The organism is uncultured Algimonas sp. (genome assembly GCF_947498175.1).
Lineage (GTDB): Bacteria > Pseudomonadota > Alphaproteobacteria > Caulobacterales > Maricaulaceae > Litorimonas.
This window is the reverse complement of the sequence record NZ_CANMJB010000005.1, coordinates 54147-111817: the sequence shown is the minus strand read 5'-3', so window position 1 is coordinate 111817 and position 57671 is coordinate 54147. Positions and strand designations below refer to the sequence as shown.

Genomic DNA, 57671 nt, shown 5'->3' with positions numbered 1-57671 from the left:
TTTCATGCACGCGGGCGACCGTGTTGACGCGCGCCGCCGCGGACACGAGCTTGCTTTTCGCTTCGTCGCTGGTGGTGTCGCGCGATTGCAGGCGCAGGATGGACGCGATCATGGACAAGGAATTCTTCACCCGGTGATCGATCTCGCGCATCAGCACGTCGCGCAGCTGCAACTGCCCGCTCAGCGAGGTGTTGAGTTCGGTCAGCCGGGTTTCATAGTCGCGCAGGCGCGTGTCGCGTTCGACGACATCGGTGATGTCGCGGGAAATGGAGAGGATGCGCACCACCTTGCCGGCCGCGTCCGTGACCGGCGAGACCGATACGTCCCACCATTTCGAATGACCGCTCTTTTCGGGGCGGAAGACTTCGATCCGACTGGCTTCGCCGGTCTTGGCCGCGGCGATGGCGAGCGAGATCTTGACCTGGCTTTCGTCCGGCCAGAGCGCGACCCAGGGGCGGCCTTCGACCAGTCCGAAATCCTCGATCTCCATGGCGTGCTGGCCGTTGGAGCTCATATAGGCCAGACTGCCGTCGAGCTCGACCAGCTGGATGCAGTCCGGCGAACTGTCGAACAGAGACAGGACGAACGTGTCCGAATTGCCGGCCATGTCCCGGACGATGCCGGGGTCGGCGGCGTGTTTCAGCGTTGTCGGAGTCAGCGAACTCATCCATTAAACCCGGGTCATCCAGTCTTTTACGCAACTGAAACATACACGAAGACCGGAGTTGAATCCAGCAACGATATCTTGTCTGGTGATCTGCTTTTCGTGATGTCGGGTGTCCCATGACCGTGACACGCCGCCCGATGGACAGGGGCGGTTCGCCGGGCTACACGCGCGCGACATTGCATAAGGACTTTCATTGCCATGCATCATGGTCTCGTTACCGTCTTCGGTGGCTCCGGTTTCGTCGGAAAGCAGGTCGTCCGCGCGCTGGTGCGCGACGGCTGGCGCGTGCGCGTCGCCATGCGCCGCCCGCATCTGGGCCACGAATTGCGTGTGCCGGGCGATGTCGGCCAGGTGCAGCTGATGCAGGCCAATCTGCGCTTCCCGGATTCCGTCGACGCGGCGCTGGACGGGGCGGATGCCTGCGTGAACCTGGTCGCGCTCCTGTTCGAATCCGGACGGCAGACCTTCGAAGCGCTGCATGTGGATGGGGCCGATACGATCGCCCGCACCTGCGCGGTGCGCGGCATCGCCAATCTGGCGCATGTCTCGGCCATCGGAGCCGATGTGGACGCCCGGTCCGACTATGCCCGCACCAAGGGCGAGGGCGAGGGCCGCATCCGCGCCCACGTGCCGAGCGCCGATATCCTGCGTCCCTCCATCATCTTCGGCGAAGGCGACGGCTTTTTCACGCGGTTTGCGGCGCTGGCGCTTCGGTCGCCGGTCCTGCCGCTGATCGGCGGCGGGGCGACGAAATTCCAGCCCGCCTTCGTCGGCGACGTGGCCCAGGCCGTGGCGACCGTGATCCGCCGCGGCACGACCGGCGCGACCTATGAGCTGGCGGGACCGCGCACTTACAGCTTCGCCGAGTTGATGCGGTTCACGCTCGACACGATCGACCGCCGCCGCCTGCTGCTGCCCGTGCCTTGGTTCGCCACCGGGCCGATGGGGTTTGCGGGCGAACTCTCCGGTGCACTGCCTTTTGTCGAGCCGTTCCTGACGCGCGACCAGGTCGAGAATCTGAAAGTCGACAATGTCGCGTCGGGCGATCACCCCGGGTTCGAAGCGCTGGACATCACGCCCGACACGATCGAGGCCATCGTTCCCGACTATATGGAGCGGTTCCGCAAATACGGCCAGTTCCACGAGGTCCGTTCCCCCGAAGCCTATCGATAACCCCGACCCCTTCACCCACCCGCCTTTCACTCAAGGAATTTCCCATGACCCTTCGTTCTCTGATCCTCACCGCCTCCGCCGCGGCGCTCGCCCTTTCGGCCTGTTCCGTCGATGACGAAAGTGTGCCCAACCCCGACACGGAACAGGACGTGATCGGTGCCGAAGCCAGCGTGGACATCGACACGGACCGCGCCGACGTCGTGGAAGCGGACGCAGACGCCAACATGCGCGGCGACTTGGCCGGGGACGCCGACATGACGTTCGATGCGGATGCGTTGGACGCCGTGCTGGCCGCGCAGGACGATAGTGCGAAAGCCCGGTACGACGCGCGCAATCCGGGCGAGACGCTGGAATTCTTCGGCATCGCGCCGGGCATGGCGGTCGGCGAGGCTCTGCCGGGCGGCGGCTGGTATTCCAGGATCCTGCTGGACTATCTGGGCGATGACGGCCGTCTTGTGGGCGTGGATTACGCCATTCCGATGTGGAGCGAGTTCGACTTCGGCGACGATGACTTCGTCGCCTCCAAGGAGAGCTGGCCCGAAACCTGGGTCGCGGATGCGCGCGGCTGGACCGACAATGACGCCGACATCGACGCCTACACCTTCGCGACCCTGCCGCAGGACGGCTCCCTCGACGCCTTCCTGTTCATCCGCGCCCTGCACAATCTGGCCCGGTTCGATGCCTCCGGCAATTACATGGCCGACGCGCTGGCCACCGTGCACGGCAGCCTGAAACCCGGCGGCATGGTCGGTGTCGTCCAGCACGGCGCGCCCGACGATGCGGACGCGGCCTGGGCCGACGGCAGCGCCGGCTATCTGCGCCAGGCCGACGTGGTGGCCGCGTTCGAGGCAGCCGGGTTCGAACTGGTCGGCGAGTCCGACATCAACGCCAACCCGCGCGACATGCCGACCACGGACGACGCGGTCTGGCGCCTGCCGCCGCGCCTCGGCACATCCGACGACAATGCCGAGCTGCGCGCCGAGATGGAAGAGATCGGCGAGAGCAACCGGATGACTTTGCTTTTCCGGAAAGCCGGATAGGACGGCCGGATCCGGGCCTTTCGGATCCCGCCACCCCTCGTGCCGGGTCGAGTCCGGGATGAGGATATAGGAAAAACGGGGTTTTTCCCTCGTCGTTGAAAGCGCCCCGTCCGGGGCGCTTTTTGTTTTCTCCCCTCGCATCCCGGCCCGGCTGCGCCTAAACCGCGCCATGCCCGCCGCGCCTCCCGACTCTCCGGACGATCAGTTCGCCGCCTTCCGGCATAGTTCGTATGCGCGCTATTTCACCGCGCGCTTTCTGTCCGCCACGGCGGTGCAGATCCTGGCGACCGCCATCGGCTGGCAGATCTATGACGAGACGGGCAGCGCCTTCCTGCTGGGCCTGATCGGGCTCGTGCAGTTCCTGCCCGCAATCGTGCTGGTCATCCCGGCGGGGCTGGCGTCCGACCGGATCGGGCGGCGTTTCATCATGGGCAGCGCGATCTGGCTGGAAATGCTCTGCGCGATCGTCATCCTGAGCTTGGCGCTGACGCGCAATTTCGATCCCGTGCTCGTGCTGAGCACGCTGACGGTCTTCGGCATCGCTCGCGCCTTCTACACGCCTGCGGCCAGCAGCCTCGCCGTCAATCTTGTGCCCAGAGAGGATTTTCCCAACGCCGTCGGCTGGAACACGGCCAGCTGGCAGCTCGCCCATATCGCCGGACCGGCCGCTGGCGGGCTGATCTACGGCATCTCGGCCGGGACGGCCTACGGCACGGCGGTGGCGCTGCTGCTCATTGCGGGGCTGCTCATCTTTTCCATCGCCCGGCCGCCCCAACGCATCGAGACGGAGCCGACCTCGCTGTCGGTCCTGCTAGGCGGTTTTTCCTACGTCTGGCGCGAAAAGGTCGTGCTCGGCGCGATCAGCCTCGACCTGTTCGCCGTGCTGCTCGGCGGAGCGGTCGCCCTGATGCCGATCTACGCCCGCGACATATTGGAGCTGGGTCCGCAGGGTCTGGGCCTGCTGCGCGCCGCCCCGGGCATCGGCGCGATCGTCATGCTGCTGATCCTGACGCGATTTCCGGTCCGCAACCACGCCGGAACGATCCTGATCGTCACGGTCGCGCTGTTCGGCGCGGCCACGGCCGTGTTCGGCATCTCGACCCTGCCTTGGCTGTCCATCGCCGCCCTGATGGCGGTCGGCGCGTTCGACATGGTCAGCGTCTACATCCGCGAGATCATCCTGCAGCTCTGGACCCCCGACGAGGTGAGGGGCCGCGTCAACGCCGTCAACGGCATTTTCATCGGCGCCTCCAACGAACTGGGCGAATTCCGCGCCGGGATGATGGCGGCCGTCTGGGGCGCCGTGTTCACCGTGACGGCGGGCGGCATCGCGGCCGTCGGCGTCGCCGCCCTGGTCCGGCGCACCTTCCCGCGCCTCGCCGCGATCCGCCGGCTGGACGAAGCGCCGGACCGGTAAGGGAAAAGCGTCCGCCTGAGGCGGGCTTCTTGGTTTATGTCCCCCCCCTCCGCCTCACTACGTTCGGCACCTCCCCCTTGCGGGGAAGGAACTCAGGGTCGGGCTGGCTTCTCGCTTCCGTTTCTCCCCCGCGAGGGGGAGGTGGGCGCGCATCAGCGCGGTCGGAGGGGGACGCCGACAAGACTCCGGCGCGCCAGCGCCGACCGTACTGCAAAGGCAACCCATCCTCCACCACTTTGCAACCTGTCGTAGACCTATCCTCGTTATAGCGCTCTTGCGCGCCGGAAAGTTCACAACCCTTTCAACCGCTTCCACGATTTCTGCATGAATTATATCCTCGCAAACCCCTTTTGCCCGTAATTTCATACCCGTTCGCTGCAGGACACGAGGAGGGGCGTAACCCTCGGTGCGGCGGGCAGGAGCGAGGGCTCGGTGGTGCGAGCGGGGATCCTTCCGCCACGTTAGTGGGTCCTCTCCGGGAGAGCCGACGCCGGGGTCTGACAAACCCCGGTGCAATCGTAGCCCTGGAGAGGACCGCGCACCACAGCCTGCACCCGACCCCGATCGGGTGGGTGGAGTCGCGGACGGATCTACGCAAGCCGTCCGCGTCCTCCGACGTCTCGTCCCGACGTGTGGCTGGTCCCTGGGCTCCGCGCGCGCTTAAGATCCCCGCCTCGCCAGGTTCGGCGGTCGGGGGGAGGCCGTGGATCTCAGGGGTGGGCCGCACGCCGGGCGGCGATGTCGGGCTAAGCTTCTCGCGCGGGCTTTCGCCCTCGTAAATAGGTGTGTCTTTGCTTTCAATCCTTTGGGAGCGAAAGCCCGCGCCTCGTGTCGCCTTCGCGGCACAAACGCAACTCCGCCGTGGCCCCGATGCCCGGTCGCACGATGAAACATGCCTAAAGATCAATCAGCCCCTCACCCCGGACAGGGATGCCCTCGCGCGGTCCCGTGGGGTCCATTGCCCGACCCTTCCAGCCAGACGAGACGGCAGGAGATGAATCCCGGATCAAGTCCGGGATCAGGAAAGGGAGAGAGGATCGGAGGATGGATTCTGCACCGTCGGCGCGTCCTTGCCCGGGACGGGGGAGAGGGGCGGGCTCCGGCGCGTCGGGGCCGCTCTTCGTCCACAGCATTCCCCGTGCATTTTCCGGCCCGCACGCCTATATGAAATGGAACCGAAACCATTGATTCCCTTGCCCATGTCCGAACCCGCACAACCCTTTTCCGATCAGCCCGAATATGGCGCCGATTCCATCAAGGTCCTCAAGGGCCTGGATGCCGTGCGCAAGCGTCCGGGCATGTATATCGGGGACACGGATGACGGCTCCGGGTTGCACCACATGGTTTACGAAGTCGTGGACAATTCCATCGACGAGAGCCTCGCCGGGCATGCCGACAAGGTCGAGGTCACGCTGCATCCGGACGGCTCGGTCAGCGTGCGCGACAATGGGCGCGGCATTCCGGTGGCGATCCACGGCGAAGAGGGCGTGTCGGCCGCGGAAGTCATCATGACCCAGCTCCATGCGGGCGGGAAGTTCGACCAGAACAGCTACAAGGTCTCCGGCGGGCTGCACGGCGTGGGCGTGTCGGTCGTCAACGCCCTGTCGGTCTGGCTGCGCCTGCGTATCTGGCGCGACGGCAAGGTCCACGAGATGGAGTTCGCCCATGGCGACGCGGTCTCCCCGCTCAAGATCGTGGGCGACGCGCCGGAGGAGACGCGCCGCGATGGCTCGACCAAGGTGCTGACCGGGACCGAAGTGCGCTTCATGCCGTCCGAGGACACCTTCACCATGACGGAGTTCGACCGCGACACGCTGGAGCGGCGGCTGCGCGAGCTGGCTTTCCTCAATTCCGGCGTGAACATCACGCTGACGGATGAACGCCCCGAAGAGCATATTTTCACGCAGCTCTATTACGAGGGCGGGATCGAAGCCTTCGTGCGCCATCTGGACGCCAACAAGTCCGCCGTCATCGACGCCCCTATCGTGGTCGAGAAGGAGGCTGACGGCATCACGGTCGAGGCCGCCCTGTGGTGGAACGACTCCTATCACGAGAATGTCCGGGCGTTCACCAACAACATCCCGCAGCGCGATGGCGGCACCCATGTGGCGGGCTTCCGCGGCGCGCTGACCCGCACCATCAACAAATACGCCGCCACGTCGGGCATCGCCAAGAAGGAAAAGGTCGCCATTTCCGGCGACGATGCGCGCGAGGGGCTGACCTGCGTGCTGTCGGTCAAGGTGCCGGACCCGAAATTCAGCTCTCAGACCAAGGACAAGCTGGTGTCCTCCGAGGTGCGTCCCGTGGTGGAGTCCGCCATGGGCGAGGCGCTGTCGGACTGGTTCGAGGAAAATCCCGGGCCGGCCAAGCAGATAATCATGAAGATTGTGGAGGCCGCCGCCGCCCGCGAAGCCGCGCGCAAGGCGCGCGACCTGACGCGGCGCAAATCCGCGCTGGACATCGCCTCGCTGCCCGGCAAGCTGGCCGACTGCCAGGAACGCGATCCGGCTTTGTCCGAGATCTTCATCGTGGAGGGCGACTCCGCCGGGGGATCGGCCAAGCAGGCGCGCGACCGCCAGAACCAGGCGATCCTGCCGCTCAAGGGCAAGATCCTCAATGTGGAGCGCGCGCGGTTCGACCGGATGCTGTCGTCGCAGGAGATCGGCACGATGATCACCGCGCTCGGCACGGGCATCGGGCGCGAGGATTTCAACGCGGACAAGGCGCGCTACCACAAGATCGTCATCATGACCGATGCCGACGTGGACGGCGCGCATATCCGCACGCTGCTTCTGACCTTCTTCTACCGCCAGATGCCGGAGCTGATCGAGCGCGGCTATCTCTATATCGCCCAGCCGCCGCTCTACAAGGTCGAGCGCGGCAAGAGCGTGCAGTACATCAAGGACCAGGGCGAGCTGGACGACTACCTCATCGATGCGGGCGCGAAGGACGCGACGTTGGAGCTGGCCTCGGGCGCGGTTGTGTCGGGCGAGGATCTCAAGCGCGTAGCCAAAGAGGCCTTGCAGGCGCAGTCGCTGATCGACCGGCTCAAGCACCGCGCGCCGGACAGCATCATCTCCCAGCTGGCGATCAGTGGCGTGCTAACGACCGAGGACGATGACAGCCTGCTCGCGGGCGCGGCGGAACGGCTCGACCGCATCGCCGACGAAGGCGAGGACGGCTGGAGCGCGGCCTATGACGAGGACAGCGCGCTGGTGATCGAGCGCGAAGTGCGCGGCGTGACGGAACGCTACGCCCTGCGACCGGCCTTCCGGGACTCGTCCGACGCCCGTCGCCTGCACCGGATGAGCGAGAGCTTGCGCGAGACCTTCGACGGCACGGCGATGTTCCGCCAAGGCGACAAGGACGCGGTCGCGATCAACGGCCCGGCGCAACTGCTCGAAACCCTTTTCGCCATCGGCCGCAAGGGCTTCAAGATCCAGCGCTATAAGGGCCTGGGAGAGATGAACCCCGATCAGCTCTGGGAAACCACGCTCGACGCCAATGCGCGGAGCCTGTTGCAGGTGAAAATCGAAGCCGCGGATGCGTCGGATGACCTATTCACCAAGCTGATGGGCGACGTGGTGGAGCCGCGCCGCGACTTCATCATTTCCAACGCGTTGGATGCGGATGTGGATACGTGATGGTCACAGCTTTACTCTCGCCATTGCGCTCTCCCACCGGCAAAAGGGCAACGCGCGCAGCGCAGCGAGCACGATGTTCTTTTGTCGCGGCGCGAAGCGCCCGAGCGGCAGCGAGTGCTTTGGTGCCCCTGCTATTCTTGTCCGCCTGTAGCGACACGCCGACGACCGACGCCGATGACGTCGCTTTCTTCACCAACATGCAGTCCCTCTGCGACCGCACGGTCGAAGGCCGCGTTATCAGCGACCAGGCCGTGGATGCGGACTGGATTGGGCAGAGGCTGGTCGTCGGCCCCGTCGCCTGCACCGACGACGTCATCCGCATGCCGCTTGCAGTCGGCGACGACGAGTCCCGAACCTGGGTGTTGAGCCTGACGGGTGACGGGCTTCTCTTCCGGCACGAACATGTCGAGCCGGACGGTTCGCCCTCGGCGGTGACGCAATATGGCGGACTGGCGCAGCCCGGCGGAACGGAGATGCGGCAGTCCTTTCCGGCCGATGCCCAGACCAAGGCCAATTTCACCGAAAACGCCATCCCGGTGTCCAACACCAATGTGTGGACGTTCACGCTGGACGGCGACAGGCTGACCTACGCGCTTGCGCGGCCAGCGACGGAATTGGGACCGGAGCGAGATTTCCGGGCCGAATTCGGTCTGAGCGACTAATCGGCCCTGGAACAAGTTCGTTCCCGGCACTTATCGCCAGGGATGGTTATATCGGGTAAAGGACGAGGGGCTGGAGAGGTGCCGAGGGCAACCCTTTCATCCTTGGGGACGAACGTCGTACCGACGAGGTTTGCGACGATTGCCGCCGGCAATCTTAGACCCGCACGCGGGACGCAAACCTGTGCGGCCAGTATCGGTCCTACGCCGTCCCGCCCACCGTGAGCTGCTCGACATAGAGGCTCGGCTGCCCCACGCCGACGGGGACGCCCTGTCCGGCCTTGCCGCACACGCCGATGCCGGGATCGAGTTCCAGATCGTCGCCGACATGGCGGATCTGGCCTAGCACCTTCGGCCCGTCGCCGATCAGGGTGACGCCTTTGAGGGGTTCATCGATGCGCCCGTTCCGCACGCGGTAGGCTTCCGTGCATTGGAAGACGAATTTGCCCGACGTAATGTCGACCTGCCCGCCGCCGAAATTCGAGGCGTAGATGCCGTCCTCCAGCTCGGCGAGCATCTGTCCTTGCGGCACGTCGCCGCCCAGCATGAAGGTGTTGGTCATGCGCGGCATGGGGGCGTGGGCGAAGGACTCGCGCCGGCCGTTTCCGGTCGTCGTGACGCCCATCAGCCGGGCATTGAGGCGGTCCTGCATGAACCCGACCAGCTTGCCGTCCTCGATGAGGACAGTGCGGTCCGTCGGCGTGCCTTCATCGTCGACCGTCAGCGATCCGCGCATCCCGGGCAGGGTGCCGTCGTCGACGATGGTCACGCCAGGGCTCGCGACCTGGTCGCCCATCCGTCCGGCGAACGCGCTCGTACCCTTGCGGATGAAATCGCCTTCCAGCCCGTGGCCCATCGCCTCGTGCAGCAGCACGCCCGGCCAGCCGGGACCGAGCACCACGTCGAACACGCCGGCGGGCGCGTCCACGCTCTCCAGATTCACCTGGGCCTGGCGCAGCGCCTCACGCGCCATGGGCTGCCAGGTTTCGGGCTGGATGATTTCGTCATAGGGGCGTCGGCCGCCCAGGCCGACATAGCCCGATTCGCGTCGGCCCTTGCGCTCGGCCACGACCATGATGTTCAGGCGCACCAGCGGGCGGACATCGTTGATGCGCGCGCCGTCCTGTTTCAGAATGGCAATGGCCCGGCGCGATCCCGCCAGCGTGACCGTGACCTGCACCACTTCGGGATCGAGCGCGCGCACGAAACCGTCGATCTGCTGCAGCAGCCCGACCTTGTCGGCGAAACCGGGATCTTCGGTGGGATCGATGTCGGGATAAAGCGCCCTGTTGGTGCGCCGCGGCAGCTCGCTCATCACGCCGTCATGGCCGAGCTTGACCAGCTGCACGGCATCCGACGCGCGCCGCAGCGAGGCAGGCGACAGTTCGGTCGATTGCGCAAAACCGCTCGCTTCGCCCGCCACGCAGCGCAGGCCGAATCCCCGCGACGTATCGAAGCTGGCCGTCTTCAGCCGTCCGTCGTCGAAGGACAGGGCCTCGGAGGCCGAACGCTCCACGAACAGCTCGCCGTCATCGGCGCCGCGCAGCGTCGCGTCCAGCAGACGGTGGGCGGCGGACGCGTCCAGATCGCTGTCGTCGAAGATGAAATCGGCCATTCAAGTCCTTCTCGCGCGTCTGACCGCATGAGACGGCCGGGCTTTTCGGCCCGCTGCATGCGGACCGGTCGGGCCATGGGCGGTATCAGGGGTTCCATCCGGCAACAAGCCGCGATAAGAGCCGCCCAAAGGGCCAGGACCCTCTGCGACAATCCGCGTCCAAACGGACCATCGGATCGGCCGCATGTCATGGCTATATAGGCACTCGGGCGATCGGAACGACCGTCCCCCAGCAGTTTAAGAGGATTTTCATGCGCGCGCTGAACGCCATGTCGAGCACGATCGGAGCCGGCCTCGTCGCCGCGTTGTCCGGCGTTGCCGCTTTTGCCCAGGACGCGCCGAGCGGCCTGAACGAATTCGGACCCGAGCCCAAGGGCTGGTTCCTGCAGGACGCCGCCACGCCGGTGATGGAAGAGCTGATCGTGGTGCACAACCTCGTCCAGATCATCATCACGGCGATCGTGCTGTTCGTGTTCTTGCTGATGGCCTACATCCTGATCCGCTTCCGCGAGAGCAAGAACCCTGTGCCGTCCAAGACCTCGCACAACACGCTGATCGAGATCGTCTGGACGGTCGTGCCGGTGATCCTGCTGGTCATCATCGCCATTCCGTCCATGAACCTGCTCTACAAGCAGGACCGGCTGCCCGAAACGGAAATGACGGTGAAGGTCGTCGGCAATACGTGGAACTGGCTTTATTCCTATCCGGAGTACGAAAACGTCGAGGAATGGGTGTCCAATCCGCTCGACGAGACGCAGGCGCGCGAAGTCGGTCAGCCCTACCTGCTGGCGACCGACGCGCCGCTGGTCGTTCCCGTCGGTACAAAGGTCAAAGTCCTGGTGACGAGCGTGAACAACATGCACAGCTGGGCCGTGCCGAGCTTCGGCGTCAAGATGGATGCCGTGCCGGGCATCATCAACGAGACCTGGTTCGAAGTCTTCGAGGAAGGCACCTATTACGGCCAGTGCTCGGAGATCTGCGGTGTCCGCCACTATTACATGCCGATCGAGGTCAAGGCGGTGAGCAAGGCGGAGTTCGCCCGCTTCATCGCCGCGGGCGGCGAGCCGGAAGACAAATTCGCGCAGTTGAACGATGGCGGCGGCGCCGTCGTGTCGGCCAACGATTAGGTTCCAGAGAGACGTAAGAGAAGAACAATGGTTGCTATCCCTGGTGCAGACATTCCCGTCGTCCACACGCCCGCCGACGACAAGCCCGGTTTCTGGGCGCGGTGGTTCTATTCCACCAACCACAAGGATATCGGGATCCTCTATCTGATCTTCGGGATCTTTTCCGGCCTGCTTGGCGGGTTCCTCTCCTTCATGATGCGGATGGAGCTGGCCACCCCCGGCATCGACGTGTTCAGCAGCGAACACACATATCTGGTGTTCGTGACCATGCACGGGTTGATCATGATCTTCTTCATGGTCATGCCGGCGCTGATCGGGGGATTCGGCAACTATTTCCTTCCCATCATGATCGGCGCGCCCGACATGGCGTTCCCGCGCATGAACAACCTGTCCTTCTGGCTGCTGCCGGTGGCCCTGATCTGCCTGTTGATCAGTTTCTTCGTGCCCGGTGCGGCGGAAGGGAACGGCTTCGGCGGGGCGTGGGTGATGTATCCGCCGCTCAGTACGACCGGCTCGCCCGGGCCGGCCTTCGACTTCATCATCATCGGCCTTCTGGCGGCGGGTTTCTCGTCCATCTTCGGGGCGATCAACTTCATCACGACGATCCTGAACATGCGCGCGCCGGGCATGACCATGCACAAGATGCCGCTCTTCGCCTGGGCCATGCTGGTCACGGCCTTCCTGCTATTGCTGGCTCTGCCGGTTCTGGCCGCTGCCCTGTTCATGCTGCTGACCGACCGGATCGAGGGCGGCACGGCGTTCTTCGATCCCGCAAGAGGCGGCGATCCGCAGATGTTCCAGCACCTGTTCTGGTTCTTCGGCCATCCGGAAGTCTATATCATGATCCTGCCGGCCTTCGGCATCGTGTCCCACATCGTCTCGACCTTCTCCAAGAAGCCGATCTTCGGCTATCTGGGCATGGCCTACGCCATGGTCGCGATCGGCGTGGTCGGCTTCGTCGTCTGGGCGCACCACATGTACACGGTCGGCATGGATGTGAACGTGAAGGCCTATTTCGTGCTGGCGACACTCGTCATCGCGGTGCCGACGGGGGTGAAGGTCTTCTCCTGGCTCGCCACCATGTGGGGCGGGTCAATCCGGTTCACCGTGCCGATGCTCTGGGCCATCGGCTTCATCATCCTGTTCGTCGTCGGCGGCGTGACGGGCGTGATGCTCGCCAATGCCGGGGTCACGACCTATCTGCACGACACCTACTATGTCGTCGCACACTTCCACTACGTCCTTTCCATGGGGGCCGTGTTCGGCATCTTCGCGGGCTGGTATTACTGGTACGGCAAGATGTTCGGGCATCATTACAACGGCTTCCTGGCCCGGCTGCACTTCTGGCTGTTCTTCATCGGCGTGAACGTGATCTTCTTCCCGCAGCACTTCCTCGGCCTGAACTCCATGCCGCGCCGTTACATCGACTATCCGGTCGAGTTCGAGTTCTGGAACATGGTCAGTTCCTGGGGCGCTTGGATCACGCTGGCCTCGGTCGCTGTCTTCTTCGTCGTGCTGATCGAGGCGTTCCTGATGCGCAACAAGCGCCGCGTCGGAAACAATTATTGGGGCGAGGGTGCCACGACGCTGGAATGGACCATTTCCAGCCCGCCGCCCTATCACCAGTTCAGCGTGCTTCCGCGCATCGATGCCGGGGACAGCGATCCGCACGAGGAAGTGGACGAGGCCTATGCCCGTCGCGAGGGCGACAGCGCCTGACGGTCCGGTGAGCTCTACATCCGCTCATAACACCGAAGGGGCCGCGTCGGATACGACCGCGGCCTTTTCAACATCTGCCCTTCCGGGCAGCGCAAAGCCGGCAGGCGCGGGCCTCTCGACGGCCGGGCCGGGCGACTATTTCGCCTTGATGAAACCGCGCGTGATGAGCCTGGTCGTGTTCACCGCCATTTGCGGTCTGCTGCTCGCGCCTGGTTCGCTGTCCGTTTCGATCGGTTGGGGCTCCGCCCTGATCGCCATTTTCTGCATCGCGCTCGGCGCGGGGGCGTCCGGTGCGCTCAACATGTGGTACGACGCCGATATCGATGGGGCGATGGCCCGCACGTCGCAGCGGCCCATTCCCAAGGGCGTACTGCCACCGCGTGCGGCGCTGGGTTTCGGCATGGTCATGTCAGGCGCGGCCGTCTGGCTGCTGCTCGTGGCGACCAACGGGGTCGCGGCGGCGCTGCTGGCCTTCACCATCTTCTTCTATCTGGTCATCTATACCATGTGGCTGAAACGCAGCACGCCGCAGAATATCGTCATCGGCGGGGCGGCCGGGGCGTTCCCGCCCATGGTCGCCTATGCGGCCGTCACGGGGACGGTGACGCTGGACAGCGCCCTCCTGTTCCTCATCATCTTCTTCTGGACACCGCCGCATTTCTGGGCGCTCGCTCTCTACAAGCAGACAGATTACGGCCGGGTCGGCATTCCGATGATGCCCAACGTCAAGGGGGCGGCGCGTACGCGCACGGAAATCCTGGTCTACAGCCTGCTATTGTTCGGCCTGACGCTGCTGCCGTGGTGGACGGGATTGGGCGGGACGCTCTACGGCGTCGCGGCCGTCGGCCTGGGCGCCGTTTTCGTCGGCTTGGCTTGGCGGGTCTTCCGGTCACAAGCAGGGGACAAGCCTTCCGATGCGGATGCGGGTGCGTTATATGCGGTGCGAAGCGGCAACCAAGCGGCGCGCAACCTTTTCGCCTATTCGATCCTGTATCTGTTCGCCATATTCGGCATGCTGACGGTCGATCACCTGCTTGTCATGGGAGCCTGAGGACCATGCCCGAATACAGGAACAGCCCGAAGGATTTCGCCGAACCGTCACGCGAGGAGATCCGCGCCCGCACGTTACGCAACATCGCCATCGCCGTGGGATTGGTCGGCTTCATGGTGCTGGTCGCAGCCTCCGTCGTCATGCGAAGCCCCGTTTGAAAAAGGAAACGACCCAAGAGATGACACGGAACATCAAGACCAAGATTCTGCTCGCGACGATCGCCATCGGCATGCTGTCGCTCGGCTTCTTCTCCAAGACGCTCTACGACACATTCTGCCGTATTACCGGTTTCGGCGGCACGCCCGTGCTGGCCATGAACGAAGACAATCTGTCCGTGGTGCTGGACCGCTCGGTGACGGTGAATTTCGACACCAATGTCAGTCCCGACCTGCCGTGGAAGTTCGAGCCCGTGCAGCGCTCCATGGAGGTCAAGCTGGGCCAGACGGGCCTGGCCTTCTACACGGCCAAGAACATGTCCGACCGTCCCGTGACGGGCGTGGCCACTTTCAATGTCACGCCGGTCAAGGCCGCGCCTTGGTTCGTCAAGACGGAGTGCTTCTGCTTTACCGATCAGACACTGCAGCCGGGTGAGGAAATGACCATGCCGGTGCTGTTTTTCGTTGATCCGGAAATGGATGGAAGCGAGCGCCATGACGATGTGCGCGACGTAGTGCTGAGCTATACCTTCTTCGTCGCCGAGGACCAGCCGGAGGAGGCGGAAGCCGCCGCCGCGACCGTCCAGGCGTTGCCCTAGAACGCGACCCGCCGCCGCCCGCGCTGTTGCGAAGCGGCAAGGCCGACGGTATAGGCGGCTGAGATAAGAATCCGTCCGCCGCTCCGTGCGCGGACCCCCTGAGGAAATACCGCTCATGGCCGGTGCCGTCGAACACGACTATCACATCCTTCCGCCCAGCCCCTGGCCCTTCTTCGCCGGGATCGCCGCCCTGGTCTGGGGCCTGGGCATGGTGGTGTTCTTCACCGGACTTGTGCCGCGCAGCGGCGACGGCGCGATGATGGAATTCTTCTTCGCGCGCGGTCTGGACACGATCCAGGGCCGCGACGGCTCCGGCGGCGGCTGGATCATCCTGCTGATCGGCACGCTGATGGCGGCCTATGTCATGTATGGCTGGTGGCGCGACGTCGCCGCCGAGAGCGCGCGCGGCGAACACACGCCCGTCATCGATCTGGGCCTGCGCTACGGCATGATCATGTTCATCATGCAGGAAGCCATGTTCTTCGTCGGCTGGTTCTGGATGTTCTTCGAGCTCGGCCTGTTCCATAAGTTCCGTGCCGGCTGGAACCCCGACATTCTCGAAAACCCCGAAAGCTATGCCTCCTGGCCGCCGCCCTCCATCGAGACAGTCGATCCGTGGCATCTGCCGCTGATGAACACGCTGATCCTGCTTCTGTCCGGGACGACCGTGACCTGGGGCCACCACGCGCTCGTCCATGGCGACCGCAAAGGCGCCAAGTGGGGCATCGGCCTGACCGTGGCGCTCGGCGTGCTGTTCCTGGCCGTCATGGCCTACGAATACACGCACTTGTTCCATTACCGTCTGGAAGACGGCATGAACGGGACCTTCTGGCTCTCGACCAACGTGTACGGCTCCGCTTTCTTCATGGCGACGGGCTTTCACGGTTTGCACGTCCTGATCGGCGCAATCTTCCTGTTCGCCATGTGGGCGCGCCTGATGAATGGCGGCATGAGTCCTGAGAAGCATTTCGGCCTCGAAGCCGCCGCTTGGTATTGGCACTTCGTGGACGTGGTCTGGCTATTCCTCTTCGCCTTCATCTACGTCGCCTTCGTCTAACGGACGGTGGCCCGCTGTCCAGTCTGCGGCCGCGGGCGCCTTTTCGCTGGAGTATTGAAGTTCCGAGACCGCTGCGAAGCTTGCGGCGCCGATTTCAGCCGTCTTGAAGATACGGGCGACGGCCCGGCCATTTTTGTCATCTTCATCGTCGGCATTTTCATTGTGCCGTTGCCGGTCCTGCTGAGCGTCGTTGCAGGATGGCCGAGTTGGCTGTCGCTCGGCATTTTCATTCCGGTCATCGTGGTCGTGTCCGTGCTGCTGTTGCGGTGGCTGCGCGGCGCGATGTTCACCCAGCAATGGCGGCGGGCGGCGCGGGAACAGCGTTTCCAAGGCAAGAGCTGATATGGCGTTGCGTTTCCGCCCCATGCCCGGACTGACAAGTGCAGTGCTGTTCTGCCTGCCGATTCTGATCGGGCTGGGCATCTGGCAATATCATCGCTGGCAATGGAAGACCGGCGTACTGGCGGAGATCGAAGCCGCCGTGACCGCCCCGCCGCTGGACGGGATCGCGTCGCTCGACGCTCTGCCGCTGGAAGCCCCGGTCGATTTCCGCCGCATCCGGATCGAAGGCGAAGCCGTCGGCCCGGCCTGGCATGTCTATGAACCGCTAGGTTCGATCCAGTGGCGGCCATTCCGTCGAGTAGTCGCGGACGGAACAGAGGCGCTGGTGGGCTTTCGCACCTTTGACGACCACGAAAAGGACACGGTCGGATTGCCGGCCATGACAGGCTCGCGCGCGGGATATGTCCGCCGCATCCATCCGATGGGGGGGATCGCCGAATGGATCGGGCCGGACCATAGCCCGGCGCTCAATCGCTGGTTCGCCGTCAATCCGGATGGCGCTTGGATGGCTGGAACGGACCTTTATGTCGAACTCGATCCCGTCGTGACCGACGCGGCCGCCTTGCCGGTCCGCCGCCCCGAGATCGCGAACAATCATGTCAGCTACATGCTGACCTGGTGGTCGTTCGCGATCATCCTGCTGGTGATCTACGCCATGTTGCACCACCGGGCCGGACGCCTGTCGTGGCGCTGATCCAGCCGTCGCGCCGCGTCACGACCGCCACCGAGATCGCCGTGCCTGGCGCAGGGGCGATGTTGCTTCTGCGCCATCCGCGCTGGTCGGATTTTGAAACCTGGGCCGAAATCAGGCGCCGCGATGCGGATTATCTGCGTCCGTGGGAGCCGGAATGGCTGGATGGCCATCTGTCTCGGGCGAGCTACCGCCTGCGCCTGTCGCGGTTCAAGAAGCTGGTCGCGTCAGACCGGGCCTATCCGTTCCACATCGTGCGGTCCGACACGCAGGCGCTGATCGGCGCGGCGAACCTGACACACGTCGAACGCGCAGCGGCGCAATCCGCCAAGCTCGGCTATTGGGTGTCGCGCGCGCACATCAATCGCGGCTATGCGCGGGCGGCGGTGAAAGCCCTGAGCGCGTTCGCCTTCGACACGCTGGCGCTTCACCGCATCGAAGCCGCCGTCCAGCCGGACAATGCGGCCTCCATCCGGGTGCTGGAAGCCAACGGTTTCGCTCATGAAGGCACAGCCCGAGGCTTGTTGCGCATCAACGGGCAATGGGCCGACCACGTGGTCTACTCGCGCCTTCGCAGCGACTGAAGACCGATCTAGAACGTATCCGTCAGGACTAGCGAAAGACGGGGTCCGCGTTGCCGGTCGAACCGCTCCACGAAGGTCAGCGGACCGAGACGGCGGTCGCCGGTCTGGAAACGCTGCCGTTCGCGGATGACCGAACTATCCAGCAGGTTGGTGCCGGTCACTTCCAGCTGCATGCCGAAAAAGTCCTTGTGGAGCAGGCCCAGCGTCAGGAAAGGCCGTTCGACATCGATGATGCGGATTTCGTCCAGGCGGAAGAAGGGGCTGGACTCATCGTTCCGGACCCGCCCGAACAGAGCGATGTCCCACCCGGGCCGGTCGTAGCGGGCGAACAGATTGTAGCTGTACTCCTCGTTATTGTTCAGCTGACGGACCTCGCCGGTCAAAGGGTCCTCGATCTCGGAGTCACCGACGCCTCCCGACAGTTCGAACCGAAGACCCGGTGCGCCGATCGTATCGAACAGGAGTGTTGCATTCGCTTCGATGCCGTATCGCTTGGCGCTGTCCAGATTGCCCGGCCCTTCGACGCCAGTGCCGAGCAACACACGGTCGATCGGATCCTCGATCAGTTCCAGATAGGGGCGGAGCCGTCCCGAGAGAAGCCTGTCATCGGTGCGTTCGAATTCCACCGACAAGTCCCAGCTTTGCGACGGTTTTATCTGCGCATTTCCGCCCGTGACGACATCGTCGGCCAGGCTGCGGTCCGACACGAACGTTCCGAAATTGAGTTGTCCGACGCTGCGTTCGGCGCGGGCACGCACGGCATAGCGGTTCGAGAGCTTGTAGCTGACCGCGGCCAAGCCTTTGGGCCTGAAGAAGGTACGGGCCTGGCTACGCGGATCGACGACTTGCAGGCTGGAATATTCCGCGCCGACGGAGGCTTGAACGGACAGGTCCGGCCCGACTTGCCAGCTATCGGTGATGCGGGCATTGACACGATCCTCCTCGACGCGGACCTCATCCAGCAAAGGCGCGACGAAATTGTTCTCGAAACGCGTGTCCGACTCCAGGAAGTTGAAGGCATATTCCAGAGCCAACTGAACATCATGGGATTGTCCGACGGCGAAACCGTATTCCGTGCGAGCGATGGTCTCGCCCTCTTTCACATCTTCGGCGAAAGCCGTACGGACCGCGCCTTGACCCGACAAGGCGTTGACGAAGACCGTCTCCGCATTTTCGTCTTCGATCCGGTTCAGACCGATCAATTTCAGCTGCCCATCCAGCCCGAAGACGTTTAGCGGGAAGGCGTAGTCGGCCCCGACCTCGACCTCGAATTCATCCGATCCGTTATCGGCGAAACTATCGCCTGAAATCCGGCCCGGACCGCGCGCGACGAAGATCTCGCGGACCCCGCTATTGTCATTTTCGATTTCGCCGGAGAGATTGATGTTGGCGACATGACCGGCGAACCATCCGTCCTCCGGCGTCCAGGTCAGAGTTGCGGCGGCACTGGGTCCGCCGTTGCGGATATAGATATCTTCGATGCGATCCTCGAGCACGCCACCCGCCCCGTCGAAGAACTGCTCCTCGCTGTCCTCGGTGCGCAGGAACTGTCCGGACTCCAGCGCTAGGGAAAAGCCAACATCGCCGCGTGTGCTCGCCAGCGTCACTTCGCCTTCCAGCAATTGCGGCTCCGTGCCGTGCTCGAAACGGGCGGCATAGCGCCATTGTCCAGACAGATCAACGGCGCGAGCGACGATGTTGACGACCTGTCCCGACAAGCCTGGAATGTCGAGCGCGTCGCCGTCCAGCATCTCGATGCGTTTGACCGTATCGAACGGTATGCGCGACAGGATGTCCTGCGCGCTCTGGCTCTTGGTGGACGGGCGGCGGCCATTGATCAGGAAATTCGTGTCGGCATCGCCGAAGCCGCGTTCCGAAGCACCGCTCCGCAAAGTGAAACCCGGAATCCGGTCCACCATGTCCAGCGCGGTTTGTGGCTGAAATTGCGTGAAAAAGTCGGAAGTGTAGCTTTCCAGCTTGGTCTGACGATCCGGGCTGTCGGCGGAAGCGGCGGCGACTTCCTGCTGAGCGAATGCGTGAGGGCCGTGCAGGCAAAGCGCGGCCACGGCCATGATTGCGATCCGGTCGGTCAAGCGCGTCCCCACATTCCGAACCCGCTGCCTGCGGGCCGTATCTTCGAATATCGCGGAGCGTCCCAAGCGAAAGCATCCGATCTTCCGTCGCGCGATGCGTATCGGTCCCGGCCTAACGGGTCCAGGCACCACCGGTCAACGAAGCCGTGATCGGTCAATCCGGTAAACAAGGCGTTAGGCGAGGTCTTCGACACTTACATCGCGCAGCGTCAGAGGTTGGCGGGCCAGAGGGTTGGCGATCCGCTCGGCGATGAGTTCGAAGGCCTGATCGACCTTGGTCGCCTGCAGGATGTCGTCGGCCATTTGCGGTGCGGCGAAGCCTTCATCGATGATGTTGCGGAACTCGCGGACCAAGCCGTCCCAATAGCCGGCGTCCGACAGGAAGAGGATCGGCTTTTCGTGCAGGTTGAGCCGCTGCCAAGACAGGACTTCCACGGCCTCTTCAAGAGTGCCGATGCCGCCCGGCAGAATGATGAAGGCGTCCGCTTTGGCATACATCCTGATCTTGCGTGTGTGCATATCGGGCACGATGTCGTGTTCGATGTTTGGCAGCAACGCTTCCGCCTCGCGCAACACGTCCGGAATGATACCCAGTACGGGGGCGCCGTTCGCGTGGGCGGCCCGGGCCACTGCGCCCATCAGGCCGAGCCCGCCGCCGCCGTAAACGAGCCGCAATCCACGCTCTGCGATCGCATTGCCGAGAGCCTTGGCGAGCGCCAGGTGGCGCGGATCGCGGCCTGGCGACGATCCGCAGAATACGGCCACGCAATCGAGCGTCGGGGCGAGCGTCGGGGCAAGCGTCAGGGAAGCCTTGGCCATTCTGTCATCTCCGCTTATCTTTGTGGCCGCTCGCAGGCATTGCTCGTGCATGCGACGCAGACCGTCAGCGTCCCTAAAGGATGTTGGCGCGGAGCCAAGAGCCAATTGCGCAGGGATGCAGATGAAACGAACACGCATCGCAGGAATGATCGGCGGGGGTCTGGCTTTGGCCCTGCTCATGTTCGCCGGCGCCAGTCTGAGCGGACGGCTGTCGGCGTCGGATGCGGAGGACGATCCGGACGGGGAGTCCGTCGCGGCCTCGCTGACGCCAGTGACCTTCACCCAGGTTTCGGAAACGCGGGCCAATGGCCAAGCGATGTTGCGGCTCTCCGGTGTCGCCGAACCCGGGTCGACCATCGCCCTGCAGGACCGGGGCGAGCCGATATCGCAAGTGCGGACGACCCCGCAAGGTGTCTGGTCGGCCATGATCGACATATCGGGACCGGGCATGGCTGTCGAAGCCGTCATGTCCGATATGGGCCCAACCGATCCGTTGGAGCCGGAGGCTGCGGGCGTTACCCGCATCCGGGGCGTCGAAACCATTTTCCGCATCCAGAACCCGGCCCCGATGGTCGGCGAGAATGAACCGGCGCGGGCGCTGATCATGGTCGGCGCGCCCGGTGCTCCAACCATGATCGTCAGCAGTCCTTTTGGCGGACTCCCCGCAGCTGGACCCTTGTCGATCGGCGCTGTCGACTATGACGATGCGGGAGGGGTGATCTTTTCCGGCCTGTCGGAGCGGGCGGGGCGGGTCAGGCTTTACGCATCCGATGCGGCGATCGGGGAAACGCGCGTCGGTGCGGACGGACGGTGGACCTATATCGCCAGCTCCGTCATGCCGCTGGGCACCTATGAAGTCCGTGCGGAGCTTTTGCTGGGCGATGCGGACAATCCGGTTCTATCCGTCTCGTTCGAACGGTTGCCGCCCTTGCCGGCTACGGATTCGGACGATGGGGCGTTATCGGTGTCGTTTTCGGATGACCGCTGGCAGATCCGCCGGTCACTCGTCGGCGGAGGCACGCAGAGCACGGTGATCTTCTCGCCCGAACGAACGTCTGAATAGGCCGGGGTGCTATTCGGCCGGGACCATGGCGGCGTCACTCCGCTTGCCCTGTCTCCAGCGTTTGATCCTTCCGCTCCAGACATAGGGGGCGGAGAGCAGGACCGGCGTCAGGAACAGGGTCAGAACGGTCGCAAAGGACAGACCGCAGACCAGCGCGTAAGAGAGCGGTTTCCAGATGTCCGACGTGCCGGACCCTCTGGGGTCGAACCGGCCGGTCGTGACGTCGGCGTCGAAACCGATCACCAGCGGCATCAGCCCGACCACGGTCGTGACCGTCGTCAGCACGACAGGCCGCAAGCGCTGCGCCGCCGTCCGAATGGCGGCATCCACGGGGTCGGAGCCACGTTCCAGCAAGCGCTGATACGTGTCGATCAGAACGATGTTGTTGTTCACGACGATCCCCATCAGGGCGATCACGCCGGTCAGGGTTAGCACCATGGAAACATAGGGATAGAAGGTCAGGCCCAGTAGCACGCCGAAGACAGATAGGATGACTGCGGAAAGCGTCAAGAATACGTGGTAGAAGCTGTTGAACTGCAGCAGCAGGATCACGCTCATCATGAACAGGATCGCGGCCAACGCAGCAATGAAGAAAGAGGCCGCCTCTGCGTTCTCCTCCTGCTGCCCGAGGAAGCGCCAGTCGACTTCGTCAGGCAACACGGCCTCGTCGTCCAGCCATTGGCGCAGCGCCTCGACCTGCACGTTCGGGGCGAAGCCGTCGGCCGTGTTGGCTTTGACCTCGTAGACGGCCGCCTGATTGCGGCGGGTGATGCTGTCCTCGCGCGGACGGGCGGTGCGCTCCACGACGGACGCTAGCGGAATGGCGCCGCTGGGTGTCTGGATGCGAAGCTCGTCGAGAGCGCGGATGTCGCGCGCGCTTTCGGGCAGGCGGATGCGGATATCGACTTCCTCGTCATTGTCGAGCGGGCGAAAATAACCGACCAGCGCGCCTTCCGTGACGAACTGGACCGTCTGGCCGATGCGGTTGATGTCCAGGCCAAGCCGGCCGGTTTCTTCGCGGTCCACGTCCAGCTGCCATTCGACACCGGGCAGGGGCAGGGTGGTCTCGATATCGATGACGCCGTTCATCTGCTGCAGATAGCTCTCCGCCAGACGCGTCGCCTCGGCGACGGCCAGGCGGTCGCGGCCGGAAAATTCGATCCCGATATCCTTGCCGATCGGCGGACCATTGCCGGCGGCTGTCACTTCGGGAATGACGCCGGGCATGTCGGCCACGGCGAGGCGGATATCCTCGATGATTTCCATCACGCCGCGGCGGTCGGAGAAATCCTCCAGCTGGAAGAAGACCTTCACGACGGCATCGCCCGGTTCATCGGCCAGACCGTCCATCTGCGCCCCGCCGCCGCCAATCGCGCCGGCCACGGCATAAACGCCTTCAATGCCCTCGATCCGGGCCTCGGTGATCCGGCGTTCGACTTCGAGCGCCAGGTCCAGCTTGGCTTCGGGCGTGGAATTGCCGCGCGCACGGATGAAGGCATAGACCTGGTCGGACGGGGTCTGGGTGAAGAATTCCACCGGCTTGGGCGGCGGACCGGCCATGGACCGGCCGAAGGCGAAAGTGATCACGGCGCAAAGCAAGATGACCGCACCGAGAACGAGCAGCGGGAACCGGATCAGCGACTTCACCAGACGGACATAGATGCCTGTCAGGCCGGTCAACTTGGCAGGATCGCCGCCTTCGCCCGCCAATGCCAAAGCCTGGTCTGAAACGTCCTTGGGCGGCCCTTTGAACAGGCGTTCTCGCAGATTGCCCAACACTGCCCCGATCGTGGGCAGGAAGATCAGCGCCATCAGGACCGAAGCTGATAGCACGTAGATCATGGTCAGCGGGAAATAGGCCATGAACTTGCCGGTGATCGTTTCCCAGAACAGCAGCGGCGCGAAGGCGGCCAAGGTTGTCGCGGTCGAACTGATGATCGGCCAGAACATGCGTTGGCCGGCCATCTTGTAGGCCTCCTTCGCGCCGAGCCCTTCGGCCAGTTTGCGGTCCGCATATTCGATGATGACGATGGCGCTGTCGACCAGCACGCCGACCGACAGGATCAGGCCGAACAGGATCATCATGTTGATCGTCTCGCCCTGCACCCACATGATGAAGAGCGAGATCAGGAAACTGCCTGGAATGGCGAAACCGACGAACAGCGCGGACCGCAGGCCCAGCGCGATCAGGCAGACCACGAAGACCAGCAGGATGGCGTTGATGATCGAGCTCGACAGGGAGCGGACCATTTCCAGTATATAACGCGACTTGTCCTGGCTGTATTCGACCTGGATCGTCCCCGGCCAGTCTTCGCTGGCTTTGTATTCGTCCACGACTCCGCGCACGGCTGTGATGGTCTCCAGGATGTTTTCGCCGGTGCGTTTCTTGATCTCCAAACTGACGGACTTGTTGTTGTTGTAGCGTGCGAAGCTTTGCGGGTCCTTGTAGGTCCGGCGCACGACGGCAATGTCGTCCATGCGCACCACGGCACCGCTCGCATCCGAACGCACGACCAATTCGGCCAGATCGCCCGCATCCTCGATCAGGCCGGGCAGCTTGACGTTAAACTGTCCGTTGGACGTTTCCAGCGACCCGGCGGTGATGAGTTGATTGTTGCGGGATACGGCAGCAGCGAGTTCGTCGAATGTGATGCCCGCCGATTCCAGCAAGGTCGGGTCGACAACGGCTTCCAGCACGTCGGTGCGTTCCCCGGATATGTCCGCGCCCAGAATGGACGGAATCCCCTCGATGCGCTGCTGCAGCTCCTTGGCCGTGTCCTGCAAGGTGCGTTCCGGTACGTCGCCGAACAGGTTGACGACGAAGATCGGCGTGCTCGACGTGTCGATTTCCTCGACGACCGGTTCCTTGGCCTCTTCGGGGAATTCGGCGCGGGCACGGTCCACGGCTTCCTGCACGTCCAGCACAGCCTGGTCCTGATCGAAGGACGGCGTAAATTCCAGGATGACATAGGCGGCATTGTTGGTCGCGACCGCGTCCATCTGCTTCAGCCCGTCGATGGACTTCAGCTCCGTCTCCAGCGGGCGCACTAGCAGGCGTTCGGCGTCGTCGGGCGACACGCCGGGCAGCACGACGCGCACATTGACGAAGGGCACGGGAATGTCCGGTTCGGCGTCCAGCGGCAGCTGGTTGACCGCGACCAGGCCGCCCACGACGATGAAGAGCATCACGCCAAGCGTCACCCGCCAGGCATCGATGGCATATCCGACGATCTTTTCCATGGGAGTCAGTCCAGCCGCGGCGGCGTGCTCAGCCCGGCAACCGCTGCCCCGTCGCGCACATCGCTTTCAAGCCGCGCATCGACTTCGGTTCCGACGGAGACGTAATCCTGGCCCTCGATGATGATGCGGGTGCGCTCCGGCAGGCCGGACACCCACAGGCCTTCGCGCGTTTCGTCGATCTGCCGGATGTTGGCGAAGCGCACACGGTCAGAAGCGTCCAGATAGCGCACGCCGACATTGCCGTCATCGTCCAGCGCCATGATGCCGGATGGCACAAGGCTGGCCATCGCCTCGCCGATTTTCAGTGACAGGGTCGCCGACACGCCCGCTTTCAACGCGTAATCCTCGTTGGGCAGGGATGTCTCCATCTGAAAGGTGCGCGTGGCCGGATTGGCGACGGATTCGATGAAGGAGACCGTGCCGGCCACGGTCTGACCGGTCGCGAGCCGGACTTGCACCTCCTGCCCCATTTCCACCTGGCCGACCTGTGTCTCGGTCAGTTCGGCTTCCAGTACCAGCGGGTCGAGCTCGACGATGGCGGCGCAAGGCTGGCCCGGCGACAGATAGTCGCCGATCTCGGCCAGGCGCTCTTCATAGATGCCGGAAAACGGCGCGCGCAGCACGATGTTGCCCAGTTCGATCTGCGCCTGTTTCAGGGAGGCGCGAGCCGCATCGACGGCCGCCCGATCGCCATTCAGCGAAGTCGGGGCGCGGAAGCCCCGTTCGACCAACGCCTGCGTGGCGGTCAGGTCGGCTTCGGCCTTGTCCAGCTGGGCGCGGGCCTGCTCGACCATGGCCTGGCGGGCATCCGTGTCCTGGCGGCAGATCACATCGCCGCGGTTGACACGCGCGCCTTCGCGTACTGGGGTCGCAACCAGCGATCCGGGCGTCTTGGCCTTGACCTCGACGCGGCGGTTGGGTTCGGTTCGTCCATATTGCGTCAAGCGGATCGGGTGGCGTTCGGCGGTGACCGGGCGCACGATGACGGTCGGCAGCGCCGCCGTCGCCGCAGTGTCTCGCTGTTCCAGATCGGAATAGATGTCGCGGTCGTCACTGGCCGATCCCAATGCGAACCACAAACCGAACGCGATCACGACCGCGGCAGCCACCAGATAGGAGGGTTTGAGTTTCATGGCGGCCTTCTTACGCGCCGAAATCCGAACGGGGCGCTAAATTCGCAGCAACATAGCCTCTTGCCGTTCTTCACTATTGCATGGAACCGGCGAGGCAACGTCGAAATATGCAAGCTTGCGCCTCATTAACGCATGACGTTTCGCGAATTTTACCCGCCCAGCGCTCTTTCCAAGCCAGAACGGGCTTGCACGACCCGTTCCGCCTCGTCAGGTTGCGGGGATGCAAAGGCCCGCACGAAAGACGGGTTTGAACAGGCGGGTGGCTGGGAAAACCGTATGAGCACCATTCTCGATCAGTTGAACGAACGGCGCGAGACCGCGCGCCAGGGCGGCGGAGAGCGGCGCATCGACGCGCAGCACGCCAAGGGCAAGTTGACCGCGCGCGAACGGCTCTCCCTGCTGCTCGACCCGGGCAGTTTCGAAGAATTCGACATGTTCGTCACCCACCGCTCCACCGATTTCGGCATGGATGCGTCCAAGCCGGCCGGCGACGGGGTGGTCACGGGCTGGGGCACGATCAACGGCCGTAAGACCTTCGTGTTTGCGCAGGATTTCACCGTCTTCGGCGGCAGCTTGAGCGAGACCCACGCGCAGAAGATCACCAAGGTGCAGGAAATGGCCATGCGCCACGGCGCGCCCATCATCGGCCTGCAGGATAGCGGCGGCGCGCGCATCCAGGAAGGCGTCGCGGCGCTAGCGGGCTATACGTCTGTCTTCCAGAACAATATTCTGGCGTCAGGGGTGATACCCCAAATAAGCGTCATCATGGGTCCGAGCGCAGGCGGCGCGGTCTATTCCCCGGCGCTGACCGATTTCATCTTCATGGTGCGCGACAGCTCCTACATGTTTCTGACCGGACCGGATGTGCTGAAGACCGTGACCAACGAAGTCGTCACGGCCGAGGAGTTGGGCGGGGCCAAGACGCACACGACCAAGTCCAGCGTCGCGGACGGCGCCTATGACAACGACATGGAAGCGCTCGCGGAAATCCGCCGCCTGTTCGACTTCCTGCCGCTGAACAACCGCGCCGAGGTGCCGGTCCGGCCCTTCTTCGACGCCCACGACCGCATCGACGAGTCCCTCGATACGCTCGTCCCTAACAATCCGAACCTGCCCTACGACATGCGCGAACTGGTGCGCAAAGTCGCCGACGAGGGCGACTTCTTCGAAATCCAGAAGGACTTCGCCAAGAACATTTTGTGCGGGTTTATCCGCATCGAAGGCCAGACGGTTGGCGTCGTCGCCAACCAGCCCATGGTGCTGGCCGGTTGCCTCGATAGCGACGCCTCGCGCAAGGCCGCGCGCTTTGTCCGTTTCTGCGACTGTTTCGACATCCCGATACTGACCCTGGTCGATGTCCCTGGCTTCCTGCCCGGCACGGACCAGGAATATGGCGGCGTCATCAAGCACGGTGCCAAACTCCTCTATGCCTTCGGCGAAGCCACCGTGCCCAAGGTCACCGTCATCACGCGCAAGGCTTACGGCGGCGCCTACTGCGTCATGGCCCCCAAACATCTGCGCGGCGACATCAACTACGCCTGGCCCACGGCGCAAATCGCCGTGATGGGCGCAAAGGGCGCGGTGGAGATCCTGCACCGCAAGGATTTAGATGATGCGGAGAAGACGGCGGAACACGTCGCGGATTACGAAGAGAAGTTTCTAAGCCCGTTCCGCGCGGCGGAGCGCGGCTACATTGACGAAGTCATCCAGCCGAGGAGTACGCGGAAACGTGTGGCGCGGGCCTTCGCACTAGCCAAGGACAAGCAGCTCCAGAACCCGTGGAAGAAGCATGGGAACTTGCCGCTGTGAAAGGTACTATTAACTGGAGTTCTGGACACACCCGCCTGCGTTACCAATCAGTGTTGTCCGCCCTTATTTTTGCCTCGATAGTCGATATGGGTGTTAAAAAAGCAGGTATCCCGGGGTTTTTTGTGTTTAAGGAAAGTCCAGATGAGACGATCTTGAGAATTGGCACGCTTCTTTTTGCCCTGTTCTCTATGGTAAGTTTTTGGATGCAAGATAGATTGGAATATAACACGCGACATGACACAATAAAGTCCTGCATAACGCTTCTTCAAAGTAATAACAATTTTTATATCGATAAGGTGAGAGTTGATAAATATGTCGCGGAAAAATTAGGGGAGTACTTATCGAAAATCGATAGTCATAACTTCGCTAAGGAGGAGAAAGCAATATGGATAAAGGGTAATGACTTACAAATTCAGACTGACAGCGCGAAAGGCGCAATTAAAGTCTTCAGAATGCATATGGACTCGATTTCAAAAACATTAAGTTCGATTGATGACCTATTCCCGAATGAGCCAGCGCAAATTGAAATGTTAAAAGGGTCTTTGGAGCATCAGCGAGAAATGGTTGAGTCATTAAATTTCGACACTGAAATATCGAGTAGTGCTCTAGGCGACGGCTATAAGCGTGAGAGTATCGAGCATATACGATTATTTATGAATTCTCTTCCGCGTACATATCGGTTTATGATTGGTCTTAATGATGAAGTATTAGATCAACTTCGAAATCGAAGTGTTTTGAGTAAGATCCAGTCGCGGATCCTCCCGTTCTGGGTGCCATTTATGGCGTCGTTTTTGTTTTTAGCCGTCGGGGCTTGGCTTTGGGCGATGTAAATAAAACCCTCATCGCTAATCACGGCGAGATCGCTTGCCGAGTCATTAAAACGGCGCGGCGCATAGGTATTGCGACCGTTGTGGTTTATTCCGATGCAAACCGGAACGCTCTCCACGGCTCTATGGCAGACGAAACAGTTCGGATCTTCAAGGCATGATTTCGGAGATGCCCCAGAACCGTCGGAGGCCGGTTCAGACTAAATATGGCTCTTTCTGGGCGGATGATGTGCCGGGAGAGTCCGTCAATGATGACGGAACACCGGCTCCGGCCATCAATCAGCTATTCTATTCAAACCCAGGTTCAGGTGCAGCCCTCATTATCGTTGGTGGCATGCTTGCTATCATGCTGGCCGTTACCTTCGTCATTCTCGCTTTGTTCGGAGTCGTCTGATGATTTCCAAAATCCTCATCGCCAATCGCGGCGAGATCGCTTGCCGGGTCATCAAGACAGCGCGGCGCATGGGCATCGCGACCGTTGCCGTCTATTCCGACGCTGACAAGAACGCGCTGCACATCTCCATGGCGGACGAGGCCGTGCACATCGGCCCGCCGGCCGCCGCCGACTCCTATCTCGTGCAAGACAAGATCATCGACGCTTGCCGTCAGACGGGGGCGGATGCGGTGCATCCGGGCTATGGATTTCTATCGGAGAATGCGGAGTTCGCGGAGCGGCTGAAGAGCGAGGGCATCGTCTTTATCGGGCCGAACCCGCATGCTGTGGTATCGATGGGTGACAAGATCACGTCGAAGAAGCTTGCGGCGGAAGCGGGCGTGTCGACCGTGCCGGGCCATATGGGGCTGATCGAGGACGCCGAAGAAGCGGTGAAGATTTCGCAGCAGATCGGTTATCCGGTGATGATCAAGGCCTCGGCCGGCGGCGGCGGGAAGGGGATGCGGATCGCCTGGACCGATGACGAAGCGCGCGAGGGGTTCGCGGCGTCCAAATCCGAAGCCGCGAGCAGTTTCGGCGACGACCGCATCTTCATCGAGAAATTCGTCACCCAGCCGCGCCATATCGAAATCCAGGTGCTAGGCGACAAGCATGGCAATGTCATCTATCTGGGCGAGCGCGAATGTTCGATCCAGCGTCGCAACCAGAAGGTCATCGAGGAAGCGCCGTCGCCCTTCCTGGACGAGGCCACCCGTGCCGCCATGGGGGCAGAATCCGTCGCGCTGGCCAAGGCCGTCGATTACGACAGCGCCGGGACGGTCGAATTCATCGTCGATGGCGACAGGAATTTCTATTTCCTGGAAATGAATACGCGGCTGCAGGTGGAACATCCGGTGACGGAACTGATCACGGGCGTCGATCTGGTCGAACAGATGATCCGCTCCGCGCAGGGCGAAAAACTCGCGATCAGGCAGAAAGACGTCGAACTGAACGGCTGGGCCATCGAGAGCCGCATCTATGCGGAAGACCCGTTCCGCAACTTCCTGCCCTCCATTGGCCGCCTGACCCGCTACCGCCCGCCCGCCGAAGGCCCGCGCGAGAGCGGCGCCATCGTGCGCAACGACACCGGCGTGTTCGAGGGCGGCGAGATTTCCATGTTCTACGATCCGATGATCGCCAAGCTCTGCACCTGGGGGCCGGATCGGGGCGTGGCGCTAGACGCCATGCGGAATGCGCTCGACGTGTTCGAGCTGGAGGGGATTGGCCACAACATTCCCTTCCTTCAGGCCGTGATGGACCACGACCGCTTCATCCGTGGCGATATCACGACCGGTTTCATCGCCGAGGAATATCCGGACGGGTTCGACGGCGCGGAACGCAATGCGGGGACGATGCGCAAGCTCGCGGCCGTCGCTGCATTGATGCACGACGTCTCGGAACATCGCGCCGCGCAGATCTCCGGCGGCTTGCCGAACCACACGCGCCACGTGCCCGACCTCTGGCATGTGGACATTGGCGGAACGACCTACACGGCCGACATTCGCGGCAAGAAGGGTCTGCGCACGATCGTCATGGACGATCCGAAGGAGGACAAGGCCGCCATCGAGATGGAGGTGCTGATCAACTGGCAGCCGGGCGACAGGCTGGTCCGGGCCTTGGTGGACAATCAACCCCTCAACTTCCATGCGGCGAAGCGTCCGGAGGGCTATACGATCCGCCATCGCGGCTGTGAATTCTGCGTCAAGGTCCGCACGCCGGAAGCCGCCGCGCTCGCGCGCCACATGCCGGTCAAGGAAGCGCCCGACACGTCCAACCTGCTGCTCTGCCCCATGCCGGGCGTGATCGTGCGCGTCATGGTCGAGGAAGGCGACACGGTCGAGGACGGGCAAGCGCTCGCCGTGGTCGAAGCGATGAAGATGGAGAACACGCTGCGGGCGGAGAAGCGGGCCAAGGTGAGCGCGGTGAAAGCCGGAGCGGGGGATAATCTGGCCGTGGACGCAGTGATCATGGAATTCGAGACGGTGTGATATGGGATTCAATATCTGGAACATTGCCGTGCCGATTGCCGAGAAAGAGGCGGCGCTCGCTGCCATCGGTGTGGTCGAAGCCGATCAGGCCGATGAAGACTGCCAAAGCCCCTGCTCAGGCGCGGTTGGACCCAAGGGACATTACATAATTTGGAAGAATGGCAGACACGGCGATGTGTCGCCTTCGGAACTCGGCGCCCTCAAAAAGCTGACAGAGGCTCTCATCCTCAACGTCTATGAAGGGATCATGTGCGGTGAGTTGATACAATTGAGAGACGGCGCGGAGGTCTGGAGGATTGCCTATGAGGGCATTGAGGGCACGCCGGTCTTCATGCCGTCTGGCAATGTACCCCGCGAGGTCCTGGACCTTTACGAAGACCTCCTCTCGAAGCAGGCCGCCGAAGATGGGAAAGGCGGCATGTCCGCCGATCACACGTTCGAGATTTTGTCCATGTCATTTCAGAAAGCAACGAGCTTTAAATATGACATATCGTCCGGAACGGAATTCTACGTTCTCGAACCTGAACCCATCAAACCTTGGTGGAAGTTCTGGCAATAGAACGGGGTCGGCGACTGCATTGGCCTTGTTGAAAGCCTCCGCGCATACCAAGTAATCTTTCAATGCCACCCCCATCCCATCCCGACGCGACCGAGGTCGAAGAACGCGGCCTGCTCGAACAGCTTTCCGCCTTGCGCGGGCTCGTCCCCTATGTTCTGCCGCCAGGCGATCTGAACGCCAAGGTCCGCACCGTCATTGCGATCACCCTTGTCGTGATCAGCCAGTTCATCCTGGTCGGCGCGCCGTTCTTTCTCGGCAATGCGCAGGACGCCGTGGCCGATTCCGTCGGACGCGGCGACGCGTTCGTCCAGGTCGGTCTGTTCATCGCCTTCTTCATCCTCGGCTATGGAGGGCTTCGCGTCCTCTCGACGCTGTTTTCCGAAGCCCGCGAATATGTCTTCGCGCCCGTGGCGCAGCAGGCGCAGCGCAAGATCGCGACAGAGACTTTCGCCCATTTGCACCGGCTGTCCCTGCGCTATCATCTGGCCAAACGCACGGGCGGGCTGTCGCGCATCATCGAGCGCGGCGTGCGCGCGATCGATTTCCTGTTCCGTTTCCTGCTGTTCAACATCGGCCCGACGCTGTTGCAGCTCGTCATCGCGGGCGCAGCGTTCGCGGTGGCCTACAATGGCTGGTTCGCGCTGATCGCCATCGTCGTCGTCGTGGCCTATGTCGCCTTCACCGTCATGACGACGGAATGGCGGCTGAAGTTCCGGCGCGAGATGAACCGGCGCGACACGGAAAGCTGGGCGCGGGCGGTGGACAGCCTGCTCAACTACGAGACGGTCAAATATTTCGACGCGGAACGGCGCGAGGTCGAGCGCTACGACACGGCGATGGAAGCCTATGCCCGCGCGGCGATCCGCTCGCGCACCTCGCTCGCGACCGTGAACATCGGGCAGAGCTTGCTGATGAATGCGGGTATCGTGGCCAGCATGGTGCTGGCCGCCAATTTCATCCTTGGCGGCGAGATGAGCACGGGCGACATGCTGACCATCACGCTGGTGCTGAACCAGCTCTACCGGCCGCTCAACATCCTCGGCTTCGCCTACCGCGAGATCAAGCAGGCGCTGACCGATCTGGAGCGCATGTTCCAGCTTCTGGAGGAGCCGCCGGAAGTGACCGACGCGGCCCATGCCGTGCCAGTGGACGATATGCGCGGCCGGATCGAATTCGATCATGTCGATTTCCATTACGAATCCGACCGCGAAATTCTACGGGGGATCAGCTTCACGGTGGAGCCGGGCCAGACCGTCGCCGTCGTCGGGCCGACCGGGGCGGGCAAATCGACCCTGTCGCGCATCCTCTACCGTTTCTACGACATCGCCGGCGGCGCGGTGCGGATCGATGGGCGCGACATTCGCGACATCACGCAGGCGTCCTTGCGCGCCTCTATTGGCATGGTCCCGCAGGACACGGTGCTGTTCAACGACACGATCGGCTACAACATCGCCTATGCCCGGCCCGATGCCGACCGGACCGAGATCGAGCAAGCCGCCCGTGACGCGCAGATACACGATTTCATCGCCGCCTTGCCGCAGGGCTACGACACGCTGGTCGGAGAGCGCGGGCTGAAGCTTTCGGGCGGGGAGAAGCAACGCGTCGCCATTGCGCGCACGTTGCTGAAGGATCCGGCGATCCTGATCCTCGACGAGGCAACGTCGGCGCTCGACAGTGCGACGGAGACCGATATCCAGGCCGCGCTCGGCGTGGCGAGCGAAGGCCGCACGACTCTGGTCGTGGCCCATCGTCTGTCCACGATCCAGAATGCCGACCAGATTCTCGTCATGGACCAGGGCCGTATCGTGGAACGCGGCACGCATGCGCAGCTACTTGCGCGTGGCGGCCTCTACGCGGAACTCTGGTCCCGGCAGGACGCAGCCGTGGATGCTTGATACGCGGCCTAGAAGCGGCGCAGATAGGCGAGCGACAGGGAGTCGAGGCCGTTATCGCCGCCTTCATAGCGCGTATAGTCGAAGCGCACGCCGTCGAGCGGCGTGAGATCGTATTGCAGGCCCGCGCCGTAGGCGACGCCGACCCGCGTATCGGACGTCTCGAAGCGGTCGCCATTGTCGAATTCGAAATCGCGCGACGTCTTGGTGTTGTGGTAGCCTAGGCGGGCGTGGGCGGACACGCCCTGGCCGAGCGGGACGCGGCCCGTGGCGAAAGCGGCGATGGAGTGGTCCACCGCGTCCTCGATTTCGCCCGGTACGGCGGAGCCGTTGATGGTTGCGAAACGGTCGCTGTCGCCGATCACGCCGACGGAGCCTTCCACTTCGGCCCCGAAGAACGAGGCGCTCTGGTAGCCGATGCGGCCTTGCAGACCCGCATAGGGCTGGTCCGGATCGTAGTAGACCGCGCCCAATGTCCCGTAGGCATAGGCGGGTTGCGGCGCGAAGCCGCCGCGCAGACCGTAGCCGCCGGGGTAGGCCGGGCGGATGTGCGTGTGGTGTTTTAACGGCTGCGGACCGCCGTAAGGCGCCACGGCATAGGTCGCCGCGCATGGATCCACGTGACACGGCGAAGCGGGCACGGGCGCGACAGGCGGCGGTGGCGGTGCGTAGACGACCGGTAATGGCGCAGGCGCTGCGCACGGATCGTAGCCGCAGACTGCGCCGAGCGGCGCGGCCGGTCCCTGCCAGCCGGACTGGGATTGGCCGAAACCGACCCCGCCATAAGAACAGCCCCCCAGGGCCAAGACGGATATTCCGTATGCGAGAAGACGCATGGCCCACCCCCTTTGCGATAATCTGATCGTTTGATGACAGGCGACGCTTAAGGCGCCGTTCAGAGGCATGGTTAAGCCGCATTAAGGTGCCGCGCTTGCACGGGCCGCCGGGCTGGCCTAACCCGATGCTTTGCAAACGGATGAAGGACCGCCGCCATGCCATTCAAGGGACGCACGCTCATCATGTCCGGCGGGTCGCGCGGGATCGGCCTGGCCATCGCCAAGCGCGTCGCGGCGGACGGCGCCAACATCGCGATCTGCGCCAAAACGGCCGAACCGCATCCTAAGCTCGAAGGCACGATCTACACGGCGGCCGAGGAGATCGAAGCCGTCGGCGGGCAGTGCCTGCCCATCGTCTGCGACATCCGCGACGACGCCATGGTCGCGGACGCGGTGGCCAAGACGGTCGAGCGGTTCGGCGGGATCGACATCCTCGTCAACAATGCCTCGGCCATCGCCCTGACCCCGACGACGGCCACGCCGATGAAGCGGTTCGACCTGATGCACGGCGTCAATGCGCGCGGCACCTTCCTGATGAGCCAGGCCTGCCATCCGCACCTGAAGGCCGGCACCAACGCGCACATCCTGAACATCGCGCCGCCCCTGCTGATGGAGCCGCGCTGGTTCCGCAACCACGTCGCTTACACGATGGCGAAATACGGCATGAGCCTCTGCACGCTGGGCATGGCGGAGGAGTTCCGGGCCGACGGCATCGCGGTTAACTCGCTGTGGCCGATGACCTCGATCGACACGGCCGCCGTGCGCAACGTACTGGGCGGGGACGGCATGGCCCAGATGAGCCGCACGCCCGCCATCATGGCCGACGCCGCCTACGAAGTGCTGTCGAGGCCCAGCGCCGAGGCGACCGGCAATTTCCACATCGACGAATTCGTGCTGGCGGAAAGCGGCACGACGGATTTCGACCAGTACAACCAGCCCGGCCATTCCGGTCCGCTCGCCGCGGATTTCTTCGTCTCGACCGAGATGGTGGAGAATTCCGCCAGCGAGGTGTTGGAACATCCCGGCTACAAGGACTGATCCGTGGCCACCGCAAACGCCGTCGAACCGACGCCCGAGCAGATCCGGTCCTTCCTCGACAGCCACGAGGACGGCGTGCCAGTCTACATGCTGAACCTGCTGAAATTCAAACGCATCTCCACCTACCGCGATGGCCAGCAGGTCAGCGGCGCGCAGGCCTATGAGCGCTATGCGCAAGCCTTCGGCGACATGCTGCGCGACCTGGATATCGACGGCGTCGAGACTGTCTTCGGTGGCCAGGTCGACCGCTTTCTCATCGGCGGGGGCGAGGGCGAATGGGACGCCGTCGCCATCGTGCGCTACCCGGACAAGCGGTCCATGTTCGACGCCGTGTCGAGCGAGACCTACCGATCCTTCCATTTCCACAGAAAAGCCGGCCTGGAGGGCCAGCTTCTGATCGCCTGCGACGGATCGGGCGTGTTCTAGAAGGAAACGGGCCGCCCCCGCCGCCGGAAGATAACGGCGGGAGCGACCCTCCCCTTCACCCTTCTATCCGTATTCGCGGAAATATTCGTAGCCGAACAGGCTCTTGCCGGACGCCGGATTGTAGTATTGGCAGTAGAGCCGCTCGCCCGATTTCGGCGTGGTGCCGCGGCGCGTGGGCGACATCAGGAAGGACAGCGCCGTCTGGCCGCGCGCCTTCAGGTCCTGGTCGGCCGCCGTGGCGCGGTCGCCGTTCGAGCCGCTGGTGCACTCGGCGACACCCTCCGAATTGCCGCAGGCCAGCCGCATATGCGCTTCGCCCAGATAGCTGTCATTGGTCGGATATTCGCCGCGTGTCTCGGTCTCGTTGAGCGCGCCGTAGGCCCGGTCGTCGATCTTCACGCACTGGGTCTCGAACTCGCCCTTCGCCTTCAGCGCATCGGTGTCGTATTCCAGATACATGACCTCGCCGGTGCGCAGGTTGGGCAGGATGCAGCCGCTCTCGAACGACACGTTGCGGCGGTCGATGAAACCGGTGCGCGTTTCCGTGCTCATGCCCTTCTGGAAGGTGTATTCGCCCAGACGGCCATAGACGACCTTGGTCGGCTTCAGCCCGTCGCATTGAGTCAGCTCGGTCGGCTTGGCGGCGCCGCCCGACGGGGCGGCAGCGGCGGTCGTGGTCACGGATGTCGTCGTCGTGGTCGTCGTGGTGCGTGCGGGTGCGGGCGCGGGCGCGTCGTCCGAGCCGTTGATAACCTTGCGGATTTCCTTGGCCGCCTTCTTTTCGACTTCCTTCTTGGCGATGCGTTCCAGGTTCTTGAATTGGGCGTGCGCTGGCGCGGTGGCGCCGAGCAGCAGGATTGCGGCGAGCGCCGCGCGCAGACAGGTCTGGCGGGTCGGTGTCGTCATTGGTGGTTTACCCCTTTTGAATGATGGGCCGTGGATCGGCTGCGCGCCTTGTGCGCGCCCGCGCGCGCCATGCGAATGTCCCAGATGGGACAAACCCGCTGGAAACGTTCATTTGCGCTTTGCCGCTCCAAGCGATGCGCTATGGCCGGAGGGGTGACCGTTCGATCCTTCGTCTGCTGGGCGCTCGCCCTGTTCTTCCTGGCCGCGGGGTTCGCCCATTTCGCCCTGACCGACGATTTCGCCGCCATCGTCCCGCCGCCTCTGCCGTTCAAGCGGCAAATCGTGCAGCTGACCGGGCTGATGGAACTCGTCTTCGCCGTGGGCTTGGTCGTGCCGAAATGGCGCCGCGTCACCGGCTGGGCGCTCGCCGCGTACCTCCTCGCCGTCCTGCCCGCCAACATCCACATGGCGATCGAAGGCCTGCCGCTGGGCTCGCTCGACACGCCGGCGGCCCTGTGGGGCCGGGTGGCCTTGCAATTCCCCCTGATCGCGCTGGTCCTGTGGGCCACGCGCGCATACGGCTTCGGTCGCAGACATCGGAGCCGATCATGATAGACAGACGCCTTGTGAAGACCTTGGGCCTCGCCGCGTTCGCCCCGGCCCTGCTGTGGGCCTGTTCGCCCGAGCTCGTCGCCCTGGATTACGAACGCGCCGCCCCGCGCAGCGCGGCGGAGATCGACTATGTCAAGACGGTGCTGTCCCGGGTTCAGACCCGCTCCCTGGCCGAAGGCCTCGAGTTCTGCGGCTTCATCGGCCTGAACGACGAGGGCGAATTCGTCACCTGGGTGCCGACACGCGGCGAGGCGAATTTCTGCGAACCCGTCTTCAACTATCTCGACCGCAGTTTCAACGTGCTCGCCAACTATCACACGCATGGCTCGCCGTCGGTCGAACACGAAACCGAAACGCCGTCTTTCGTCGACATGTACGGCACGCATCTGGCGGGACAGGACGGCTATGTCGTGACGCCGGGTGGGCGGCTCTGGTACATGGACGGACAGGCCGTGACGGCCGAACTGCTCTGCGATGCCCGCTGCCTGCCGCACGATCCGGCCCATACGGACGATTTCGATTTCAAGGTCGGCGACGTGTTCGAGACGGACGATTTCGAGGTGCTGTACGGGCGCGAACCGATGGAGGACCGGGAGCCCGACCTCGGGGAGGACTAAGCGCGCGGCGTGTCGGTCGGGCATTCAGTCCGTCTTCGAGCTTTCCGCAATGCTTTCTTCCTCCGCGACCCAGCGCATCCAGCCCTCCCGGACCTGCTCGCGAGTCATGCCGCCGCAATGCGGGCACAGCGCGTCGCTCGGCACGCGGTGGAGGGCGCAATTCTCCCACATCTTGGCGATTTTCTCGACCAGATCGAGCCGGGAGGGCGCGGACAGCCCCTTATTGGCGTACGGGTTCGCATCTTCGTGCTGGCGGCGCAATTGGGCGAGCTCCTTGCGCGTGCGCTTGAGCTCCCATTCCAGCGCGATCTCGTTTTCGGTCACGAGCGGCTGGCGGGAATGGCGGGCGTGGCGTCGGGTCATGGGCGGGTCTCCTAGAATTTCCATGGGGTTTGAGTGTCGCGCAGCCGCCGACGCTGGCCGGCCGTCCCTTTTTTCAAGGGGGCTGGCGCGTGTGCGGTGCGGCTTCGGCGAAGCGGCACGAGCGCGGGCCCCGTTCCGCGAAGGAACGAGAGAGAACAACCTTTTCACACGAACCGAAGCCCGCGCCCCGGAGCCACGCGGCGGCTCGCGCCGTCGTCCGGCGGGGCCCGCAATGGGCGCACCCGCCGAGGCCGCCAGAGGCCGGTCGCGCTTGCGGCGCGTCCGGCATGGCGTCCGGCGCGGGAAGGGGCGCATCCGCCGCGACCCCTGACGGGCGGCGGCGGACTCGTATCTCGCCTTCCCGGCTGACGACGGCGCTCACCCCGCGGGACGGTCCGCGCTCCGTAAGCTCGCGAACCGTCCATGCACGATGGCACAGACTCCGGGCCCACCGACCGAGGTAACGGACCCCTCGTGCCTGGGGTGGGTGATAGCAATATGGCCCATGATCGCGTTTGCGCGGATACGATTGTCGGTTCGCCTGCGAAAACAGCGGGATGGGCGCCTCTAAATCGAGGATCGATCCTGCCCACGGCGGAAAGGCCCGCTCCGGAAGGCACCGCGAGCGCCTTTTCCTCCCCCGGACAGGGGGAGGAAAATGGGGCGGGCGGATATTCTTTCGTCGCCGCGCGCGGCTCCAGCGCGCCGAGCGACATGCACGCAACAGCGGTTGCCACAGGCAAATTTTCGCTAACGGCGAAAATAGCGAAGCGCCGTGAGCCTCAGCGAACGGACCTATGCGACGTATGAGAAGGATTGAAAGGTCCGGAGGACTGATCGACGCGGAGGGTCGGCCTGAGCGGGAGAGAAAGAGGCGCGACCATAAACCTGGCCCGCTCAGGCCGACTTGATCGGCCTGCCCATCACCCCACCCCATCGTCTGGCCAAGACTGTCCCACGCGCTAACCGAAATCCAACGGATCCAGCTTCAAATCGAACCAGTCCGGATTGTCCCGTTCGATCAACGCAATCTTGCACGACCGCTTCCACCGCTTCACCGCGTTCTCCCGCGCCACGGCATCCATGAGTAGGTCGTACGCCTCGTAATAGACCAACCGGTCGCACCCATGCTTTGCCGTGAAACCGTTCGGATTGGCTTTGGACTTATGCTCCCAGTTCCGCGCCGCCAGATCTCGCGTCGATCCCACGTAGATCGTCCCGTTCTTCCGGTTGACCATGATATAGAACCACCCGCCGGGCATAAGGGAGAGCTATGGGAGATGGGCTCGCCGATCAAGTCGGCGAGAGCGGGGGGAGGGGGAAGGCGCGACTCCTATCCTAGTCCGCTCAGGCCGACTTGATCGGCCTGTCCATCACCCCAAACAGCGTCTCGGCGCTAGGGCCGGCATGAAGCAGCAGATTTTGAGCTCTATCGCAATATTGCTACTGGAACATAGGGGGAACAGATGCTAACGTTAGTTAAGAATAGGTTTGCGAGTGAGGAGATCAAAAATTCTTAGTGCTGCCTCGGTCGAACGAGCTTTGGCTAAGACTTCTATTCCAGCAGCGCTATTTTGAGAGTCATACTCATACACAAAGTAGCCATAGTCTCCGCCAAGCCCTTTACCGCCACACTGATTGTAGGCTGTTTTGGAAAGAGGAGAGACACAAACCGTTCGCCCTCCTACTTCGGCACTTAAATAGAGATCATCCATGGCAAAGACCAAATATAAACTTCACGAAAACCCTCGGCTTTCAGCAAATCAGTTGGCGGAAATAGTTAACGCAAGTCCTTCTCGTCGTAAAACGATAATTCAGCAAGCAAAGTTTCCTAAGACTGCGATTGTTGCTCAGTATCGAGACGCTAGCGATGGAATCGTGAATTTTTTGACAAACGATGCAAGGACGTTGCCTAACTTTCATGCTAAGATAGAGGGACTTCAGGCCAAATTCGAAGACCCATCACTCTCAGAATGGAAAAGAAATGATGCATCACGTTCAGCGGAAGCCCTTTCTGCCGTGATGGCTTCTTATAACAAGACAGGGCTAGGATCACTTGACCTTAGAGCTCTACCACAGTCCAAGCCCAAGGTGAATATTGAAGGAGTTCGGATAAGTTCTTCTGCAGTCTGCAGTGTTCATGGCGTCTTTCGGAAACAACCGGCTGTGGGCTGTCTTTCACTTTACATTAATAAATCCGAGACTTCGGGTGCCAAGCGCATGGAGCATTGTAGGAGTGCCGCTGTAGTATCGCTTTTGTATGCAAAACAGCATCTCTCAGATTATGGTGCAGCGGTTCCGAAGATGAATCTCTCATACGATGTTTTCCAGGGTAAGTTGGTTCAAGCCCCTAACGGATATAAAACTCGCCTTGGAAACATGCACGCAGCCTGTGAGAGCGTTGTCTTATGGTGGGATCAGATCGACCCACCTTCAGATTATGATGGTCCAACGTGTTAGATCAATTACTGGACAATACACCCTTTCGCGGATTGAGAGTTACACAACGCTCCGTTCACCCCTCCGGGCCCATCCGCTCGCGGTAGCTCGCGGCGACGCCTTTGATCGGTCCCCCGGACCGATCATCCCGCTTTAGCGGGATCAGGCCGTCACCGCTGTGCGGTGATCCGTTCGGCTTACGCCTCACGGCGATGCGTTATATTTGATCCGCTGGATCAAATATTTTCAGGCGGAGCCTGAAATCACGCATCGTCCATCTTCAGCGCCGCAATGAACGCCTCCTGCGGGATCTCCACCCGCCCGAACTGGCGCATCCGCTTCTTGCCCTTCTTCTGCTTGTCGAGCAGCTTGCGCTTCCGGCTCGCATCGCCGCCATAGCATTTCGCCGTCACGTCCTTGCGCATCGCCGCGATCGTCTCGCGCGCGATGACCTTGCCGCCGATGGCGGCTTGGACGGGGATCTTGAAGAGGTGGCGGGGGATGAGGTCCTTTAGCCTCTCGCACATCTGGCGGCCTCGGCCTTCGGCGTTGTTGCGGTGGACCAGCATGGACAGGGCGTCGACCGGGTCGCCATTGACGAGGATGGACATCTTGACGAGGTCGCCCTCGCGCAGGCCGATGGCCTGGTAGTCGAAGGACGCGTAGCCCTTGGAAACGCTTTTCAGCCGGTCGTAGAAGTCGAACACCACCTCGTTGAGGGGCAGTTCGTATTCCACCATGGCGCGGCCGTTGATGTAGGACAGGTTGGTCTGGATGCCGCGGCGATCCTGGCAGAGTTTCAGGATGGAGCCGAGATGCTCGTCCGGCGTCATGATCGTCGCCTTGATCCACGGCTCCTCGATATGTTCGATCTTCATCACGTCCGGCATGTCGGCGGGATTGTGCAGCTGCATGTCCGTGCCGTCGCGCATTTTCAGCGTGTAGACGACGGACGGCGCGGTGGTGATCAGGTCGAGGTCGAATTCGCGTTCCAGCCGTTCCTGCACGATCTCCAGATGCAGCAGGCCGAGAAAGCCGCAGCGGAAGCCGAAGCCGAGCGCGGCGGAAGTTTCCATCTCGTAGCTGAAGGACGCATCGTTCAGGCGCAAGCGGCCAACGGCGGCGCGCAGATCTTCGAAATCCGCCGCATCGACCGGGAAGATGCCGCAGAAGACGACGGGCTGGGCCGGTTTGAAGCCGTCCAGCGCGGTCTCTGTCGGGCGCTTGTCCTCGGTGATGGTGTCGCCGACGGCGGCGTCGGCCACCTCCTTGATGCTGGCGGTCAGGAAGCCGACTTCGCCAGGGCCGATGGAGGCCATGTCGGTGGGTTTGGGCTTGAACACGCCGACCTTGTCGACCGTGTAGGACGCGCCGGTGTTCATGGTGCGGATACGGTCGCCCTTCTTGACCGTGCCTTCGATGATGCGAAACAGCACGACCACGCCCATATACTGGTCGTACCACGCATCGACGAGCAAAGCCTTGAGCGGCGCATCCGGGTCGCCGTGATCCGGCGCGGGCAGGCGGGTGGCGATGGCTTCGAGCACGTCCTCGATGCCGAGCCCGGTCTTGGCCGAGGCTTCGACGGCGTTCGACGTGTCGAGGCCGATGACGTCCTCGATCTGTTGCTTCACGCGGTCGGGCTCGGCGGCGGGCAGGTCGATCTTGTTCAGGACCGGCACGATCTCGTGGTCGTGTTCGATGGCTTGGTAGACATTGGCGAGGGTCTGGGCTTCGACGCCCTGGCTGGCATCCACGACCAGGATCGAGCCCTCGCAGGCGGACAGGCTGCGGCTGACCTCGTAGGCGAAATCGACATGGCCCGGCGTGTCCATCAGGTTGAGGATGTAGGTCTCGCCGTCGCGGGCCGTGTAGTCGAGCCGCACCGTCTGCGCCTTGATGGTGATGCCGCGCTCCTGCTCGATATCCATATTGTCGAGCACCTGCTCGCTCATCTCCCGGTCCGTCAGCCCGCCGCAATGGGCGATCATCCGGTCGGCGAGCGTCGACTTGCCGTGGTCGATGTGGGCGACGATGGAGAAGTTGCGGATCTTGCTCTGGTCGGTGGGGGTTTGCGCAGTGGACATGGGCGCGAGGTAGGGCGAGCGGGGGTTTCGCGCAAGCGGTTAGGGCGGCGGCGGATGAGCGCGCTGGCGGCCCCGCTCGGATACGCGCTTGACATGAGGTGACGGATGTCACCATATGGCGACATGAAAGCATCGCCGACCGAACTCGTGATCCTCAAACATCTCTGGCGCAGCGGCGCGCAGAGCACGGGGGAAATCCACGCGGCGATCAGCGAGCGGCTGGGATGGTCGCGTTCGTCCTCGCGCAAGACGATCGAGCGCATGGTCGAGAAGGGCCTGCTGGACCGCCGCGAGGTGCACGGCCTCAATGTCTACCGGGCGAGAGCGCGCAAGATCCCGACCCTGGCTGGGCTGATCCGGGCTTTCGCCACCGATGTGCTGGACCTGGACGGGCCGTTGCCCGTGTCGAACCTGGTGGAGTCCGACCTGCTGACCCGTGAGGAGCTCGAAGAGCTGGAGCGGGTTCTCAACGATGCGGCGGAAGGAGAGGCGTCGTGATGGAGGTGACGGCGGAGTTCGTGCTCGCCCTTCTGGCCGTCGGGGCGCTCGGTTGGGCCGGGATGACGCTGGCTTGCCGGATCCTGCCGCGCACGCGGCCATGGTCCGGGCTCTGGGCCGTCGCCCTGATCTCGTCCCTGCTGGTGGCGGCGCTGGGAACGGTGTTGCGCAATCTGCCGGACCGGAGCTTCCTGCCGCCCGCCCCGACCCTGCCGCGGCCGCAATCGCTGGAGGCGCTCGACCTGCCGGCTTTTCTGCCGACGACCCAAGGCGGGGCGTGGATGACGTGGGACGTGGCGCAGGCGCTGCCGCTCCTGTTGGCGCTTTACGGGATCGGCGCCGCCATCTTCGCGGTCCGGCTGGTGCGCGGCCGGGCGACGGTGCGCGCGATCGTCGACGGGGCGACCGATCACGGCCGGTTCGAGGGCATTCGCGTGCGCGTCTCCAGCCGAACGGTCTATGCGTTTGCGTGGGCGCCGCCCTTCACGCCGCGCGACCGTGCCGTCATCCTCCTTCCCGATCTCTATCTGCGCCGATTGAGCGCGGCGCAGCTGGATCACATCATCCGCCACGAAGCCGCACATATCGACCGGCATGACGATGCGTGGGGGCTGGTCCTGCGCGCACTGGTCTGCGCCTCGTGGATTTCGCCTTTCGCGCACGCCTTGTTTTCGGGATGGAGCCAGAGCGCGGAGCTGCAATGCGACCGGGCCGTCACGGCGGGCCGCCCGCGCCGGATGCGAAGGGACTATGCGGAAACGCTTCTGCAGGCCCTTCACATAATGGCGGGCCGGGTACGGCAATACCCGGCCGCCACATTCTCAACCCAACGCTTAAGGAACGAAAAGATGAGAATCAGCCATATCATGACCGGATCGACCCGGTCGTTCAAGACCCGTCGCCACAGGGCGGCCCTGGCGGCGCTTGCGCTTGGCCTGTCCGGGGCGGGCACGTTGGGTCTCGGCCTGTCTGCCCAAGCCCAGACTCAAGCCCAGACACAAGCCCGAACTCAGGCCGAGACCAAGCCCGGACCCGCAAACGCCCAAATCGTTCCCGCCATGGTGGCGGGGCGGATGACGGCGAAGTTCGGCGTTTCCTACGACCCGTTCAAGACCGGCAAGATGCGCGCGCACAAAGGCGTCGACATCGCCGCGCCGATCGGCACGCCGATCCACGCGCCGGCCGCTGGCACGGTCCGTCACGCGACCGATCTGTACCAGGGAAAGCCCGCCTACGGAAAGGTGGTGGTGCTGCAGACGGACGACGGAACGCTGACCCTGTTCGCGCATCTCGAAAGCTACAGGGTCGAGCCGGGACAGCGTGTGGCGAAAGGCGAACGTATCGCGGCCGTCGGCAATTCGGGCCAGAGCACGGGCTCCCACGTCCATATCGAGACCTACCGCGACGACGCCCGCGTCGATCCGCTCACCCTCTGGTCGGTCGGCGCGCCGCGTCCGTGAACGACGCGCCCGGCGGGCCTAGCGCCCGCCCATCCGCGTCGCCCGCGCCTTGCGCCCGCCGATGCGGATGACGAGCGCGACGAGGGTAGCCAGCGTGCTGACGACCAGGAACAGGGCGAGCCAGCGGAACAGGCGCCCGCGCCGTTGCTGGTCCTCATATTGCGGCGAAGCGGCGAAGCGGGTCGCATTGATCGCCCGCAGCACGCAGCACGTCCCGTCCGCGTCCAGCGTCGTGGCGGTCTGCACCAGCAGGTAGCCGTCTTCGAACTCCAACTCGTGCGCCAGATTGTAAGTGCCGGTCCGCACCGAGCCTTGCGTGTCGGAATAGGCCTGCTGCGTCGATCCCATCACGCCGACGACATGGCGCGACAGTTCCGGTGCATCCGGCACGTTAGTACGCATCTGCTCGATCTGGGCGGCCAGGTCGGGATTGCCGGAATCGTCTGGAAAGGCGTCCAGGATGAACTGCGTGTCGCCTGCGACCAGCCGGTCGATCTTCGCATTCACATCGGCCCGAACATCCGCCGGCACCCGCTTCTCGCTCACCGCCTCCATGGAGCAGGCGGAAAGGAACAAGGCGGCGATTGGGAGCAGGGCACGGATCATGACCGCCTCTGTAGCGATGCTGGCGAAACCGTCCAAGCCGAAAGGAATGCGGCGTGCGGGCGCGGAACGGATCGATAGGATGGATATTCCATATAAAGTTTCCTTTATATCCTGTTGACGCCTCCTCCAGGGCAGGGCAAGGCGAGCCTGTCGAGGTTCTTTGCGTCGCCTGTCGCGTCCGCAAAGCTAAGACGGGAAACCGGTGCGGTCCGTGAGGGGCCAAGGCCGGTGCTGCCCCCGCAACTGTAAGCGGCGAGCGGCGGTCCGAACACGTCACTGGGGCATGCGTCCCGGGAAGGCTGGACCGTCCGCATCGACCCGTGAGCCAGGAGACCTGCCCCGACCGAAGCAACGTCATCCGGCGGGGTGTCCGGACAGGCCGATATCTGCAGGCGTGACCGGGTGGCCGGTCGCGCGTGGATGGTCGTGCATGTCCGGTCGCTCCGCCCTCATCGGGAAAGAGATCACCATGACCGTCACCACCGCCTCGCTAGGCTTTCCACGCATCGGACCCAAAAGGGGCCTGAAATTCGCCCTCGAACGATACTGGTCCGGTCAATCCGGTCGCGATGCGCTCCTGCGGACGGCGCAGACCCTGCGCGCTTCGGCCTGGGAGAGGCAGAAGAACAGCGGAATCGATCACGTGCCGAGCGGGGATTTTTCGCTCTACGATCATGTGCTGGACATGACGGTCATGCTGGGCGCCATACCGTCGCGCTACGGCAAGCCCGACGGTGGCCCTGACGGCGATACCGCGCTGGACCGGTATTTTACCATGGCGCGCGGGGCGCGCGGGGACGATCCGGAAGGCGGATGCACGCATCGGGGAGGCGGTCAGGCCGCCATGGAGATGACCAAGTGGTTCGATACGAATTACCATTACATCGTGCCCGAGGTGACGGCTGGGACTCGCTTGCGCCGGTCATCGGACCAGATCGTGCAGGATTACAGGGAAGCCAAGGCGCTGGGCATCGAGACGCGCCCGGTCCTGGTCGGGCCCGTAACATGGCTGTCCCTGGCCAAGGGCCACGACGTCGATCCGCTCGGGCTTCTGGGCGACGCGCTCGATGTCTATGCGGAGTTGCTCGTCGATCTCGCAGCTGCGGGGGCGGATTGGGTGCAGATCGACGAACCCTGTCTGGTGACGGATCTGAATCCTGTCCAGACGGCGGCCTACCGAACCGCCTATGCGGCTTTGGCCAAGGCGGGCCCGAAGATCATGTTGACCAGCTATTTCGGAAAGCTGGGCGACAATCTGGACCTCGTGGCGGATCTGCCGGTCGCGGGGCTGCACATCGATCTGGTCCGCGCGCCCGAACAGCTGGAGCCCGTTCTTGCCGCCGTCCGGCCCGACCTCCTGCTGTCTCTGGGGGTCATCGACGGACGCAATGTCTGGCGCGCCGACCTCGCCGCACTGCTCGACCGCCTCGCGCCGGTCGCGGCGGAGCGTGACCTGGTGCTGGCCCCGTCCTGCTCGCTCCTGCATGTCCCGATCGATCTGGATCTGGAACCCGCGATCGATCCCGAACTCACCCAATGGCTGGCCTTCGCCGTACAGAAGCTCGGCGAGCTCGACAGTCTGAAACGCGCGCTCAATGCGGGCCGGGACAGTGTGGCGGACGACATATCGGCGGCATCGGATGCGGCCCGGTCCCGGCGGCGATCGACGCGCATCCACGACCCTGCCGTCGCTCGGCGCACCGCCGGTGTGACGCCGAACATGTCCGAACGCCCTGATTTCGCGACACGGCGCCCGCTTCAGGCCGAACGTCTCGGCCTGCCCTCCTACCCGACCACGACAATCGGATCCTTTCCCCAGACCAAGGCGGTCCGTCAGGCGCGCGCGGCCCATAGGCGCGGAACCGTGTCGGATGCGGACTATACCGCCTTCCTGCAAGCGGAGACCAAGGATACGATCCTATGGCAGGAAGCGGTCGGTCTGGACATGCTCGTCCACGGCGAATTCGAACGCAACGACATGGTGCAATATTTCGGCGAACGCCTGTCGGGTTTTGCCTTCACCCAAAACGGATGGGTGCAGAGCTACGGATCCCGCTGCGTGCGTCCTCCCATCCTTTACGGCGATGTTTCCCGGCCCGCGCCGATGACGGTGGATTGGTGGGCCTATGCCCAGAGTCTGACGGAACGACCAGTCAAGGGAATGCTCACGGGGCCGGTGACGATCCTGAACTGGTCGTTCGTCCGCGACGACCAGCCCCGGTCGCAGACCTGCCAGCAGATCGCGCTCGCCATCCGGGAAGAAGTCACCGACCTGGAAGCGGCGGGCGCGCGGGCGATCCAGATCGACGAAGCGGCCCTGCGCGAAGGGTTGCCATTGCGCATGTCGGACTGGGAGTCCTATCTCGACTGGGCGATCGCGGGCTTCCGGCTGGCCGCGGCAGGCGTGCAGGCGCAGACGCAGATCCACACCCATATGTGCTATTCGGAATTCAACGACATCCTGCCTTCCATCGCCGCGATGGATGCCGACGTTCTGTCGATCGAAACCGCGCGTTCCCAGATGGAACTCCTCCAGGCCTTCGCCGACTACCAGTATCCCAGTGGGATCGGGCCGGGGGTCTATGACATCCATTCGCCGCGCGTTCCCGACGTGGAAGAGATGGTCGAGTTGCTCCGTCTGGCGGGCGCCCACATCGCCCCGGACCAGCTCTGGGTGAACCCGGATTGCGGGCTGAAGACGCGCAGCTGGGACGATGTTGGTCCCGCCTTGAGCGCGATGGTCGAGGCCGCCCGCCGGCTGAGGGTGCCGGCATGACGGACATGGATAGCTGGCAGGGCGGTCCCAGCCGTTCGATGACCATGGTGTTTCCCGGCGACACCAATCATCACGGAACCCTGTTCGGCGGAGTCGCACTGGCCCACATGGACCGGGTCGCGTTCATCGCGGCCTCGCGCCATGGCCGCGTTCCTTTCGTGACGGCGGCCAGCGAACGGATCGATTTCATCGCCCCGGCTCACGAAGGGGACCTGGTCGATGCCGTGGCCTGTGTCGTGCGGGTGGGTCGCCGATCGCTCGATGTCGATGTCGAGCTTTTCGTGGAGATGCTTCTGACCGGCGAGAGGAAGCTTTGCACGAAAGGCCGGTTCACCCTCGTGGCCAAGGACGTCCCGGAGGGTTTCGTGCTCCCCGCCCTGACGGCTACGGACGATTGAGCCTTGCAGCTCCGTCTCGGTGCGTCAGGCCGCTTTCCGTCATCGCCACATCGTCAGCGTGTCACAGTCGGAAAAGCGCCGCCTATCGGCGCCAATCTCGGTTTTCGCCCATCGCGGACATGCTCGATGCTCTGGCGACTGGCGAGTTCAAGTTCGAACCGAATGGGATGCGGGCGCATTCGAACGGGCTCGCTCCCGCATTGGCTGCCTGCGCGCATTGTTTCGGTGTCGCCTGCGACGACATCCGGACGATCGTGACCGAATGTCAGGAGTTCAAGGACGATCGCTATCGGCGATCTGTCTCGGACGCCGGAGCAACCATATCGGTCTTGGCGACCCGGGTCGCCGGCCGGAACGGGCCCGCCTAGCTCTTTAACGCCTCTTCCACCGCCTTGATCTGCGCGTCGAACGTCACGTCTTCGGCGCGCAAGGAGGTGATGCGCTTGACGGCGTGCATGACGGTGGTGTGGTCGCGACCGCCGAAGCGGCGGCCGATGTCGGGCAGGGACCGTTTGGTCAGGCGCTTGGACAGATACATGGCGACTTGGCGCGGGCGGGCGACGGCGCGGGCGCGCCGCTTTGAGCTCATATCCGTCAGGCTGATGGAAAACGCCTCGCAGACGGCGCGCTGGATGCGGTCCACGGTCAGGCGTTGACCGGTCATATAACGGCTGTCCGACAGCGTCTCCTGCACGGTTTCCAGCGTGATCGGCGTGCCGAGGAATTCCGACTGCGCCACGATCTGGTTGAACGCCCCTTCCAGGTCGCGCGGGGTGACGTTCATGCGCGCGGCCAGATGGTCGCGGGCGGCCTGCGGAATGCTCAGCCCGGCATGGCCCTGTTCGCGGCGGCGCGCGATCAGACGCTCCAGGATCTTGAGGCGCAGTTCGTAATCAGCCGGGCCGATCTTGCAGACCAGGCCGGACGACAGGTAGCTCTTGAGCCGGTCGGACGCCTTCTCGATCGTGTCGGGGTGGCGATCCGCGGCGATCAGGATCTGACGGCCCGCGCCGACCAGGCTGATGATGGTGTGCAGCAGCTCTTCCTGGCTGGCGCTCTTGTCGGCGATGAAATGGGCGTCGTCGATGATCAGAAGGTCCACGTCGCGCAAGGACGCCTTGAAGGCGCTCATGCCGTCGCGGCCCGCGCCGCGCACGCTGGCGACGAACTGGGCGACGAAATCCTCGGCGGACACGAACTTGACGCGGCGGTCCGGATCGCGTTCGGCGACTTCGGCCTCGATGGCGTGCAGGATATGCGTCTTGCCCATGCCGTTCGCGCCGTGCAGCATGATCGGGTTGTATTGCGGCACGCGGTTGCCGATCACTTGGCGGGCAATGGCGACAGCCAGTTCGTTGGACGGGCCGACGACGAAATTGTCGAGCGTGAAGCGCTTGCGGGCCAGTTCGGCGACCGGCGCCGCCTTGAGCGACGGGCGCGGCGAGCCGCTGCGCGCATGGGGCACGCCGATCAGGCTGGGCCGGGCGGCATCCGTGGCGGCCACGCCGCGCCGCGCGCCGGGGCGCTGGCCCGATACGACCCGGACCGAGCGCGGCGGGTCGACCCGGTCGTGCTTTTCCCACAGGCGGGCGATCGTATCGGCATAGTGGCTGTTGATCTTTGTCGCCACGAAAGGCGACGGCGCGGACAGGGTCACCGTGTGGGCATCCGCGCCCTGGATGAACAATTGTCCGGTCCAGGCACGATGCACGTTGCGGCCCAGCGCCCGCGCCAGATCCTCGTCGACCGCCTTCCAGGTGTTGTGCGCGCTCTGAATCGGCGGTTCGCCGGTATAGAGATCCGGAACCGTCTCGACAGGCGTGTCGGAAGAGGTTTTGACCGGATTACCTATACTGCTCATCGATGTCGCTCCAGACCTTCCCAGCAGGCTCGCGCAGGCGCAAACCATTGGAATATAACAAATTCATAAAGGGGAGTTCATGGTGCGACCGCCCCCACGATGCACCGCGAACTCCAAGAGCCGTCGTCCCTGACCGTCTCTCCCACCCCTTTTAAACACGACTCTTTCGCCGAGCGTCAACGGCTGAATCATGGGTTTTGGCGGGAAAGAAAAGTTGACTCTGAAAAAGGCAAGAATCGCAAGATTCTAGCTGTCATGAAAGTTTCGCATCCATGACATCCCTTGCTCCAGATCAGTCTTTCGATCGTTGTGCAACCGTAACAAAACCGGCTTCGATTATCGAAACGGGGTTCCAGGCTGGGACATAATGTCCGCCGCGGGGACGAAAAGCGCGGACATGAAAAAGGCCGGACCCGCGAAGGCCCGGCCTGATGTCAGGCAGCTATGCGCGCGCGTTCTAGCCGAGCGCCTTGCAGCGCGACGACAGGCGGGAGATTTTCCGCGCCGCCGTGTTCTTGTGATAGACGCCGCGCGATACGGCGCGCATCACTTCGGGTTCGGCCAGTTTCAGGGCCGCGTTCGCATCCGTCTTGTCGCCGGCCGCGAGCGCGTCTTCGACGCGGCGCAGGAAGGTGCGCACGCGCGAGCGCCGCGCCATGTTGACGGCCGTTTTGCGCTCCATCTTGCGCACATTCTTCTTAGCAGATGACGTGTTCGCCATGATCGTCTTTCGTCAGTGTTCCAATAGAGAGAGGCCCGCACATCAAAGGGCGGGCCTTCATTCGGTGGGCAGATAGGGGGACGGAGCGGGGCTGTCAACCATTGCCGGCAGGCCTAGAATTCAGACCAGTCGCCTCCGACGGCCCGGGCGAGCGGCGGCGTGTCCGAACCCGTGGATCCGGCCTCCTCCGGTTCGGCGTCGGCCGGCTGTCCTGCGCGCGCGCGCGCGAACTGTGCGACCTTGTCCTGCTGACGGTGGACTTCCGGCCGGTTGGTTTCGAAGGCGGCCCGGTCGCGTGTTCCCGTATCGTCCGCAATGCGGAAATGGTCCATGAGCGCGTTCATCTGCTGGGCCTCGTTCGAAAGCGTATGGCAGGCGGCGGTGGCTTCTTCGACCATGGCGGCGTTCTGCTGGGTCACGCTGTCCATCTTGTTGACCGCATTGTTTATCTCCGCAACGCCGATGGACTGCTCCTTGGCGGAATGCGCGATTCCGACGACAAGGCTCGCGACCTTGGCGAATTCCTTGGCGATCGTGCCGAGCGATTCGCCCGTTTCGTCCACCATCTTGACCCCGGTCTGAACGTGGTCGGCCGAGGTGGAGATGAGATCGTTGATGTCCTTCGCCGCATCGGAGGACCGTTGCGCCAGGGCGCGCACTTCGGAGGCCACGACCGCGAAACCGCGCCCGGCTTCCCCGGCCCGGGCCGCTTCGACCCCGGCGTTCAGGGCCAGCAGGCTCGTCTGGAAGGCGATCTCCTCGATGACGCCGGTGATCTTGTAGACCTTTTCCGAACTGTCTTTGATGGCGCTCATCGCCTGGATCGTTTCGCTGATGACCTGGTCGCTTTTCTCCGCCTGCTGGCAGACCGTGTTGACGACGGTCTTGGCATCTTCGGCGGATTGGGACGTATGAGTGACCGTCGCCGTCAGTTCGTCCAGTGCGGCGGCCGTCTGTTCCAGCGACGCGGCCTGCGACTCGGTGCGCGTGGCCAGGTTCAAGGTGGCGGTGGCCAGCTCCGAACTGCCGCTCTTGATGGAGTGGGACGAACCCGTAATGCGCTCCAGCGTGGATCCCAGCTTGGCGACCGTTGCGTTGAAATCGTTCCGCAAGGCTTCGTATTCCGGGTCGAAAGCCTCGTCGATATGGGTGAGCAGATCGCCATCGGCCAGTCCGCGCAGCGAAGCGGCCAGGCGGTCGACGACCGCTTGCTGCGTCGCGGCTCTTTCGGCGAGATCGGCTTCCTGCGCCAGGCGCGTGCGTTCCGCCTGCTTGAGGGCCGTGATCGCCGCGTTGAAGTCCTGTCGCAGGGATTCGTACGCGGCGTCGAATTCCTGCGTGATCTCGACCTCCAGATCGCCGCCCGACAATGCGCCCAGCGCTTGCTCCAGATGATCGACGACCCGGGCTTGCGCCGCCGCTTTCTCGGCGCGTTCGGCTTCGTGCTTGCGCCTGGCGTCCTCGGCCTGCGTGATGTCGGTGGCGATCTTGACGACCTTGTAAGGCTTGCCGTTCGTGTCCTTGACGGCGTTGTAGGCGGCTTCGAGCCAGACGGACCGGCCGTCCTTGCCGATGCGTTCGACCTTGCCGGTGATCGTCTCGCCCTGGCGCAGCCGATTCCAGAAATTCGCATAGTCCGCGGAGTTGGCGTGGTTAGGATCGACGAACAGGCTGTGATTGCGGCCCATGATGTCATCGATCCGGTACCCCATGGCGGCCAGCAGATTGTCGTTGGCGGACGTGATCGTGCCGTCCAGATCGAATTCGATCACGGCCTGGGAGATTTCGAGCGCATCCAGAATGCTCGCATCCATGCGGTCCTTGGTGACGTTCTTCCACTCCAGTATGTTGCCGATCAGCGTCCCGTCATCATCGAGAACAGCGCTAACGCACATGTTGAACCGCAGATCCCCGATACTGATATCCGTCTCGAACGGCAGTCGGGACGGATCGGCGAGCAGACGGCGCTGGACCTCCGGGTGGGCATGAAAGCTGTCGATGTTGCGGCCGATCATCTGCGCGGGGTCGAGATCGCTCCAGATCTGGCGGAAATCGTCGATGTTTTCGGCGAACAGATCCGTGGTGCCCTTGTTGACCATGACGATGTCGCGGTCGGCATCGACGATCATCATGGCTTCGCGGCATCCGTCGAAGGCGGTGGACTTGAACAAGGCGACCCGTTCGGCGGCCAGACGGTCGTCGGTCCCGTCGGCGAGGCGACCCAGACCTTGGGCGATGCGTCCCAGAGCGTCGCTGCGTGACATTTCCGCCGCCAGAGCATCGGAGCGCCGATCCTCCAGACACTGCAGCGTGTCCGCGATCGTCTCGACCGGCCGGACGATGCGGCGGGCGATGATCCGTCCGAGGACAAACGCGGCGATGGCGATTATGACGGTCTTCGCAAAGGCGGAGTCCAGAAGGGAATGGCCTGTGAGAGACAGGCCCTGGGTGATCGCCAGACTGAGGAGGCCCGACAGCACGGCCGCCAGCGCGATGCTCATCGACAAGTCGACACGGTAGATGTTTTTCATGACCCCGACACACGCAAAAGATGCGTGTTCCCTTAAGATAACCTTCCGTTGCAAGGTCGGGGGCAAGGGTAAAGAATGCGTTAGAAAACGCTTCGAATTTAATTTAGGAAAATCCAATGTCCAAAGTGGCGCTTGCCGGATCTGGACAGAAGGCTTCCGGCCTAGCGAAAAGCGACGCATCTCACCGGTGCTTGAAGTGGGGCTTCCGCTTCTCGATGAAGGCATTCATGCCTTCTTTCTGGTCTTCCGTCGTGAACAGGCTCTGGAACATGCGGCGCTCGAACCGGATGCCTTCACGCAGGCTCGTCTCGGCACCGGTTTCGATGACTTCCTTCAAGATCATGGTTGCGGGCTGGCTGTGTCCGGCGATCTTGGCGGCGGCCTCGCGCACTGTGTCCATCAGATCGTCCACGGGCACGACGCGGGCGACCAGGCCGGAATGTTCGGCCTCGCTGGCGTCCATAATGCGTCCGGTCAGGCACAGATCCATCGCCTTGGCCTTGCCGACGGCGCGAAGCAGTCGCTGCGTCCCTCCAATGCCGGGAATGACGCCGAGATTGATTTCGGGCTGGCCGAACTTGGCCGTGTTGGACGCAATGATGAAATCGCACATCATCGCGATCTCGCACCCCCCACCCAGCGCGTAGCCTGACACGGCGGCGATGATGGGTTTGCGGAACCGCTCGACGCTGCAATGGTTCTGCTCGAACCGGTCGGTCTTGTAGATCGACAGATAGTCGTCCCCGACCATTTCCTTGATGTCGGCCCCGGCGGCGAACGCCTTTTCATTGCCCGTCAGGATCACGCAGCCGATCCCGTCGTCGCGTTCCAGATCGGACAGGGCGGCGGCGACCTCGCCCATCATCTCGGCGTTCAGCGCGTTCAGCGCCTTGGGCCGGTTCAGCCGGAGGGTCGCGACGCGACCTTCGCGGTCCAGTTCGATCAGCTCGTAAGGCATTGGCTCTCTCTTTTGGTATTATGGTTGGACGCTGGCTACACGGGCCGGGGCGGGGCTGACAAGAGCCGCGGAGACGTCAACGCTGGCAGCTCTTGCAATAAAACGTACTGCGACCGCCCTGCACGCGTCTTGCGACCGGGGCGGCGCAGGTCGGGCAGGGATCGCCTTGCCGGCCATAGACGGAGAAGCTTTTCTGGAAATAGCCGAGCGCGCCATCGGCCTGGCGGTGATCGCGCAGGGACGATCCGCCCGCTGCGATGGCTTCGGTCAGAACGTCCTTGGTGTGTCGGACGAGGTTTTCGGTTTCCGCCACTTTCAACCGGCCTGCGCCGCGCCCCGGCGATATGCCGGCGCGGAACAGGGCTTCGCAGACATAGATGTTGCCGAGGCCGGCCACGACGCGCTGGTCGAGCAGGGCGATCTTGATCGGCGTCTTCTTGCCGCGCAGCCGCGCGCGCAGGTCCGGTGCGCTCCAATCGTTGGACAGCGGTTCGGGGCCGAGACCGTCCAGCCGGTACGGTTCGTCCGGGCCGACCAGCTCCATGAAACCGAAGCGCCGGGGGTCGTTATAGGTAACGGTGTTGGCGTCCTCCGTCGTGAAGATGACGTGGTGATGTTTCGGATCGGCGTCATGGGCGTGGGTGAAGTCGCCCAGCTGTTCGCCCGCCAGCACGAAGCGACCCGACATGCCCAGATGCATGAAGAGCCGCTCGCCCGAAGTCAGGTCGGCTTGAAGGAACTTGGCGCGGCGCGACAGGCGCTCAACTTGCTGGCCTTCGATACGGGCGGCGAAATCGTCAGGAAACGGAAAGCGCAGGTCGGGGCGGTTGAGCTGGACACGCGTAATCGTGCGGCCTTCGAGAACGGGCGCCAAACCCTGGCGGACGGTTTCGACTTCGGGGAGTTCCGGAATGACTCAGGCCGGCCCGGTGCTGACTGCGACCATGGCGGCGCGCAATGTTCTGTCGCCAATGGTGAAGCCCTGTTGCATCACGGCGGCAACATGGCCTTTTTCGATTTCCGGGTGCGGAATGTTCGCGACGGCCTGATGGACGTTCGGGTCGAACTTGCTGCCAACACCGCCGACGGGCTGGATCCCGTGACGGCCCAGTGCGGCAGTCAGATCCTTTTCCGTCAGCTCGATGCCTTCGACCAGATTGCGGGCGTTCTCGCCTAGCTCGTCCTTGGCCTGTCCGTCGATCGTGTGCAGGGCGCGAGTGAGGTTGTCATAGACGGACAAGACATCTCCGGCGAACTTCTCGACACCGTAGAGCTTGGCATTCTGGACCTCGCGCTCGGCGCGTTTGCGGATATTGTCGGCCTCCGCCAGCGTGCGCATGGCCTGATCCTTCATGGTGGCGATTTCCATCTCCAGTTCGCGGATGCGGTCCGCTCCGGCCGAGTCCGCATTCTCCATCCCGGATTCCGGATAGGGAGTCTCGTCCTCTTCCGGGGGAAGGTCATCCTTATGCTGTTTGAGGAAGGCGTCCGCCGCTTTCTTCAAATCGGCTTCGGTCGGCTTGCGGCCGCTCATGCCGTCGCCTTCCGCCTCGATCTGCGCCTGCAACGCATCCCATTCATCCATCTCTTTATCGCCAGCCATTGTCTCTTTCACTTGCTCCTATGTGCGGCGGGTCAGCATTTCGCCGACCAGTTTCGCCGTCAAATCCACGACCGGTATGACGCGTCCGTAATTCAGCCGCGTCGGCCCGATGACCCCCAGAGCTCCTAGCAACTTCCCGGACCGGTCGCGATAAGGTGCGACCACGACGCTGGAACTGCTCAGGGAGAAGAGCGGGTTCTCCGTGCCTATGAAAATCCTCACACCGTCCGCATGTTCCGTCTGGTCGAGCAGGGAAATCAGCTCTTCCTTGCGGTCCAGATCCTCGAACAAGAGACGGATGCGCTCCAGATCGGCCCCCACGTCGGTTCGGGCGTCCAGATTGTCAAGCAGGCGGGCCTGACCGCGGATGATGAGCTTGCGGTCCTTCACCGGTTCGTCGGTCCAGTCGGCCAGACCCTGCTTGATCAAGGCGGCGGCGGCGACATCGATCGCGGCGCGGCCCTGTTCGATTTCGTCCAGGATGTCGGCCCGCGCTTCGGACAGGCGCCGCCCGCGCAGACGCGCGGACAGGAAGTTGCCGGCCCGTTCCAGACTGGCGCTCAAGACCCCGTCCGGTCTCGGCATGAGCCGGTTTTCGACCCGTCCGTCTTCATGGACCATGACGACCAGCGTACGGCCGTCGTCCAGCCCGACGAATTCGACGTGCGACAGCGCGCTCTCGATCGTCGGCTCCGGCGCCAATACCAGTCCCGCCCCGCCCGCCAGACCGGCCAGCAGGAGCGAAGCTTCCGAAAAGACCCGGTCCGGCTCCCGGCCCGAAGCGGAAATGCGCGTCTCCAGACGACGGCGTTCGTCCTTGGACACATCGCCGATCTCCAGCAATCCGTCCACATAGAGTCGCAAGCCGGCTTGCGTCGGTTGCCGCCCGGCACTCACATGCGGAGATTCCAGCAGGCCCATGCGCGTGAGGTCCGCCATGACGGCGCGGATCGACGCGGGCGACAGGGCGGTACCCGACAAGGCGATGCTCTTGGAGCCGACGGGCTGGCCGGTTTCCAAATAGGCGGATACGACGGAGCCGAAAATATCTCTCGCACGGGCATCGAGCTGTGTCAGCGGGAATAGGGCGGGCGCGCTCATCAGGGTCTATTTGGAGGGCAAGGCGCACCCGATCAAGCCGTTGCGGAGACTTCGAACACGACGCCCTGACGGAAATTTCCACAGATGAGGAAATCTACGCGCTTGGCGGGCGTGTGCTGGAACGCCGCTCCGACGGCGTTGCGCACCGGATCGGCTGGCGGGACGGCAGCAACGGTCCGTTCGAGGCGCGCGCCGCCTATGACCCTCTCGGTCAATCCGGGCTTGCGGTCATGACGGCGACGGGCAATGGGGATGCGCTGGAAGCCGCGCTGGGTGCGTGGCTCGACGCCTATCCGCCCGCCGACGATTCGTCTGGTCGCGGCCATCATCCCAGGACTTGCCATGACAACCGATGCATCCCCGCGCCCCGAAAACCGCGCCCTCGATAGCTTGCGCCCCGTCATGATCGAGACCGGCGTATCGCGTTATGCCGAAGGCTCCTGCCTTGTTCGGTTCGGCCATACCCATGTGTTGGTCACGGCCAGCGTGGACGAAGGC

The 57671-nt window shown here is 63.5% G+C and carries 53 protein-coding genes and 1 riboswitch (2 of these 54 cut by a window edge); of the genes, 32 read left to right on the top strand and 21 right to left on the bottom strand.

Annotation, left to right across the window (positions count from 1 at the left end; translation table 11 throughout):
• Positions 1–667: the 5' portion of a histidine kinase dimerization/phosphoacceptor domain -containing protein gene (locus Q0718_RS09450; protein WP_298916865.1), read on the bottom strand. The gene continues 458 nt to the left of window position 1, outside the view; only the first 667 of its 1125 coding nucleotides appear in the window; the start codon lies at positions 665–667; its stop codon lies off the left edge, out of view.
• 198 nt (positions 668–865) lie between these two features.
• On the opposite strand from Q0718_RS09450, the gene Q0718_RS09445 reads away from it, so the two are divergent.
• The 5 genes from Q0718_RS09445 (at position 866) to Q0718_RS09425 (ending at position 8603) form a co-directional block, all read left to right on the top strand.
• Entirely contained in the window at positions 866–1840 is a 975-nt protein-coding gene (locus Q0718_RS09445) for a complex I NDUFA9 subunit family protein (protein WP_298916862.1), read from the top strand.
• A 44-nt stretch (positions 1841–1884) separates the two neighbouring features.
• A complete protein-coding gene (locus Q0718_RS09440; protein ID WP_298916859.1) occupies positions 1885–2880 on the top strand; it encodes a hypothetical protein in 996 nt (331 codons plus the stop codon).
• A gap of 169 nt (positions 2881–3049) precedes the next feature.
• Complete coding sequence (locus Q0718_RS09435) at positions 3050–4297, top strand: MFS transporter (protein WP_298916856.1); 1248 nt, start codon at positions 3050–3052, stop codon at positions 4295–4297.
• A 1199-nt stretch (positions 4298–5496) separates the two neighbouring features.
• Positions 5497–7941, top strand: coding sequence for a DNA topoisomerase (ATP-hydrolyzing) subunit B (gene gyrB / locus Q0718_RS09430; protein WP_298916854.1), 2445 nt, complete (start codon positions 5497–5499; stop codon positions 7939–7941).
• 122 nt (positions 7942–8063) lie between these two features.
• Positions 8064–8603 carry a hypothetical protein gene (locus Q0718_RS09425; protein ID WP_298916851.1) on the top strand — a complete coding sequence of 180 codons (540 nt, stop codon included), beginning with the start codon at positions 8064–8066 and terminating at the stop codon, positions 8601–8603.
• 199 nt (positions 8604–8802) lie between these two features.
• Here the strand turns inward: Q0718_RS09425 and Q0718_RS09420 are convergent, their stop codons facing one another.
• The gene (locus tag Q0718_RS09420; protein ID WP_298916849.1) at positions 8803–10215 is read right to left on the bottom strand and encodes a metallopeptidase TldD-related protein; all 1413 of its coding nucleotides are present in this window, start codon (positions 10213–10215) and stop codon (positions 8803–8805) included.
• Between the two features lie 251 nt (positions 10216–10466).
• Between Q0718_RS09420 and coxB the strand changes: the two genes are divergently transcribed.
• From coxB to Q0718_RS09375, 9 genes are all read left to right on the top strand, one after another.
• Positions 10467–11342, top strand: coding sequence for a cytochrome c oxidase subunit II (gene coxB / locus Q0718_RS09415; RefSeq protein ID WP_298916846.1), 876 nt, complete (start codon positions 10467–10469; stop codon positions 11340–11342).
• Between the two features lie 27 nt (positions 11343–11369).
• Positions 11370–13061, top strand: coding sequence for a cytochrome c oxidase subunit I (gene ctaD / locus Q0718_RS09410; protein ID WP_298916843.1), 1692 nt, complete (start codon positions 11370–11372; stop codon positions 13059–13061).
• 145 nt (positions 13062–13206) lie between these two features.
• Positions 13207–14112: a heme o synthase gene (gene cyoE / locus Q0718_RS09405; RefSeq protein ID WP_366523866.1), complete on the top strand. Its 906-nt coding sequence runs from the start codon at positions 13207–13209 to the stop codon at positions 14110–14112.
• A gap of 5 nt (positions 14113–14117) precedes the next feature.
• Positions 14118–14270, top strand: coding sequence for a hypothetical protein (locus tag Q0718_RS09400; RefSeq protein ID WP_298916839.1), 153 nt, complete (start codon positions 14118–14120; stop codon positions 14268–14270).
• The gene (locus tag Q0718_RS09395) at positions 14267–14866 is read left to right on the top strand and encodes a cytochrome c oxidase assembly protein (protein WP_298916837.1); all 600 of its coding nucleotides are present in this window, start codon (positions 14267–14269) and stop codon (positions 14864–14866) included. The genes Q0718_RS09400 and Q0718_RS09395 overlap by 4 nt, the downstream gene beginning before the upstream one ends.
• 115 nt (positions 14867–14981) lie before the next feature.
• On the top strand, positions 14982–15923 hold the full coding sequence (locus tag Q0718_RS09390) for a cytochrome c oxidase subunit 3 (protein WP_298916834.1): 942 nt from the start codon (positions 14982–14984) through the stop codon (positions 15921–15923).
• 54 nt (positions 15924–15977) lie between these two features.
• On the top strand, positions 15978–16265 hold the full coding sequence (locus Q0718_RS09385) for a DUF983 domain-containing protein (RefSeq protein WP_298916826.1): 288 nt from the start codon (positions 15978–15980) through the stop codon (positions 16263–16265).
• Between the two features lies 1 nt (position 16266).
• Positions 16267–16959: an SURF1 family cytochrome oxidase biogenesis protein gene (locus tag Q0718_RS09380; RefSeq protein WP_298916823.1), complete on the top strand. Its 693-nt coding sequence runs from the start codon at positions 16267–16269 to the stop codon at positions 16957–16959.
• Positions 16950–17540: a GNAT family protein gene (locus Q0718_RS09375; protein ID WP_298916820.1), complete on the top strand. Its 591-nt coding sequence runs from the start codon at positions 16950–16952 to the stop codon at positions 17538–17540. The genes Q0718_RS09380 and Q0718_RS09375 overlap by 10 nt, the downstream gene beginning before the upstream one ends.
• Before the next feature lie 8 nt (positions 17541–17548).
• Here Q0718_RS09375 and Q0718_RS09370 read toward each other — a convergent pair whose 3' ends face one another.
• Both Q0718_RS09370 and Q0718_RS09365 read right to left on the bottom strand, forming a co-directional pair.
• A complete protein-coding gene (locus Q0718_RS09370) occupies positions 17549–19633 on the bottom strand; it encodes a TonB-dependent receptor (RefSeq protein ID WP_298916817.1) in 2085 nt (694 codons plus the stop codon).
• 174 nt (positions 19634–19807) lie between these two features.
• A complete protein-coding gene (locus Q0718_RS09365; protein WP_298916814.1) occupies positions 19808–20452 on the bottom strand; it encodes a TIGR00730 family Rossman fold protein in 645 nt (214 codons plus the stop codon).
• Between the two features lie 121 nt (positions 20453–20573).
• Here Q0718_RS09365 and Q0718_RS09360 point away from each other — a divergent pair, with 121 nt between their 5' ends.
• A complete protein-coding gene (locus Q0718_RS09360; RefSeq protein WP_298916811.1) occupies positions 20574–21515 on the top strand; it encodes a hypothetical protein in 942 nt (313 codons plus the stop codon).
• A 9-nt stretch (positions 21516–21524) separates the two neighbouring features.
• Here Q0718_RS09360 and Q0718_RS09355 read toward each other — a convergent pair whose 3' ends face one another.
• Both Q0718_RS09355 and Q0718_RS09350 read right to left on the bottom strand, forming a co-directional pair.
• Positions 21525–24755: an efflux RND transporter permease subunit gene (locus Q0718_RS09355; protein WP_298916808.1), complete on the bottom strand. Its 3231-nt coding sequence runs from the start codon at positions 24753–24755 to the stop codon at positions 21525–21527.
• 5 nt (positions 24756–24760) lie between these two features.
• Positions 24761–25888 carry an efflux RND transporter periplasmic adaptor subunit gene (locus Q0718_RS09350; RefSeq protein ID WP_298916805.1) on the bottom strand — a complete coding sequence of 376 codons (1128 nt, stop codon included), beginning with the start codon at positions 25886–25888 and terminating at the stop codon, positions 24761–24763.
• 276 nt (positions 25889–26164) lie between these two features.
• Between Q0718_RS09350 and Q0718_RS09345 the strand changes: the two genes are divergently transcribed.
• The 7 genes from Q0718_RS09345 to Q0718_RS09320 all read left to right on the top strand — a co-directional run bounded on the left by Q0718_RS09345 (position 26165) and on the right by Q0718_RS09320 (position 33399).
• Entirely contained in the window at positions 26165–27697 is a 1533-nt protein-coding gene (locus Q0718_RS09345) for an acyl-CoA carboxylase subunit beta (RefSeq protein WP_298916801.1), read from the top strand.
• Positions 27667–28527, top strand: coding sequence for a hypothetical protein (locus Q0718_RS09340; protein WP_298916799.1), 861 nt, complete (start codon positions 27667–27669; stop codon positions 28525–28527). The genes Q0718_RS09345 and Q0718_RS09340 overlap by 31 nt, the downstream gene beginning before the upstream one ends.
• Positions 28509–28685 (top strand): biotin carboxylase N-terminal domain-containing protein, encoded by a 177-nt coding sequence (locus Q0718_RS13715; protein ID WP_366523857.1) that lies wholly within the window; start codon positions 28509–28511, stop codon positions 28683–28685. Before Q0718_RS09340 ends, Q0718_RS13715 begins: the two co-directional genes overlap by 19 nt.
• A complete protein-coding gene (locus tag Q0718_RS09335; protein WP_298916796.1) occupies positions 28682–28918 on the top strand; it encodes a hypothetical protein in 237 nt (78 codons plus the stop codon). The genes Q0718_RS13715 and Q0718_RS09335 overlap by 4 nt, the downstream gene beginning before the upstream one ends.
• Entirely contained in the window at positions 28918–30945 is a 2028-nt protein-coding gene (locus Q0718_RS09330) for an acetyl/propionyl/methylcrotonyl-CoA carboxylase subunit alpha (RefSeq protein WP_298916794.1), read from the top strand. The genes Q0718_RS09335 and Q0718_RS09330 overlap by 1 nt, the downstream gene beginning before the upstream one ends.
• 1 nt (position 30946) lies before the next feature.
• Positions 30947–31504, top strand: a complete 558-nt coding sequence (locus Q0718_RS09325; protein WP_298916792.1) for a hypothetical protein — start codon at positions 30947–30949, stop codon at positions 31502–31504.
• A 62-nt stretch (positions 31505–31566) separates the two neighbouring features.
• Positions 31567–33399: an ABC transporter ATP-binding protein/permease gene (locus Q0718_RS09320; RefSeq protein WP_298916788.1), complete on the top strand. Its 1833-nt coding sequence runs from the start codon at positions 31567–31569 to the stop codon at positions 33397–33399.
• 8 nt (positions 33400–33407) lie between these two features.
• On the opposite strand, the gene Q0718_RS09315 is transcribed toward Q0718_RS09320, so the two are convergent.
• Positions 33408–34232, bottom strand: a complete 825-nt coding sequence (locus Q0718_RS09315) for an outer membrane beta-barrel protein (RefSeq protein ID WP_298916786.1) — start codon at positions 34230–34232, stop codon at positions 33408–33410.
• A gap of 156 nt (positions 34233–34388) precedes the next feature.
• Between Q0718_RS09315 and Q0718_RS09310 the strand changes: the two genes are divergently transcribed.
• A complete protein-coding gene (locus tag Q0718_RS09310) occupies positions 34389–35270 on the top strand; it encodes an NAD(P)-dependent oxidoreductase (protein ID WP_298916785.1) in 882 nt (293 codons plus the stop codon).
• Positions 35271–35273: 3 nt separating this feature from the next.
• Positions 35274–35696, top strand: a complete 423-nt coding sequence (locus Q0718_RS09305; protein ID WP_298916783.1) for a hypothetical protein — start codon at positions 35274–35276, stop codon at positions 35694–35696.
• Between the two features lie 63 nt (positions 35697–35759).
• Here the strand turns inward: Q0718_RS09305 and Q0718_RS09300 are convergent, their stop codons facing one another.
• Positions 35760–36602, bottom strand: a complete 843-nt coding sequence (locus Q0718_RS09300) for a hypothetical protein (RefSeq protein WP_298916781.1) — start codon at positions 36600–36602, stop codon at positions 35760–35762.
• Between the two features lie 153 nt (positions 36603–36755).
• On the opposite strand from Q0718_RS09300, the gene Q0718_RS09295 reads away from it, so the two are divergent.
• Together Q0718_RS09295 and Q0718_RS09290 are read left to right on the top strand one after the other, a co-directional pair.
• Positions 36756–37154 carry a DoxX family protein gene (locus Q0718_RS09295; protein ID WP_298916779.1) on the top strand — a complete coding sequence of 133 codons (399 nt, stop codon included), beginning with the start codon at positions 36756–36758 and terminating at the stop codon, positions 37152–37154.
• The gene (locus Q0718_RS09290; protein WP_298916777.1) at positions 37151–37771 is read left to right on the top strand and encodes a DUF4329 domain-containing protein; all 621 of its coding nucleotides are present in this window, start codon (positions 37151–37153) and stop codon (positions 37769–37771) included. Before Q0718_RS09295 ends, Q0718_RS09290 begins: the two co-directional genes overlap by 4 nt.
• Before the next feature lie 24 nt (positions 37772–37795).
• Here the strand turns inward: Q0718_RS09290 and Q0718_RS09285 are convergent, their stop codons facing one another.
• The 3 genes from Q0718_RS09285 to Q0718_RS09275 all read right to left on the bottom strand — a co-directional run bounded on the left by Q0718_RS09285 (position 37796) and on the right by Q0718_RS09275 (position 39849).
• A complete protein-coding gene (locus tag Q0718_RS09285) occupies positions 37796–38134 on the bottom strand; it encodes a hypothetical protein (RefSeq protein WP_298916775.1) in 339 nt (112 codons plus the stop codon).
• A 962-nt stretch (positions 38135–39096) separates the two neighbouring features.
• Positions 39097–39396, bottom strand: coding sequence for a GIY-YIG nuclease family protein (locus tag Q0718_RS09280; RefSeq protein ID WP_298916773.1), 300 nt, complete (start codon positions 39394–39396; stop codon positions 39097–39099).
• Between the two features lie 213 nt (positions 39397–39609).
• Positions 39610–39849, bottom strand: coding sequence for a hypothetical protein (locus Q0718_RS09275; RefSeq protein WP_298916771.1), 240 nt, complete (start codon positions 39847–39849; stop codon positions 39610–39612).
• On the opposite strand from Q0718_RS09275, the gene Q0718_RS09270 reads away from it, so the two are divergent.
• A complete protein-coding gene (locus tag Q0718_RS09270) occupies positions 39848–40594 on the top strand; it encodes a hypothetical protein (RefSeq protein ID WP_298916768.1) in 747 nt (248 codons plus the stop codon). The two genes, Q0718_RS09275 and Q0718_RS09270, sit on opposite strands and share 2 nt — an antisense overlap.
• A gap of 242 nt (positions 40595–40836) precedes the next feature.
• Here the strand turns inward: Q0718_RS09270 and lepA are convergent, their stop codons facing one another.
• Entirely contained in the window at positions 40837–42660 is a 1824-nt protein-coding gene (lepA, locus tag Q0718_RS09265; protein ID WP_298916765.1) for a translation elongation factor 4, read from the bottom strand.
• Between the two features lie 123 nt (positions 42661–42783).
• Between lepA and Q0718_RS09260 the strand changes: the two genes are divergently transcribed.
• Entirely contained in the window at positions 42784–43158 is a 375-nt protein-coding gene (locus tag Q0718_RS09260) for a BlaI/MecI/CopY family transcriptional regulator (RefSeq protein WP_298916763.1), read from the top strand.
• A complete protein-coding gene (locus Q0718_RS09255; RefSeq protein WP_298917189.1) occupies positions 43158–44618 on the top strand; it encodes a M23/M56 family metallopeptidase in 1461 nt (486 codons plus the stop codon). The genes Q0718_RS09260 and Q0718_RS09255 overlap by 1 nt, the downstream gene beginning before the upstream one ends.
• Before the next feature lie 18 nt (positions 44619–44636).
• Here Q0718_RS09255 and Q0718_RS09250 read toward each other — a convergent pair whose 3' ends face one another.
• Entirely contained in the window at positions 44637–45224 is a 588-nt protein-coding gene (locus Q0718_RS09250; RefSeq protein WP_298916760.1) for a hypothetical protein, read from the bottom strand.
• A gap of 136 nt (positions 45225–45360) precedes the next feature.
• Positions 45361–45581, top strand: a riboswitch (cobalamin riboswitch).
• A gap of 112 nt (positions 45582–45693) precedes the next feature.
• On the opposite strand from Q0718_RS09250, the gene metE reads away from it, so the two are divergent.
• A complete protein-coding gene (gene metE, locus Q0718_RS09245) occupies positions 45694–48000 on the top strand; it encodes a 5-methyltetrahydropteroyltriglutamate--homocysteine S-methyltransferase (RefSeq protein WP_298916757.1) in 2307 nt (768 codons plus the stop codon).
• The gene (locus Q0718_RS09240; protein ID WP_298916754.1) at positions 47997–48398 is read left to right on the top strand and encodes an acyl-CoA thioesterase; all 402 of its coding nucleotides are present in this window, start codon (positions 47997–47999) and stop codon (positions 48396–48398) included. Before metE ends, Q0718_RS09240 begins: the two co-directional genes overlap by 4 nt.
• Before the next feature lie 364 nt (positions 48399–48762).
• Here the strand turns inward: Q0718_RS09240 and dnaA are convergent, their stop codons facing one another.
• From dnaA to Q0718_RS09200, 8 genes are all read right to left on the bottom strand, one after another.
• Positions 48763–50259: a chromosomal replication initiator protein DnaA gene (dnaA, locus tag Q0718_RS09235; protein ID WP_298916751.1), complete on the bottom strand. Its 1497-nt coding sequence runs from the start codon at positions 50257–50259 to the stop codon at positions 48763–48765.
• Between the two features lie 457 nt (positions 50260–50716).
• Entirely contained in the window at positions 50717–50980 is a 264-nt protein-coding gene (rpsT, locus tag Q0718_RS09230; protein WP_298916749.1) for a 30S ribosomal protein S20, read from the bottom strand.
• 113 nt (positions 50981–51093) lie between these two features.
• Positions 51094–53511 carry a methyl-accepting chemotaxis protein gene (locus Q0718_RS09225; protein WP_298916746.1) on the bottom strand — a complete coding sequence of 806 codons (2418 nt, stop codon included), beginning with the start codon at positions 53509–53511 and terminating at the stop codon, positions 51094–51096.
• A 181-nt stretch (positions 53512–53692) separates the two neighbouring features.
• The gene (locus tag Q0718_RS09220; protein WP_298916744.1) at positions 53693–54469 is read right to left on the bottom strand and encodes an enoyl-CoA hydratase; all 777 of its coding nucleotides are present in this window, start codon (positions 54467–54469) and stop codon (positions 53693–53695) included.
• A gap of 76 nt (positions 54470–54545) precedes the next feature.
• Positions 54546–55382 carry a bifunctional DNA-formamidopyrimidine glycosylase/DNA-(apurinic or apyrimidinic site) lyase gene (mutM, locus tag Q0718_RS09215; RefSeq protein ID WP_298917186.1) on the bottom strand — a complete coding sequence of 279 codons (837 nt, stop codon included), beginning with the start codon at positions 55380–55382 and terminating at the stop codon, positions 54546–54548.
• A gap of 3 nt (positions 55383–55385) precedes the next feature.
• Positions 55386–56072, bottom strand: coding sequence for a nucleotide exchange factor GrpE (gene grpE / locus Q0718_RS09210; RefSeq protein WP_298916741.1), 687 nt, complete (start codon positions 56070–56072; stop codon positions 55386–55388).
• Positions 56073–56090: 18 nt separating this feature from the next.
• Positions 56091–57173, bottom strand: a complete 1083-nt coding sequence (gene hrcA / locus Q0718_RS09205; RefSeq protein ID WP_298916738.1) for a heat-inducible transcriptional repressor HrcA — start codon at positions 57171–57173, stop codon at positions 56091–56093.
• Between the two features lie 32 nt (positions 57174–57205).
• Entirely contained in the window at positions 57206–57502 is a 297-nt protein-coding gene (locus Q0718_RS09200; protein ID WP_298916735.1) for a hypothetical protein, read from the bottom strand.
• Between the two features lie 13 nt (positions 57503–57515).
• Here Q0718_RS09200 and rph point away from each other — a divergent pair, with 13 nt between their 5' ends.
• On the top strand, positions 57516–57671 hold the 5' portion of the coding sequence (gene rph, locus Q0718_RS09195; protein WP_298916732.1) for a ribonuclease PH. 573 nt of this gene lie beyond the right edge of the window; only the first 156 of its 729 coding nucleotides appear in the window; it begins with the start codon at positions 57516–57518; its stop codon lies beyond the right edge, outside the window.

Coding starts and splice junctions, on each gene's coding strand:
- Q0718_RS09445 (WP_298916862.1), top strand. CDS start 866: ATGCATCATGGTCTCGTTACCGTCTTCGGTGGCTCCGGTTTCGTCGGA.
- Q0718_RS09440 (WP_298916859.1), top strand. CDS start 1,885: ATGACCCTTCGTTCTCTGATCCTCACCGCCTCCGCCGCGGCGCTCGCC.
- Q0718_RS09435 (WP_298916856.1), top strand. CDS start 3,050: ATGCCCGCCGCGCCTCCCGACTCTCCGGACGATCAGTTCGCCGCCTTC.
- gyrB (WP_298916854.1), top strand. CDS start 5,497: ATGTCCGAACCCGCACAACCCTTTTCCGATCAGCCCGAATATGGCGCC.
- Q0718_RS09420 (WP_298916849.1), bottom strand. CDS start 10,215: ATGGCCGATTTCATCTTCGACGACAGCGATCTGGACGCGTCCGCCGCC.
- coxB (WP_298916846.1), top strand. CDS start 10,467: ATGCGCGCGCTGAACGCCATGTCGAGCACGATCGGAGCCGGCCTCGTC.
- ctaD (WP_298916843.1), top strand. CDS start 11,370: ATGGTTGCTATCCCTGGTGCAGACATTCCCGTCGTCCACACGCCCGCC.
- Q0718_RS09400 (WP_298916839.1), top strand. CDS start 14,118: ATGCCCGAATACAGGAACAGCCCGAAGGATTTCGCCGAACCGTCACGC.
- Q0718_RS09390 (WP_298916834.1), top strand. CDS start 14,982: ATGGCCGGTGCCGTCGAACACGACTATCACATCCTTCCGCCCAGCCCC.
- Q0718_RS09380 (WP_298916823.1), top strand. CDS start 16,267: ATGGCGTTGCGTTTCCGCCCCATGCCCGGACTGACAAGTGCAGTGCTG.
- Q0718_RS09365 (WP_298916814.1), bottom strand. CDS start 20,452: ATGGCCAAGGCTTCCCTGACGCTTGCCCCGACGCTCGCCCCGACGCTC.
- Q0718_RS09360 (WP_298916811.1), top strand. CDS start 20,574: ATGAAACGAACACGCATCGCAGGAATGATCGGCGGGGGTCTGGCTTTG.
- Q0718_RS09355 (WP_298916808.1), bottom strand. CDS start 24,755: ATGGAAAAGATCGTCGGATATGCCATCGATGCCTGGCGGGTGACGCTT.
- Q0718_RS09350 (WP_298916805.1), bottom strand. CDS start 25,888: ATGAAACTCAAACCCTCCTATCTGGTGGCTGCCGCGGTCGTGATCGCG.
- Q0718_RS09345 (WP_298916801.1), top strand. CDS start 26,165: ATGAGCACCATTCTCGATCAGTTGAACGAACGGCGCGAGACCGCGCGC.
- Q0718_RS09335 (WP_298916796.1), top strand. CDS start 28,682: ATGATTTCGGAGATGCCCCAGAACCGTCGGAGGCCGGTTCAGACTAAA.
- Q0718_RS09330 (WP_298916794.1), top strand. CDS start 28,918: ATGATTTCCAAAATCCTCATCGCCAATCGCGGCGAGATCGCTTGCCGG.
- Q0718_RS09325 (WP_298916792.1), top strand. CDS start 30,947: ATGGGATTCAATATCTGGAACATTGCCGTGCCGATTGCCGAGAAAGAG.
- Q0718_RS09320 (WP_298916788.1), top strand. CDS start 31,567: ATGCCACCCCCATCCCATCCCGACGCGACCGAGGTCGAAGAACGCGGC.
- Q0718_RS09315 (WP_298916786.1), bottom strand. CDS start 34,232: ATGCGTCTTCTCGCATACGGAATATCCGTCTTGGCCCTGGGGGGCTGT.
- Q0718_RS09310 (WP_298916785.1), top strand. CDS start 34,389: ATGCCATTCAAGGGACGCACGCTCATCATGTCCGGCGGGTCGCGCGGG.
- Q0718_RS09300 (WP_298916781.1), bottom strand. CDS start 36,602: ATGACGACACCGACCCGCCAGACCTGTCTGCGCGCGGCGCTCGCCGCA.
- Q0718_RS09290 (WP_298916777.1), top strand. CDS start 37,151: ATGATAGACAGACGCCTTGTGAAGACCTTGGGCCTCGCCGCGTTCGCC.
- Q0718_RS09285 (WP_298916775.1), bottom strand. CDS start 38,134: ATGACCCGACGCCACGCCCGCCATTCCCGCCAGCCGCTCGTGACCGAA.
- Q0718_RS09280 (WP_298916773.1), bottom strand. CDS start 39,396: ATGCCCGGCGGGTGGTTCTATATCATGGTCAACCGGAAGAACGGGACG.
- Q0718_RS09270 (WP_298916768.1), top strand. CDS start 39,848: ATGGCAAAGACCAAATATAAACTTCACGAAAACCCTCGGCTTTCAGCA.
- Q0718_RS09275 (WP_298916771.1), bottom strand. CDS start 39,849: ATGGATGATCTCTATTTAAGTGCCGAAGTAGGAGGGCGAACGGTTTGT.
- lepA (WP_298916765.1), bottom strand. CDS start 42,660: ATGTCCACTGCGCAAACCCCCACCGACCAGAGCAAGATCCGCAACTTC.
- Q0718_RS09260 (WP_298916763.1), top strand. CDS start 42,784: ATGAAAGCATCGCCGACCGAACTCGTGATCCTCAAACATCTCTGGCGC.
- Q0718_RS09255 (WP_298917189.1), top strand. CDS start 43,158: ATGGAGGTGACGGCGGAGTTCGTGCTCGCCCTTCTGGCCGTCGGGGCG.
- Q0718_RS09250 (WP_298916760.1), bottom strand. CDS start 45,224: ATGATCCGTGCCCTGCTCCCAATCGCCGCCTTGTTCCTTTCCGCCTGC.
- metE (WP_298916757.1), top strand. CDS start 45,694: ATGACCGTCACCACCGCCTCGCTAGGCTTTCCACGCATCGGACCCAAA.
- Q0718_RS09240 (WP_298916754.1), top strand. CDS start 47,997: ATGACGGACATGGATAGCTGGCAGGGCGGTCCCAGCCGTTCGATGACC.
- dnaA (WP_298916751.1), bottom strand. CDS start 50,259: ATGAGCAGTATAGGTAATCCGGTCAAAACCTCTTCCGACACGCCTGTC.
- rpsT (WP_298916749.1), bottom strand. CDS start 50,980: ATGGCGAACACGTCATCTGCTAAGAAGAATGTGCGCAAGATGGAGCGC.
- Q0718_RS09225 (WP_298916746.1), bottom strand. CDS start 53,511: ATGAAAAACATCTACCGTGTCGACTTGTCGATGAGCATCGCGCTGGCG.
- Q0718_RS09220 (WP_298916744.1), bottom strand. CDS start 54,469: ATGCCTTACGAGCTGATCGAACTGGACCGCGAAGGTCGCGTCGCGACC.
- grpE (WP_298916741.1), bottom strand. CDS start 56,072: ATGGCTGGCGATAAAGAGATGGATGAATGGGATGCGTTGCAGGCGCAG.
- hrcA (WP_298916738.1), bottom strand. CDS start 57,173: ATGAGCGCGCCCGCCCTATTCCCGCTGACACAGCTCGATGCCCGTGCG.
- Q0718_RS09200 (WP_298916735.1), bottom strand. CDS start 57,502: ATGATGGCCGCGACCAGACGAATCGTCGGCGGGCGGATAGGCGTCGAG.